Source organism: Bacillus cereus group sp. N11, from assembly GCF_016483605.1.
GTDB lineage: Bacteria > Bacillota > Bacilli > Bacillales > Bacillaceae_G > Bacillus_A > Bacillus_A toyonensis.
In genome coordinates this window covers 1-48473 of sequence record NZ_JAEHBN010000032.1, presented here as the reverse complement: position 1 = coordinate 48473, position 48473 = coordinate 1, and the positions used below count along the sequence as shown (strand labels likewise).

Sequence of the window (48473 nt, the reverse complement as noted above, 5' to 3'; positions counted from 1 at the left end):
TCACACCCGTTCCCATACCGAACACGGAAGTTAAGCTCTCTAGCGCCGATGGTAGTTGGGACCTTGTCCCTGTGAGAATAGGACGTCGCCAAGCAACTAAAACACAAGTCTTTTGACTTGTGTTTTTTTGTATTGTTAAACAGTGCATAAAAGAAGTAATGGTAATACAAACACGTTGCCCAAGAGTAAATCATATTATATAAGAGATGGATGTATATTTTTCTGTAAATTGTTAAGGAATAGAGGTATCAAATATGTTTATTTAAATACAGGGAGGGAAGGTTATGAAATTACAAAGTGAAATTTGCATTGTTTGTGAGACAAAAAGAGAAGAAGGTATATATGTTTATAATAATTTGATATGTCATGAATGTGAAAAAGATATGGTGAGTACTGAGACAGATGATCCAAAATATATATATTATTTAAAACAGCTTCGGAAGTTAGAAGTATCATATTTATAAATAGGCATCTGCCTATTATTTTTTTTGCCTTAATATCTGTATAATAGATACAGAATGAATAATAAGGAAGAGATAGATATGAATCAAAAGCGTATGCCTTTATATGAGGCGTTAATAGAGTTTAAAGAAAGAGAACCACTGTCCTTTCATGTTCCAGGTCATAAGAATGGTGTAAACTTCCCTCAGGAAGCCATTAGGGAGTTTAAAGATATACTATCCATTGATGTAACCGAACTAACAGGGTTAGACGATTTACATAGTCCGTTTGAATGTATAGATGAAGCACAAAAATTATTAGCTGATGTATATGGTGCGGAAAAAAGTTATTTTTTAATTAATGGTTCAACGGTCGGAAATCTAGCAATGATTTTATCTTGCTGCGGTGAGCGTGATATTGTCCTTGTACAAAGAAATTGTCATAAATCAATCATTAATGGATTAAAACTAGCGGGTGCGAATCCAATTTTTCTAGACCCATGGATTGATGAGGCATATAACGTACCAGTAGGAATTGGTGATGAAGTTATTAAAGGGGCAATTAAAAGATATCCTAATGCTAAAGCCCTCATTTTAACGCATCCTAATTATTATGGTATGGGGATAGATTTAGAAGCAAGTATTGCTTATGCACATGCACATAAAATCCCTGTTCTAGTAGACGAAGCTCATGGAGCACACTTTTGCTTAGGGGAACCATTTCCAAAGTCAGCATTAGCATATGGTGCAGATATTGTGGTTCATTCTGCACATAAAACATTACCTGCGATGACAATGGGATCTTATTTACATATAAATAGTCATTTAGTGAATGAAGAAAGAGTTTCTGCTTATTTGAGTATGCTACAATCTAGTAGTCCGTCATATCCAATTATGGCTTCACTTGATATAGCGCGCTTTACACTAGCAAGTATAAAGGAAAAAGGTCATGATGAAATTGTCGAGTTTTTACGGAGATTTAAAAAAGGATTGTGTTCCATTTCGCAAATAGCTGTTTTACAATATCCGTTGCAAGATGATTTAAAGATTACTGTACAGACTCGTTGTCAGTTATCAGGATATGAATTACAGTCTGTATTTGAAAGGGCCGGAATATATACAGAAATGGCAGATCCATATAATGTCCTACTTATTTTACCTCTACAAGCAAAAGAGGAGTACATGAGGGCTATAGAGATAATTCGAGTTGCGTTGGAACATTATGAGGTGAAAGACAAGAACGAATCTATTCGTTATACTTATAAAAGAGAATCCTCTCCTTTACCGTATACATATAAACAATTAGAAGGATACAAAACAAAAGTAGTACCTATAGAAGAAGTGGTAGGGATGATAGCGGCGGAAATGATAATTCCATATCCGCCTGGAATTCCATTGATTATGTATGGAGAGAGAATTACTTCAGAACATAAAGAACAAATTATGTATTTAGAGAAAACAGGAGCTCGTTTTCAAGGTAGCACGAAAGATATGAAAGTGTATGATATAGAAAGTAGGTTTTAGGATGAAGGGATTATTTGTAACAATTGAGGGGCCAGAAGGTTCGGGTAAAACAACGTTAATTAAAAAATTATTACCATACTTTGAGCAAAAAGAACAAAAGGTAATGGCGACGAGAGAACCAGGTGGTATAGCAATTTCTGAAGATATTAGAACAATTCTACATAAACAAGAATATACGATGATGGAAGCACGTACAGAGGCGCTTCTTTATGCTGCTGCACGTAGACAACATTTAGTAGAAAAAGTTATGCCAGCGCTTAATGAGAACTATCTTGTATTATGTGATCGTTTTATAGATAGCTCTTTAGCGTATCAAGGATATGCAAGAGGCTTAGGAATGGATAAAGTATTTGAAATAAATCGCTTCGCAACAGAAGACTGTATGCCTAGTGTAACAATTTACTTAGACATTGAACCAGAGATTGGTTTAGCTCGCATTGAAAAAGATGCGGGGCGCGAAGTGAATCGATTAGATATGGAAGATATCTCTTTCCATAAACGTGTACGTGAAGGGTATTTACAAGTTGTAGAACGTTTTTCTGATCGTATTGTATTAGTAAATGCTGATCAACCAATGGAAAAACTTATAGAAGAAGTTGTTCAGATTATAGAAGATAAATTGTTATAATAGAAGGAAAGAATGAAATAAGTGAGGTATGCATTATGACGAAGACGTGGGAGCAGCTTTCTGCTATACAGCCCATCGGTGTAAAAATGTTGATGAATAGCATTGCAAAAGAGCGTATATCCCACGCTTACTTGTTAGAAGGAGGGAAAGGAACAGGGAAGTTTGCAACAGCGATTCAAATGGCAAAGAGTTTCCTCTGCTCTCAAAGGAATGAGGTAGAACCATGTCATGTATGTACAAATTGTAAACGAATTGACTCAGGTAACCACCCTAACCTACATATTGTAAAACCAGATGGATTATCTATTAAAAAGCAACAAATTCATGATTTACAGGAAGAATTTTCAAAAACAGGATTAGAGGCAAATAAAAAAGTTTATATTATCGAGCATGCAGATCGTATGACAGCAAATGCGGCAAATACACTATTGAAATTTCTAGAGGAACCGAGTAGTGATACAACAGCTATTTTACTTACTGAACAAAGTCATCAAATTTTAAATACGATTTTATCTCGCTGTCAAGTTGTTACATTTAGACCGTTACCTACGGAGTCTTTAAGTAGAAGATTACAGGATGAAGGCATTACGTCCTCTTTATCAACTCTAGCTGCACAGCTTACGAATAGTTTTGATGAAGCTTTAGCTTTATGTAATGATGAATGGTTTGCACAAGCACGAACTTTAGTGATAAAATTATGTGAAGCGCTCGAAAAAGATAAAGCCTCTATTTTTTTTGTACAAGAAAAATGGGGAAAACACTTTGGAGAGAAAGAACAGTTACAGCAAGGTTTAGATATGTTGCTCCTTATTTATAAGGATTTATTATATGTTCAACTTGGAGAAGAAGATCGTCTTGTTTTTCATGAGCAGAAAGAGATGTTTGAATCTTTTTCCTATGCTCAGAAGCGCATTGTATCAGCTCTCTTTAATATATTAGAGGCAAAAAATAGAATCAACGCTAATGTAAATGCGCAGCTTGTGTTCGAACAGTTAGTGTTGCGGTTGCAGGAGGGATGACCGTTTTGTATGATGTAGTAGGTGTTCGCTTTAAGAAGGCCGGCAAGGTATATTACTTTGATCCGAATCAGTTCGATATCTCTGAGAATGAGTTTGTAATTGTAGAAACGGTAAGAGGTATTGAATACGGAAAAGTAGTTATTACCAAAAAGCAAGTTGATGAAAACGATGTTGTGTTACCGTTAAAAAAGGTTATTCGTATCGCAAATGAAAATGATCGTACCATTGTTGACGAGAACAAACATGCTGCGAAAGAGGCATATCAAGTTTGTCAACAAAAGGTAGTAGAGCATAATCTAGATATGAAACTTGTAGATGTAGAGTATACGTTCGATCGTAATAAGATTATTTTCTACTTTACTGCAGATGGTCGGATTGATTTCCGCGAACTAGTAAAAGACTTAGCGGCAATTTTTAGGACGAGAATTGAACTAAGACAAATTGGTGTTCGTGATGAAGCGAAGATGCTTGGTGGTATTGGTCCATGTGGTCGTATGCTTTGTTGTTCTACTTTTTTAGGAGATTTTGAACCTGTATCCATTAAAATGGCAAAGGATCAAAATTTATCATTAAATCCTGCAAAAATTTCTGGTTTATGTGGTCGCTTAATGTGTTGCTTAAAATATGAGAATGATGAATATGAGGCAGCAAAGGAACAACTTCCTGATTTAGATCAACGTATACAAACACCACATGGTACTGGCCGTGTTATCGGATTAAATATTTTAGAAAGATTAATTCAAGTGGAGCTAGTAGACAAGGAACGGATAGTAGAATATACGTTAGATGAGTTAGTGAATAAAGGGGTCGTTTCGAGTCAAACCACAGATTAATGAGGTGGGTGCTTGTGGAGAAAAAAGATATTTTTGCATCGGTTTCTAGTATGGAAGAGCAAATTGGACATTTATATAAACAGTTGGGTGAATTAAAACAACATCTTGCAGAGTTGTTGGAAGAAAATCAACATATAAAAATGGAAAATGAAAATTTGCGACACCGTTTTGAAGAAGTGCAGAATAAAGAAAAACAAAAAGCTCAAAAACGTAAAGAAGTGAAGCCGAAGACGGATATTGGTGAAGGCTATGACAATTTAGCAAGACTATATCAAGAAGGTTTCCATATTTGCAATCTACATTATGGAAGTGTACGTAAAGAGGGAGATTGTTTATTCTGTCTGTCATTTTTAAATAAAAAGTGAAATTACCTTTCCAATTATAATTGGAAAGGTAATTTTTTATACATGAGAATAGAACAAAATGTATTTGTATATTAGTAGAAGATGAAATAGGGTAGGTTAAGTGTAAGAAAAGGAGTAATATATGAATTTATACGAAGATGAACGTTTAGATTATTTATTAGCGCAAGATATGAAGATTATACAAAGTCCATCGGTGTTTAATTTCTCTTTAGATGCCGTTTTACTTGCAGATTTTGCTTGGGTGCCAATTCAAAAAGGAAATTTACTTGATTTGTGCACAGGTAATGCGGTTGTGCCCCTTCTATTAAGCACGAGAACAAAAGGGAATATTACAGGTGTGGAAATTCAAGAACGTTTATATGATATGGGAATAAGAAGTGTTCAATACAATAAGTTAGAAGAAAGAATTCAACTCATACATGGAGATTTGAAAGATATGCCAGAGAAACTTGGGCGCCATCAATATGATGTTGTTACATGTAACCCTCCTTATTTTCAAACACCTCAAACGTCTGAGAAAAATATGAATGAACATTTAGCAATAGCTCGTCATGAAATTATGTGTACGTTAGAAGATGTTGTATCTGCAAGTAGTCAGCTAGTAAAACAAGGCGGGAAAGTAGCGTTTGTACATCGCCCAGGTCGTTTACTCGACATTGTTACATTAATGCGTAAATACAAAATTGAACCAAAGCGTGTGCGATTTGTTTATCCTAAGGCAGGTAAAGAAGCAAATACATTGTTAATTGAAGGAATTAAGGATGGGAACGCAGATTTAAAAATCCTACCACCTCTTTTTGTATACGAAGAAAATAACGAATATACAAAGGAGATTCGTTCAATTTTATATGGAGAAGAATAAGCATTGTTTTTATGTGGTGGAATGTTCTGATGGAAGTTATTATGCTGGATATACAAATCATATAGAAAAACGGATTCAGACTCATAATAGTGGAAAAGGTGCTAGATATACACGTGCTAGACTTCCAGTTGTTTTAAGGTATGTAGAGAATCATGAGGATAAACGAACAGCTATGCAGGCTGAATATCATTTTAAGCAGTTAACGAGAAAACAAAAAGAAGAATATATGCAAAAAGGAGAACGCTATGTGGCAGCAAAAAAGCTTTCAACAAAATGAAAAGGGGATGTTATATCTAGTACCTACTCCAATTGGAAATTTAGAAGATATGACATTTCGTGCAATTCGGATTTTAAAAGAGGTAGATGTTATTGCAGCGGAAGATACAAGACAAACCAAAAAACTTTGTAATTATTTCGAAATTGAAACACCTGTCATGAGTTACCATGAGCATAATAAAGAAGTAAGTGGAAAGAAAATATTAGAGAAGCTAGAGGAAGGGAAGAATATAGCACTTGTTAGTGATGCTGGTATGCCGTGTATTTCCGATCCAGGCTACGATATTGTTGTCGAGGCCGTAGCTGAGCAATATCATGTGGTTCCGCTTCCTGGGGCAAATGCAGCCCTTACAGCGTTAATTGCATCGGGTCTTGAAACAAAGCAGTTTTATTTCTATGGATTTTTACAAAGAAATAAAAAGGAACGAAAAATGGAATTAGAAAAACTTCGCTATGTGCAAACTACAATGATGTTTTATGAAGCACCTCATCGTCTAGATGACACTTTAATCTCGATGCAAGAAATATTAGGCAATAGGGAAATTGTATTATGTCGAGAGTTAACGAAAAAGTTTGAGGAATTTATTCGAGGAACAATCGAAGAAACAATTGAATGGACGAAGCAAAATGAAGTTCGTGGTGAGTTTTGTATTTTAGTAGCTGGTTCAACGGAAGAACCTGCTCCAGAAGAACAATGGTGGGAATCTATTTCGGTATATGATCATATTGAACATTATATAAATGAAAAAGGCATGAATTCAAAAGAGGCGATAAAAACAGTCGCTAAAGATCGAGATTTGTCGAAACGCGATGTGTATCAAATCTATCATGTCGATAAAAAATAAGCTTCTCATAATTGAGAAGCTTATTTTGCTGTTTCGATATAATCTTGAAGTTCGTTTAAGATTTGCTCAGCGCCTTCTTTGCTTAAGATAATTTTACCTTCAGCTAAAGATAGGTTACCATCAGATACTTCACCAGTTACTTGGCAAGTCATGTTTGGTTTATATTTTTTTAAGATGATTTTTTCGTCATCAACATAAATTTCAAGTGCATCCTTTTCTGCAATACCTAAAGTACGGCGTAATTCGATTGGAATTACAACACGACCTAATTCATCAACTTTACGAACAATACCAGTAGATTTCATAATTCTTTTCCTCCTAAATAAATAGTTTATAAGTTTCGAGTCTATTTTTTTGATTCGTCATTTTTCGACAAAATACCCTATGGACATATGATACCAATCATTTACATTTCCGTCAATTCTTAAATTCTATATTTTTTAAAAAGATTTATAGATTTCTTACTTCTTATATATAATAGAATGGGAGTAATTTTTGCAATTATTTTCTGAAAAATATATTTATTTAAAAGTAGGGTTGTATATTTTGTTTGAATATGAGTAATAGATGATAAAGATATGTAGCATTAACTGGTGTTTATCCCGCGTTAACGAGCAATAAGATTCCCGCTTTAAAATGCGGTTGGAGCAAAGAAGTTAAGTTGGAGTCGGGCTGCTCGTAAAAGATTGATTAGTGAGAGTTAATAATTTGTGGGGGATAAACACCCCTACGGATTAAAGTTTCACTTTATATATGAGTTTTTGATATACTATTTATAAATACATATGAGGTTATTCGGGAGGTCCAAAACAATGACAAAGGAAAATAAGTCCTTTTATATTACTACCCCAATTTATTATCCAAGTGGAAAGTTACACATTGGACATGCTTATACGACAGTAGCAGGAGATGCAATGGCACGATATAAGCGTATGCAAGGCTACAATGTTCATTATCTAACAGGAACTGATGAGCATGGGCAGAAGATCCAAAAGAAAGCAGAAGAGTTAAATGTGACACCACAAGCATACGTGGATAATATTGTTGCAGGAATTAAAGAGCTTTGGGAGAAGATGGATATCTCTTATGATGATTTTATTCGCACAACTGAAGATCGTCATAAAGATGTTGTCGAAAAGATCTTCAAGCAACTAGTAGACCAAGGTGATATTTATCTTGATGAATATGAAGGTTGGTATTCTGTACAAGATGAAACATTCTATACAGCGCATCAATTAGTAGATCCAATTATGGAAGGTGACAAAGTAGTTGGAGGAAAAAGTCCAGATAGTGGTCATGATGTAGAACTTGTTCGTGAAGAATCATATTTCTTTAGAATGGGTAAATATGTCGACAGACTATTAAAGTTCTATGAAGATAATCCACATTTTATCCAGCCAGAGTCTCGTAAAAATGAAATGATTAATAACTTCATTAAACCAGGATTAGAAGATTTAGCAGTTTCTCGTACTTCATTTGATTGGGGAGTTCGTGTTCCAGGCAACCCAAAACATGTTATTTACGTATGGGTTGATGCATTATCTAACTACATTACAGCATTAGGTTATGGAACAGAAAATGAAGAGATGTATAAGAAATTCTGGCCGGCAGATGTGCATTTAGTCGGAAAAGAAATTGTTCGTTTCCATACAATTTATTGGCCAATCATTTTAATGGCATTAGATTTACCTCTTCCGAAAAAGGTCTTTGCTCATGGCTGGATTTTAATGAAGGATGGAAAAATGAGTAAGTCAAAAGGAAACGTAGTAGATCCAGTTACATTAATTGATCGTTACGGATTAGATGCATTACGTTATTACTTACTTCGAGAAGTTCCGTTCGGATCTGATGGCGTATTCACACCAGAAGGATTTGTTGAACGTATCAACTTCGATTTAGCAAATGACTTAGGTAACTTATTAAATCGTACAGTAGCTATGATTGATAAGTACTTTAACGGAGAAATACCTGCATTTAAAGCAAATGTAACGGAATTCGATGAAACGTTAGTAACGTTTGCAAAAAATACATTGCAAAAAGTAGAAGACGCAATGGAAAATATGGAATTCTCTGTAGCGCTAAGCTCAATTTGGCAATTGGTTAGCCGTACGAATAAATATATTGATGAAACACAACCGTGGGTATTAGCGAAGGATGAAAATGATCGTGAAAAGTTAGCTTCTGTAATGGCTCATTTAGCAGAAGTACTTCGTCAAACAGGTATTATGCTTATGCCATTCTTAACAGTAGCACCAAGCAAGATGTTTGCTCAACTTGGTCTTACTGAAGAAGCACATAAATCTTGGGAAAGCCTATCTATAATTGGATGTATTCCAGGTGGAACAAAAGTAGAAAAAGGAAACCCAATTTTCCCTCGTTTGGAAATGGAAGTAGAAGTAGAGTATATTAAAGAACAAATGAAGAGCTCTGCGCCTAAAGTAGAAGAGAAAAAAGAAGAAGAACCGCAGGCAGAAGAAATTACAATTGATGATTTCTTTAAAGTAGAATTACGAGTAGCTGAAGTAATATCGGCTGAACCTGTAAAAAAAGCAGATAAGCTGTTAAAAATCCAGCTTGATTTAGGTACAGAAAAGCGCCAGGTTGTTTCAGGTATTGCAAAATTCTATTCTCCGGAAGACTTACAAGGTAAAAAAGTTATTTGTGTAACAAACTTAAAACCTGTAAAATTACGCGGTGAATTATCACAAGGTATGATTTTAGCGGGTGAAGAGAATGGAGTATTGTCATTAGCAACAATCGACCAAAATCTTCCGAATGGTACAAAAATCAAGTAATTAAGGCAAGAAAAGAGATGTTTCACGTGTAACATGTGTGAAGCGTCTTTTTTCTTTTTAAATTTCCTTTTTTTGCATTAAAATTGTAGTATTGTTATCGTTGAGTTAGAAAGAAAATCGTTTTTCTCTATGATAGAATTGATTTCAATATAAAAGGAGTTATTTATTATGTTGTTTGATACACATTCACATTTAAATGCAGAGCAGTTTGAAGAAGATTTACAAGAAGTTATTGCACGAATGAAAGAAGCAGGAGTTACATATACAGTTGTTGTTGGATTTGATGAAGTAACGATAAAAAAAGCGATTGAATTAGCTGAGGCTTATGATTTTATTTACGCTGCAGTTGGATGGCATCCTGTAGATGCTATCGACATGAAAGAAGAACATTTAGCTTGGTTAGAAGAATTAGCTTCACATCCTAAAGTCGTTGCAATTGGAGAAATGGGACTAGATTATCACTGGGATAAGTCCCCTAAAGAAATACAGAAGGAAGTATTCCGTAAACAAATTGCATTAGCTAAAAAAGTGAAATTACCAATCATTATACATAACCGTGATGCAACTCAAGATATTGTTGATATTCTAGAGGAAGAGAATGCGGCTGAAGTAGGGGGTATTATGCATTGCTTTAGTGGTAGTGTCGAAGTAGCACAGCGATGTGTTGATATGAACTTTTTAATTTCATTAGGTGGACCGGTTACATTTAAAAATGCTAAGAAACCGAAAGAAGTTGCAGTAGAGATTCCTTTAGAGAAATTGTTAATAGAGACGGATTGTCCATATTTAACACCACATCCATTTCGAGGGAAGCGAAATGAACCGAGTTATGTAAAGCTTGTAGCAGAAGAAATTGCGAATTTAAAGGGGATTTCTTATGAGGAAGTAGCAGAAGTTACAACAAAAAATGCAAAGGCTTTATTTGGTGTTGAATAAAAAAGGAATGGGAGAACCCATTCTTTTTTATTTTTTGAGAAAAGAAATAGTAGAAGCGAAAGAGAAGATAAGGGGAAATTAGGAAGTGTTACAATAAGGAGAGAGAACAAAGTTTGTACCAGTCTATTTTTTAAAATGTAAGAATGGGGAAAATAATAATGGAAAAGTCGTCATTTTTTTGTTTTACTAAGTAGAGACGAAATGAGTGTGGAGGCAAGCATGAAAATTAAAGAGATTATCGTTGTAGAAGGTAAAGATGATACAGTTGCAATTAAGCGTGCTGTTGATGCGGATACAATTGAAACGAACGGTTCAGCAATCGGTGATCATGTTATTGAGCAAGTTAAATTAGCGCAGCAAAAACGAGGCGTTATTATTTTTACAGATCCGGATTATCCAGGAGAGCGTATTCGAAAAATTATTTCTGACAAGGTACCTGGATGTAAGCATGCTTTCTTACCGAAGGAAGAAGCGCTTGCTAAAAGAAAAAAAGGTGTTGGAATTGAACACGCTTCTAATGAATCGATTCGCCGTGCTTTAGAGAATATACATGAAGAAATGGAAGCTTACACAAGTGAAATTAGTTGGAGTGATCTAGTCGATGCAGGCTTAGTGGGCGGAGAAATGGCAAAGAGTCGCAGAGAAAGAATGGGTAAGCTATTAAAGATTGGTTATACAAATGCAAAACAGTTACATAAACGTTTACAGATGTTTCAAGTTTCAAAAGAGACGTTTGCAGAAGCTTATAAACAAGTAATACAGGAGGAAAAGAAATGAAAGATATCGCAACGCCGAATCGTACGAAAGACATTGTTGAAAAGTATGGATTCTCATTCAAAAAAAGTTTAGGACAAAATTTCTTAATTGATACAAATGTATTAAATCGTATTGTTGATCACGCAGAAATCGGTTCAGAAAGTGGTGCAATTGAGATTGGACCAGGTATCGGTGCGTTAACAGAGCAGTTAGCAAAGCGTGCTAAAAAAGTGGTGGCTTTTGAAATTGATCAAAGATTATTACCAATTTTAGACGAGACGTTAGCTCCATATAGTAACGTTACAGTTATAAATAAAGATGTACTAAAGGCAGATGTACACGAAGTGTTTAGTGAGCAATTTGAAGAAGGACAAGATGTAATGGTAGTAGCTAATTTACCATACTATATTACAACGCCAATTTTATTTAAATTGCTTGAAGAAAAATTACCGGTTCGTGGATTTGTTGTTATGATGCAAAAAGAAGTTGGAGATCGTTTAGCTGCTAAACCTGGAACGAAAGAATATGGTTCTTTATCAATTGCTATTCAGTATTATACAGAGGTAGAAACAGTTATGACTGTACCGCGTACAGTGTTTGTACCACAACCAAATGTTGATTCTGCGATTATCCGTCTTCTAAAGCGTCCGAAACCAGTTGTAGAAGTGACAAATGAGACTTTCTTCTTTGAAGTAGTAAGAGCAAGTTTCGCACAGCGCCGTAAAACTTTAATGAATAATTTATCGAATAATTTAAATGGTTTCCCGAAAGATAAAGAGCTGTTGGATCGAATTTTAACAGAAGTAGGAATTGATCCAAAGCGAAGAGGCGAAACGCTATCTATCGAAGAGTTTGCAACATTAAGTAACGCATTAGTTCTTCATAAGTTATCATAAGGATATGAAAGGGACAGTTCAATTTGAGCTGTCCCTTTTGTCACCTTTCCTTTCCTAAATTCATACTTTAAAAACAGGTAAGATGGCCTAACGAGTTTGGAGGTAGGAGAATGGCTTTACATGTTGGAGAATTAGTGGAACGATATTCTCATAATAGGGATATCCTTTTTCGTATTATAGAAATAAAAGGCGAGATAGCTATATTGTTTGGGGAGGAAATTAGACTTGTGGCAGATGCGCCGCTTGAAGATTTAATTAGTATAGATCAACGAGAACATAAAAAAAGAGTGAAGCGTGAAAAAGAAACAATGGAGCGCACGTACCGTTTATTTCAACAAGATTATGTATTGATGAAACAAAGGCATGAACACACTTCAACTGGTGGATACACAAGTGAAGTGAATTACTTTCAAATGCCAGGACGCGTATTGCATATAGATGGGGACCCTTTGTATTTGCGCAAGTGTTTAGACCTATATAATAAAATTGGTGTTCCTGTACAAGGTGTTCATTGTAAGGAAACAGAGATGCACGAAAAGGTAGTAGACTTAATAGATCATTTCCGCCCAGACATTTTAGTTATTACAGGACACGATGCCTATACAAAATCCAAAGGGGTAAAGGGAGATTTAGCAGCATATAGGCATTCAAGGCATTTTGTACAGGCTGTCCGAGAAGTACGAAAAAAATATCCATCATTGGATCAACTCGTTATTTTTGCTGGGGCGTGTCAATCGCATTTCGAGGCGTTAATTCGAGCGGGTGCTAACTTTGCTAGTTCTCCGTCTAGGATTAACATTCATGCACTAGACCCTGTGTATGTGGTTGGTAAAATTAGCTTCACTTCATTTATGGAGAGAGTAAATGTATGGGATGTTGTACGTAATACGATTACTGGTGAAAAAGGACTGGGTGGAATTGAAACGAGAGGGATTTTACGAACAGGATTACCCTTCCAACATTATGAAGAATAAGCAAGGTACATACGTATCTTGCTTTTTTATGCGTAAGAGAATGAAATGAATTTGGATAAAAAGTGGTAAGAGCGTAAAGACTATACAATGATACTTTTACAATATAGTATTTCTTCTATCTATTCGAACGCATGATGCTTTTATAATGATATAGTCTGTGAATTGCGGTTAATAATTGGGATAGATATATCGTGTTTTAAGTGTTCAATCTAAATTACAGCGAGGTGTAGCAAGGTATATGTCAAAACGTTTAGATGAAATTAAAAGCGAATTAGATCACCATCTTGGACAGCGACTTATGTTAAAGGCGAATAGCGGAAGAAGAAAAACAGTGGAGCAATCAGGTGTACTTGCAGAAACTTATCGTTCTGTGTTTGTTGTACAGTTAGACCAACAAGAAGATGCATTGCAACGTGTATCTTATAGTTATGCAGATGTTTTAACAGAGACGGTAGAGTTAACATTTTATGGTGAACCCCATAATGAAATTATTTTATAACTCATGTGTCGTTACATATATTCCCACAAATGAAAAGTTATATTATTTTGCATACTAATTATACCGTAGCAAAATAAGGGGGGACTCTGCATTGAGTAGACGAAGAGGTGTCATGTCAAACCAGTTTAAAGAAGAGCTAGCAAAAGAGCTGGGCTTTTATGATGTTGTTCAGAAAGAAGGATGGGGCGGAATTCGTGCGAAAGATGCTGGTAATATGGTGAAACGCGCTATAGAAATTGCAGAACAGCAATTAATGAAACAAAACCAGTAGTTGTAAGATTACTTTCTATGCTACGGTAGCCGAGGAGAGATTCCTCGGCTTTTTGTACTCTGAAAGGTGCCATCATTTTACATAAGTAGTTTCATTCTGAATGCTTTTCGTTATAATTAGGGAAGTGTCATCGTCTTACTATAAATTTATGGTAAAATAAACGATAAAAGATTGAGTACATAGAGTGGGTGAATAGATTGAAGCTACTAGTGAAAGCACCAGCAAAGATTAATCTGTCGTTAGATGTACTGGGAAAAAGACAAGACGGATATCATGAAGTGAAAATGATTATGACAACAATTGATTTAGCGGATCGTTTAGAACTAATGGAATTAGCAGAAGACCGTATTGAAATTTTATCCCATAATCGGTATGTCCCAGACGACCAACGAAATTTAGCTTATCAAGCAGCGAAATTATTAAAAGAGAAGTTTAATGTGAAAAAAGGTGTATCTATTACTATTGAAAAAACGATTCCAGTAGCAGCTGGATTAGCAGGTGGAAGTAGTGATGCAGCAGCGACATTACGTGGTCTTAATAAATTATGGAATTTAGGGCTTACAATTGACGAATTAGCAGAGCTTGGCTCAGAAATTGGATCAGATGTATCGTTCTGTGTATATGGAGGGACAGCAATTGCCACTGGAAGAGGAGAGCGAATTGAGCATATAAAAACGCCACCTTCTTGTTGGGTTATTTTAGCGAAGCCACATATTGGTGTATCTACTGCTGACGTGTATGGAAATTTAAAACTAAATCGAGTTACACATCCAAATGTAGATAAAATGGTTGATGTCATCAATGCTGGGGATTACAAAGGGATTTGTGATACTGTTGGTAACGTCTTAGAAGATGTAACATTTAAGATGCATCCCGAAGTTGCTCGTATTAAAGCACAGATGAAACGATTTGGAGCAGATGCTGTATTAATGAGTGGAAGTGGTCCAACTGTATTCGGACTTGTACACCATGATTCGCGAATGCATCGCATTTATAACGGATTAAAAGGATTTTGTGAACAAGTATATGCGGTACGTTTATTAGGAGAGCGAGAAACGCTTGAATAAAGACGTATAATACGTTATGATTTGTTTAGAATATTCGTGATTTGAGGTGGGCGTATGAAAATTAGACGAAGTACAAGATTAGTCGATATGACATATTACTTGTTACAAAACCCTCGTCAGCTAGTTTCTCTCACTTTTTTTGCTGAAAGGTATCAATCGGCTAAATCCTCTATTAGTGAAGATTTAGTTATTATTAAGCAAACGTTTGAACAACAAGGGGTCGGCACATTGCAAACGGTACCAGGAGCAGCAGGAGGAGTGAAATATATACCATATATAAGTGAAGAAGAGGCAGATCTAATTATTGATGAGCTTTGTAGCTTATTTGAAAATCCAGATCGTATTTTGCCTGGCGGTTACTTATACATGACAGATCTTTTAAGTAATCCTCGTCATATTAATGGTGCAGGTCGTTTGTTTGCTTCTGTCTTTGCTAGGCAACCAATCGATGCAGTTATGACGGTAGCAACAAAAGGGATTCCACTTGCTTATGCAGTGGCAAACTACTTAGATGTACCGGTAGTAATTGCGAGGAAAGATAATAAGGTAACAGAAGGTCCAACTGTTAGTATTAACTATGTATCAGGTTCTTCTAAACGAATACAAACAATGACGTTGGCAAAGCGTAGTCTTCCAGAGGGATCAAACGTTTTAATTATTGATGATTTCATGAAAGCTGGCGGAACAATTCAAGGTATGATGAGTATGCTAGAAGAGTTTAAGGCTAATGTTGTTGGTATCGGTGTATTAGTAGAATCCACAGATATCGAAGAACGACTTATTAATAACTTTGTATCATTAATTCGTCTTTCAGAAGTTGATGTGAAAGAAAAATCGATTCAAGTGGAGAAGGGGAATTATTCACTTACACCATTTGATGAAGGACTTGTAGAGGTTGAATAAAAAAGGTAAAGCAAATGGCTTTATCTTTTTTTTATTCTATTTATAAATTATAAAATAGATGGACAAACTGCTTTTCGTGCACTATTTTTAAAGAGTAAAAATAAATAATAAAAGGGTGAAAAAATATGAAAGTTGTTCAAACAAGCAAGGCACCACAAGCAATTGGACCTTATTCACAAGGGATTATTGTAAATAATATGTTTTACAGTTCAGGACAAATTCCATTAACAGCAAGTGGAGAGCTTGTAACGGGAGATGTAACAGTACAAACAGAACAAGTATTTGAAAATTTACAAGCAGTATTAGAAGAAGCAGGTGCTTCATTTGATACGGTAGTAAAAACAACAGTATTCTTAAAAGATATGGATGATTTTAATGCTGTTAATGAAGTATACGGTTCTTATTTCTCTACTCATAAACCAGCACGTTCTTGTGTACAGGTAGCAAAATTACCGAAAGATGTTTCAGTTGAAATCGAAGTAATCGCCCTAGTTAAGTAACCTTTTGTAAGCGATAACCTCTACTAATCCTTATATTCAATTGCAATAAAAATTTTTATCTTAAAAATTTTTAAAAAATTAAAGGGAAAATAGAAAATTTGTGGAATTTATACAAATATATCGCTTATTTAGAAAAGGGTGGTGAACACAAGATGGAAGTGACTGACGTAAGATTACGCCGCGTAAACACAGAGGGCCGCATGAGAGCAATTGCCTCTATTACTCTAGACCATGAATTTGTTGTTCATGATATTCGTGTAATTGATGGTAATAATGGATTATTTGTAGCAATGCCAAGTAAACGTACTCCAGATGGAGAATTCCGTGACATTGCACATCCGATTAATTCTAATACACGCTCTAAAATTCAAGATGCGGTTTTAACGGAGTATCATCGTTTAGGCGAGTTAGAAGAGGTTGAGTTTGAAGAAGCAGGTGCTTCGTAAAATTCGAATGAAAAGGGCTTTTGAAAGAAAGTCTTATAATTTTGTAGCAAACTCCTGTAAGCATTTACAGGAGTTTGTTTTTTTTTGACTTTATATAATTTATATTTAAAACATTCATCGTTTATTAAAATGAAGAGAAGAAACTACTAATTTTTTCAAAATCATTTTAAATAGTATAGCTTATTTCTTAAAAAAGATACTAAAGAGTAAAACATCTTATAAGAATTATGGTAAAATTTAATAGTTAAAATGTGTTTCTTGAAATATATGATGATTTAGGATAATATCGTTAATGGATAAATAGGTTGCGATGGAGGGTCTATATGTCAAACAGATTTGCAGTGATTCTAGCTGCAGGTAAAGGCACACGTATGAAGTCTAAGCTATACAAAGTGCTGCATCCTGTATGTGGAAAACCTATGGTACAACACGTAGTCGATCAAGTAACTCAATTAGGATTGCAGAAACTTGTAACGGTCGTTGGACATGGTGCTGAAATGGTACAAGAACAGCTAGGAAACGTAAGTGAGTTTGCATTACAAGCAGAACAACTTGGTACAGCGCATGCTGTAGATCAAGCTGCTAGCGTACTTGCAAATGAAGAAGGAACAACTTTAGTTATTTGTGGTGATACACCTTTAATAACTGCTGAAACGATGGAAGCATTACTTCAGCAACACAAAGAAGCAGGAGCAATGGCAACTGTGCTAACAGCATACATAGAAGAGCCTGCTGGATATGGCCGTATCGTTCGTAACGAAAATGGTCATGTTGAAAAGATCGTTGAGCATAAGGATGCAAATGAAAAAGAATTAGCTATTAAAGAAATCAATACAGGTACGTATTGTTTTGATAATAAAGCTTTATTCGCTTCACTTTCTAAAGTTTCAAATGATAACGTACAAGGTGAATATTACCTTCCAGATGTTATTGAGATTTTAAAAAATGAAGGTCATATCGTATCAGCTTATCAAACAGAGCACTTCGATGAAACGTTAGGTGTTAACGACAGAGTCGCTCTATCGCAAGCGGAAATTATTATGAAAAATCGTATCAACCGAAAGAACATGGTAAATGGTGTTACAATTATTGATCCAAGTAACACATATATTTCTGCTGATGCAATTATCGGTAGTGATACAGTTCTTCATCCAGGAACAATTATTGAGGGGAACACTGTAATTGGTTCTGATTGTGAAATTGGACCGCATACAGTAATTCGCGATAGTGAAATTGGAGATCGTACGACAATTCGTCAATCTACTGTACATGATAGTAAGCTTGGTACAGAAGTATCGGTTGGTCCATTTGCACATATTCGCCCAGATTCAGTTATTGGAGACGAAGTACGCGTTGGAAACTTCGTGGAAATCAAAAAAACTGTTTTTGGTAATAGAAGTAAAGCTTCACACTTAAGTTATATCGGGGATGCACAAGTTGGAGAAGACGTGAATCTTGGTTGTGGTTCAATTACGGTGAACTATGACGGCAAGAATAAATTTAAAACTGTGATTGGTAACGGGGTATTTATTGGATGTAATTCAAATCTTGTTGCTCCTGTAACAGTTGAAGATGGTGCTTATGTGGCAGCAGGCTCTACAATTACAGAGAATGTCCCATCAAAAGCATTATCAGTAGCACGTGCACGTCAAGTTAACAAAGAAGACTATGTTGATCAATTGCTGAATAAGAAAAAATCATAATGTGGAGGGTTAATCTAGATGTCGACTCAATATCTAAATTCTAATTTGAAAGTATTCTCTTTAAACTCTAATAAGGAACTTGCTGAGCAAATCGCAAAGCATATTGGAGTAGGACTAGGAAAATGTTCTGTTGATCGTTTTAGTGATGGAGAAGTTCAAATTAACATTGAAGAAAGTATCCGTGGTTGCGATGTATTCATTATTCAATCTACAAGCTTCCCAGTAAACGAACATATCATGGAATTACTTATTATGATCGATGCATTAAAGCGTGCATCTGCAAAAACAATTAATATTGTTATTCCTTACTATGGTTATGCGCGTCAAGACCGTAAAGCGCGTTCTCGTGAACCAATTACATCGAAACTTGTAGCAAACTTGCTTGAAACAGCAGGTGCAACTCGTGTAATCACTCTAGATTTACATGCTCCACAAATTCAAGGATTCTTTGATATCCCAATCGACCACTTAATGGGTGTACCGATTCTTTCAGATTACTTTGAAACAAAAGGTCTTAAAGACATCGTAATCGTATCACCTGACCATGGTGGTGTAACTCGTGCTAGAAAAATGGCAGATCGCCTAAAAGCGCCAATCGCTATTATTGATAAACGTCGTCCTCGTCCGAATGTATCAGAGGTAATGAACATTATCGGTAACATCGAAGGCAAAACAGCAATTTTAATTGATGACATCATTGACACAGCTGGTACAATTACATTAGCAGCAAACGCTCTTGTTGAGAACGGTGCTTCTGAAGTATATGCTTGCTGTACACACCCAGTATTATCTGGCCCAGCAATTGAACGTATTCAAAATTCGAATATTAAAGAGTTAGTTGTAACGAACTCTATCGTATTACCAGAAGAAAAGAAAATCGACAAAGTACATGAACTTTCAGTTGCTCCATTAATTGGAGAAGCAATCATTCGTGTATACGAAGAAGAATCTGTAAGTGTATTATTCAATTAATTGGATAGAATGAGACGTAACCAAGCTTGGTTACGTCTTTTCGTATCGAAAAAAGAAAGTAGTGGTACAAGAATGAAATTGATAGTAGGACTTGGGAACCCAGGTAGAGAATATGAATTAACAAGGCATAATATTGGATTTATGGCAATTGATGAACTTGCAAAGCGTTGGAACATTTCTTTGAATGAACAGAAGTTTAAAGGCGTATTTGGTGCAGGATTTGTTAATGGAGAAAAAGTAATCTTATTAAAGCCACTTACATATATGAATTTATCTGGGGAAAGTATTCGTCCACTTATGGATTACTATAAAATTGATGTTGATGATTTCGTTGTTATGTATGATGATTTAGATATCCCGGTAGGTAAATTACGCCTTCGTATGAAAGGGAGTGCCGGTGGACATAATGGCGTGAAATCAACAATTTCGCATTTAGGAACGCAAGAGTTTCAACGTATCCGTATGGGAATTGATCGCCCGAAAAATGGGATGAAGGTAGTAGATTACGTATTAGGACGTTTTACATCCGAAGAGATTCCTGATGTCAATCATTCCATTGAAAAAGCAGCGGATGCATGTGAAGAGTGGTTAAATAAGCCTTTTCTCCAAATCATGAATACTTTCAACAGTTAAGGTTATGATTGGGAATATTTTATTTTATTTTTACCCATACTAGTAGTAACTGGATATTTAGGAGGCTAGTATGGAAGGGTATTATTATTGTAGGCATTGCGGGAGTAATGTAGGCTCCGTTACCGCAGAAAAAGTATATAGCGACGTTTTATTTCAACTAACAGAGCAAGAGGTAGTAGAGATGATTCATTTTCATGAGAATGGAAATATATATATAAAAACGATTTGTGAATCGTGCCAAGAAACGCTCGCATCTTATCCTGAGTATTATGAATATGAAAAATTTCTACAATAAAATGTTGTCGCTTTGGCATGTCCAAAGCATTTTTCTGTTTTCTTTTTCCAAAATATTTGCATAAAATATGGTGACTTGCTCTTTATGTTGAGAGGAGTTTTGATAATGATAGGTTTATTAGAGCAATTTTATAAAAATGAAGAAATACAATCGGTTATTAATGGGTTAGAAGATGGTTTAAAAGAACAACTTATATCAGGTATGGCAACATCTTCTCGTTCATTATTAATGGCAGCTTTATATAAAAAAACAAAGAAATCGCAACTTATTGTCACACACAATCTATATCAAGCACAAAAGGTACATGAAGATTTAGTGGCATTACTTGGTGAAAAAGATGTATGGCTGTACCCAGTAAACGAATTAATTGCATCAGAAATCGGTGTTGCAAGTCCAGAATTAAAAGCGCAACGCATTGAGGTGCTAAATCGTTTAGCGGCAGGAGAGAATGGGGTTATTGTAGCGCCAGTCGCAGGATTACGTAGATTTTTACCGATAAAAGAATTATGGAAGCAAAAGCAAATTGAAATTAATCTAGGGCAAGAGATTGATTTAGAGGCGCTCTTGCATACATTACATCATATTGGCTACGAACGTAAGTCGATGGTAGAAGCTCCGGGGGAGTTCAGTTTGCGCGGGGGCATATTAGATATTTACCCATTAACTGAAGAATTACCATTCCGTATTGAATTCTTCGATACAGAAGTCGATTCTATTCGATTATTTGATGTGGATGAACAGCGTTCTCAAGATAAAAAGGAAAGTGTTAAGTTTGGTCCGGCAACAGAGTTTTTATTTTCACAGGAAGAATTGAAATCGGGAATTAAGCATCTTGAAGAAGGTTTGACTAAGACGATGCAAAAACTTTCCGATGACAAATTAAAGACTGCAGTGCTTGAGACAGTAAGTCATGAAATTGAAATGTTGAAAAATGGCCAAAGTATAGAACAGATGTTTAAATATTTATCTATTTTCTATAAAGAACCTGCTAGTCTGATAGATTATTTACCAGAAGATGGTGTTGTAATTTTAGATGAAATCTCTCGTATTCAAGAAACAGCATCACATCTTGAAACGGAAGAAGCGGAATGGTATATATCACTTCTTGGTGAAGGAACAATAATTCAGGATTTATCTTTCTCCCACTCATTTGAGGGATTTCTTCATCATAAAAAAAGAAGTTTTGTATATTTAACGTTATTCTTACGCCATATAGCACATACGCATCCGCAAAACATTGTGAATGTGACATGTAAAACAATGCAAGATTTCCATGGGCAGATGCAGTTATTAAAAACTGAAATTGATAGATGGAATGAAGGGCACTTTACGACTGTTGTGCTTGGAACAGATGATGAACGTGTAAAAAAACTACAACATATTTTAAGTGATTATGATATTGAAGCGGATATTGTAGAGGGCACAGATATTTTATTGCCTGGAAGGTTACAGATTGCTGTAGGTGATTTACATGCAGGATTTGAAATGCCGATGCAAAAGCTCGTTGTCATTACTGAAAAGGAGCTTTTTCATAAGAAAGTTAAAAAATCACAACGTAAGCAAAAGTTATCTAATGCTGAGCGTATTAAAAGTTATTCGGAATTAAAAGTTGGAGATTATGTAGTTCATGTAAATCATGGTATAGGTAAATTTTTAGGTATTGAGACATTAGAGATTAATGGTGTTCATAAAGATTATTTAAATATTAAATATCAAGGTAACGATAAGCTATATGTTCCAATTGAACAAATCGATCAAGTGCAAAAATATGTGGGTTCTGAAGGTAAGGATCCGAAAGTTTATAAATTAGGCGGGAACGATTGGAAGAAGGTCAAAACGAAGGTTGAAAAATCTGTACAAGACATTGCAGATGACCTAATTAAATTATATGCTGAGCGCGAAGCTTCAAAAGGCTATGCATATACACCAGATACGGCAGAACAACAAGAATTTGAATCTTCCTTCCCGTATCAAGAGACAGATGACCAATTACGTTCTATTGAAGAAATTAAGAAAGATATGGAACGCGGACGTCCGATGGATAGGCTTCTTTGTGGTGATGTAGGATATGGAAAGACCGAAGTAGCTATTCGTGCAGCATTTAAAGCAATCATGGATGAAAAACAAGTTGCGATTTTAGTACCGACAACAATTCTGGCACAACAACACTATGAAACAATTCGAGAGCGTTTTCAAGATTACCCGATTAATATAGGGTTACTAAGTAGATTCCGCACGCGGAAACAACAAAACGAAACGCTTAAGGGGTTAAAAGATGGCACAGTAGATATTGTAATCGGAACGCATCGTATTTTATCTAAAGATGTTACTTATAAAGATTTAGGACTTCTTATTATTGATGAAGAACAAAGATTTGGTGTGACGCATAAAGAAAAAATTAAACAATTAAAAGCAAATGTTGATGTGTTAACCCTAACGGCAACGCCAATTCCACGTACACTTCACATGTCTATGCTTGGTGTGCGTGACTTATCTGTCATTGAAACGCCACCAGAAAATCGTTTCCCAGTCCAAACGTATGTGGTGGAATATAATCCAGCGTTAATGAGAGAAGCGATAGAGCGAGAGCTTGCAAGAGGTGGGCAAATTTACTTCTTATATAACCGGGTAGAGGATATCGAAAGAAAAGCAGATGAAATTTCGATGCTAGTTCCAGACGCTCGTGTAACATACGCACATGGGAAAATGAACGAAAGTGAATTAGAGTCTGTTATGCTATCGTTTTTAGAGGGACAGCATGATGTTCTTGTAAGTACAACAATTATTGAAACAGGTGTAGATATCCCGAACGTTAATACGTTAATTGTATTTGATGCAGATCGTATGGGACTATCGCAGTTGTATCAGCTTCGTGGGCGTGTTGGGCGTTCTAATCGCGTTGCATATGCATACTTTGCATACAAACGTGATAAAGTGCTATCAGAAGTTGCAGAGAGACGTCTACAAGCAATTAAAGAGTTCACAGAGCTTGGATCTGGTTTCAAAATTGCGATGAGAGATTTATCAATTCGTGGTGCGGGTAACTTGTTAGGGGCAGAACAACACGGGTTTATTGATTCTGTCGGATTTGATCTATATTCTCAAATGTTAAAAGATGCAATTGAACAGCGCAGAGGAACCGATGGAGTTGAAAATACAGTTAATGTTGAAATTGATTTAGAAGTAGATGCGTATTTACCAGATGCTTATATTTCAGATAGTAAACAAAAGATTATGATGTATAAACAATTTAGAGGTGTTTCTACAATTGAGGATATTGAAGAATTACAGGAAGAGATGATCGATAGATTTGGTGATTACCCACAAGAAGTTGGTTATTTATTACAAATTGCAAATATTAAAGTATTGGCAATGAAAGAACAAATCGAATTAATTAAGCAAAATAAATTTGAAGTAACAATTCTGTTCTCAGAACAAGCAAGCCAAAATATTGATGGTGGAAAATTATTCATGCTTGGAAATAGTTTTGGGCGTATGATCGGTCTTGGAATGGAAGGATCACAATTGAAAATCGTTATGAAAACGAATGGATTAGAGACATCGAAGTGGTTAACAATTGCTGAAAATTTATTAAAAGGCTTACCAGATGTAAAAAAAGAAGTAATAAATGCCTAATATTAGATAAAAAAATACAATTCGACGTGCATAGAAGAACTAATGTGTAAAATACTATGTCTAACAGTTGGTGATTTTTACATGAACAGGTAAATTCACCACTTTGATCATCAGTAGAAAGTGAGGCAGCATTAGAATGAAAGCAACTGGAATCGTACGTCGAATTGATGATTTAGGCAGGGTAGTAATCCCGAAGGAAATTCGTAGAACTTTACGTATTCGAGAAGGAGACCCACTAGAAATATTTGTTGATCGCGATGGAGAAGTAATTTTGAAGAAATATTCTCCGATTAGTGAATTAGGGGATTTTGCAAAAGAATATACGGAAGCTTTATACGATAGCTTAGGACATAATGTGCTTGTATGTGATCGTGATTCTATTATCGCAGTAGCAGGCATATCTAAAAAAGAATACTTAAATAAAAGTGTTGGCGATTTAATTGAGAAGACAATGGAAGAGCGTAAGTCTGTAATTATGACGGACGAAAGCGAAATTTCAATTATTGATGGAGTAACAGAAAAAGTTAGCTCCTATACAATTGGCCCGATTGTTGCGAATGGGGATCCAATTGGAGCTGTTATTATCTTCTCTAAAGAGGCTATTATAAGTGAAGTAGAGCATAAGTCAGTAAATACAGCAGCGAGCTTCTTAGCGAAGCAAATGGAGCAGTAAAGATATATAATTTTAGAAGTTGCAATCTTTCCTAATTATGATATTTCTTTTGAAAAATCAATTATTTGGAGATATAGGTATATTGAATGAAGGTAGCGCTTTGCTACCTTTTTTCGTTGAACATTTTTAGTTTTGTAAGAACTCTTTATTACTCGTGGGTGTAAGGGAGCCTGTTTTTTCTTTGTGATATAATACGAGAGGTGAGAATAGAAAAAGGAGTTTTCTTGTATGGAAGCGAAGAAGTATCAAGCCTTTTGGCGTGGGGCTATTATATTAACGATCGCAAGTTTTATTACAAAAGTATTAAGCGCTTTTTACCGTATTCCATATCAAAACATAGCGGGAGATGTTGGTTTTTATATTTACCAACAAATTTATCCGTTTTATGGATTTTGTTTAATTTTAGCTACTTATGGATTCCCTATTATAATTTCAAAAATGGTTGCAGAAAGATTAGAAAGAGGAAAACAAAAAGAAGCAGAAGAAATAATTTGTGTATCTTTTTGGTTTTTATTAGGAATTGGCTTTATAGGGTTTTTCACATTGTTCTTTGGTGCCGAAACGATTGCATCGGCTATGGGTGATGTACACTTATATAAGTTATTACGTGTTATTTCATTTTCATTCATATTAATGCCATTCTTATCCGTAGCGAGAGGATATTTTCAAGGATTTAATAATATGATGCCGACGGCTGTTTCACAAGTAATTGAACAAACGATTCGTGTATCTATTATTGTCTTTTTATCACTATTCCTTATTGCTCACGGATTTGATCTATATACAGTCGGTGCAGGTGCTATGTTAGGTTCGATTGCAGGCGGGCTTATTGGGATTATCGTACTTTTACTTTATATGCGTCATGATTTTCACGCCATTTTCTTTAAAAGCTTGAAGAGAGTTGGGGGAAAAAGAAGAATTGTTAAAATCCTTTTTTGGCAAGGAATAGCTATTTGTGTTAGTAATTTAGTCCTTATTTTTATACAAATGGCAGATTCGGTTTCCTTCTATACTTTACTCATTGGGGCAGGGGAACAGGCTGAAAGTGCAAAGGTACTAAAAGGTGTTTATGACAGAAGTATCCCTCTCATGCAATTAGGTACTGTCGTGACAACGTCTTTCTCATTGTCACTTATTCCGATTATTACAGCGGCAAAGGAAAGAGGAGATCTTGCTTTTATTCAAGAAAAGGTAAAGTTAGCGATGAAAATAACACTTGTTATTGGATTTGCAGCAGCCATCGGATTAACTTGCATTATTCAGCCTACAAATATTATGTTATTTGAGAATAGTGATGGGTCAGATGTGTTATCGATTTTATCTTTATCTATTTTATTTAGTTCATTGTCAATTACAACTGCTTCTATTTTACAAGGGCTGGGACAAACATTAAAACCAGCAATATTCGTTGTATTTGGAGGTTGTTTGAAGTTAGTTTTAAACTATATGTTAATGCCGCATTTTGGAGTTAAAGGAGCTGCGATTGCAACTTTAATTGCGCTTGTTGTAATTGCCTTGTTAAATAGTGTATTACTTATGCAATCTGTATCGGGGTCGCTTATTGATAAGCAGAAGATGTTCGGTATAGTTATTAGTGGTATCGGTATGGGATTTGTGTTAATAATGTTTATTCGTGTGTTACAAATGTCTGGGTTAGTAATTGATGGGAATCATAGAGGAATCGCGACATTTGAAGCGTTGTTAGGTGTAGCTATTGGCGGATTGACATACATGTTTTTAATTTTAAAATTACGTGTATTTACAAAAGAAGAATTAGGATCCGTTATGAAAAAAGAGAAAAAAGAAGGTTCATTGAAGAAGAGTGGATAGAGGTGACAGGTTGTGAGTGGAATCATTACTATTTTAGGATTAGGTGCTGGTGAATTAGATCAGCTAACGATGGGCGTATACCGAAAGATAAAAGTAGCAGACCATATGTTTGTTAGAACGAAGGAGCACCCGGTTATAGAAGAGTTGGAGAAAGAAGGTATAAAATATACGGCTTTCGACAATATATATGAAGCGCATGATACATTTGAAATTGTATATGAAACAATTGCGAATACATTGCTAGAACAAGCTGAAGGTGCAGAAATTATTTATGCTGTTCCAGGTCATCCGCTAGTAGCAGAAAGAACAGTTCAGCTACTTTTAGAAAAAGGAGAAGTAGCAAATGTTGAAGTGCGAATTGAAGGTGGACAAAGTTTCCTTGATCCAATGTTCGCAAGTTTAAAAATCGATCCGATTGAAGGATTCCAATTAATTGATGCTACATCATTTGAAAGAGGGCAATTAGAATTACGTCAACATTTAATCTTTTGCCAAGTGTATGATGCGTTCGTTGCTTCAGATGTGAAGTTAACATTAATGGAAATATTGCCAGATGATTATGAAGTGTATATCGTAACAGCTGCAGGAACTTCGTTTGAACAAGTCAAAAAGGTACCGTTGTACATGTTAGATCATGAAACAGAATTGAATAATTTAACGAGTGTGTATGTACCACCAGTTCAGGAACGTGCATCCTTGTATCAACAGTTTGATGTACTGAGAGAAATTATTGCAGACCTTCGTGGACCGAATGGTTGTCCGTGGGATAAAAAGCAAACACATCAATCTTTAAAGAAGTATTTAATTGAGGAAGCTTATGAAGTATTGGAAGCAATTGATGAAGAGGACGATGATCACTTAGTAGAAGAGCTAGGTGATATATTATTACAAGTCATGCTTCATGCCCAAATTGGAGAGGATGAAGGTTGGTTCTCCATCGATGATATTATTCGAACTTTATCGGAGAAAATGGTTCGTCGTCATCCACATGTGTTTGGAAATGCAGATGTAAATAATGCTGAAGAAGTGATTGCGAATTGGGAAGAAATTAAAAAACAAGAAAAGGGATTCGTAAAAGAATCTGTTTTAACTGGAATTCCAAAAAGTTTGCCGCAATTAATGCGTGCCTATGAAATTCAGAAGAAAGCTGGAAAGGTTGGATTTGATTGGGTTGATGTACAGCCAATGATAGAGAAAGCCCTAGAAGAATGGCAAGAATTCCAGCAAGAAGTTATAAATATGGATGAGGAAAAGATGCTAGGTGAATTTGGCGATTTACTATTTGCATTTGTTAACATAGCTCGTCATTATAAATTAGATCCAGAAGAAGCATTACGTTCAACTAATGAGAAATTTATGGGGCGTTTTTTATACATGGAAGCAAAAGTAGCTGAAATGAATAAAGAAATGCAAGATCTGTCATTAGAACAGTTGGATGTTTTATGGGAAGAGGCAAAGCAAACAGAGCGTTAATAGGGGGATTTGATATGCGTCTAGATAAATTTTTGAAAGTGTCACGTTTAATTAAAAGAAGAACATTAGCAAAAGAAGTATCTGATCAAGGAAGAATATCTATCAATGGTCAAGTCGCAAAAGCGAGTTCAGATGTGAAAGTGGCTGATGAATTAACAATTCGTTTCGGTCAAAAAATAGTAACGGTGAAAGTAAATGAATTGAAAGAAACAACAAAAAAAGAAGATGCAGCAAATATGTATAGCCTAGTTCGCGAAGAAAAAGTAAAAGCAGAAGAGGGCTTGTTCTAAAATCTGCTATCCCTTCATACATTACTATTAGCTAGTATAAAGCTATGGGGGGATTTTCGTGAATAATGGTTACTCACCTATGTCTTCTAATCAACAAAATGTTTCTGTAGAGCATGATATTATTATGCGTGGTAGGCGTGTGATCGATATTACTGGTGTAAAACAAGTAGAGAGTTTTGATAGCGAAGAATTTTTACTCGAGACTGTGATGGGTTTTTTAACAATTCGTGGACAAAACTTGCAAATGAAGAATTTAGATGTGGAAAAAGGTGTTGTATCGATTAAAGGCAAGATTCATGAGATGTTGTATATTGATGAGAATCAAGGGGAGAAAACTAAAGGCTTCTTTAGTAAGTTGTTTAAATGAGTCTAACAATTCAGTTGTATACAATGCTTTCGATGATCGGAATGGGTGCTTGGATTGGAGCATCATTAGATACATACCAACGTTTTTTAAAGCGTCAGGAACGTAAACGTTGGCTTGTATTTATACATGATATACTATTTTGGGTTGTCCAAGCATTATTCGTTTTTTATGTATTACTTCTCGTAAATGAAGCTGAACTACGTATATATGTATTTTTGGCATTATTATGTGGTTTTGCGGCATATCAAAGCTTATTGAAAGCACTATACATGAGGTTGTTAAATTTTCTCATCTATATTTTTGTGCAAACAACACATTTTTTTGTTCGAATTATACAGCTACTCATGATAAAACCTGTTATTATTATAGCGCAGCTATTTATTGCATTTATATTATTCTTATTTCGTATACTGCTTTCAATTGGACATGTGTTATGGAAAATGGTGATTTGGATATTACTTTTCATATGGAAAGTTTTTTTCTGGCCTGTTCGATTTATTGCTTTGCTCATATGGAAACTTCTCCCTAATCGTGTTAAACTTTTTATAATGAAACATGTAGGGTTCCTGCAATATATAGCAAAATTGAAGGGACACATCTTCCAACTATGGGAGCGTATAAAAAAGAAGTTAGGGGGACCTCGGAAATGAGGGAACTGAGACAAAGAACAATCGAAAAACAGAGTCCAAATCCTGTTAAAGAGCATATAATACAAACGGATGAGAACAGGAAGCGACTTTATCGCCGTTTAGCGGTTTTTCTTGTCTTTGCTTTTACAATTATTGCGAGTATTAGTGTAACTTTTTATCAACAAAACAGTTCCATTAAAGCAAAAGAAGCAAAAGTTAAGGACATGAAAAAAGAACTAGATTCATTAACGAATAAAGAAAAAAGTCTAAAAGACGAAGTTCAAAAGTTAAATGATGAAGAGTACGTATTAAAGATTGCTAGAAGGGATTATTTCTTCTCCGGAAAAGGGGAGATAATTTTTCCTGTTTCTAAGTAAAGTATGTCTTATTGACACTATATTTTAGGATTATATATAATAAAGTAAAATTTGACTTTTTAATCACTAAGGAGGAGCATTTTTTTTATGTCAATCGAGGTAGGCAGCAAGTTACAGGGTAAAGTAACAGGTATTACAAATTTTGGGGCTTTTGTGGAGCTGCCAGAAGGCTTAACGGGTCTTGTTCATATTAGTGAAGTTGCTGATAATTATGTGAAAGATATTAACGATCACTTAAAAGTGGGCGACCAAGTAGAAGTAAAAGTTATTAATGTTGAAAAAGATGGGAAAATTGGTCTATCTATTAAAAAAGCGAAAGAACGTGAAAAAACAGAAGGAGATCGTCCACGCGGTGAATACCAACGCGGTGGTGATCAACAACGTTCTGGACGTCCACAACGTAATAATCGCTCTTTCAACAGAGATAATCGCGGTGGCGGTAACGACCGAGCTCCAAAAGAAACATTTGAGCAAAAGATGGCACGCTTTTTAAAGGATAGCGAAGATCGTTTAACTTCTTTAAAGCGTAACACAGAGTCTAAACGTGGTGGCCGTGGCGCACGTCGCGGATAATAAGAACGTTTAGTTTTTAACATATAGAGAGGTACCCAGAGTGATGGCTCAGGGTGCTTTTTTATATGCGAAAATATATTTTTTAAAAAAATTTTTGAGATGTGTTGACTTTAAATGATATCTGATGTAAGATACTAATTGTCCGTTAAATAAGACGACATGGCGGTGTAGCTCAGCTGGCTAGAGCGTACGGTTCATACCCGTGAGGTCGGGGGTTCGATCCCCTCCGCCGCTATATTTAATTTAACGGCCCGTTGGTCAAGTGGTTAAGACACCGCCCTTTCACGGCGGTAACACGGGTTCGAATCCCGTACGGGTCATCTAAAAAGATCATGCAAACTTGCATGATCTTTTTTTGTTAAATAAAAAAGTAAGACATACAATACTTCTACAAAATCACCTTAAATTTTCTGAATCTTCAATATAATAAAGAGAGATAAATTACATACTATGTATATATGTAGAGTTATTTCGAATAAAAAGTCGAACGATTATAAAAGTGAAAACTGTTGTTTTGACAAAAATCCCAATAAGCATCTTTTATAATGACAGTAATTAAACTATGCAGGTGGTGTTAAAAATATGCCTAAAGCAGGAAGGAATACTATGAATACAAGTGCATTGGCAATGAATGAAAGTCAGCTTGGAGGAATAAAGTGGACGAGTAAGTTGCGAATGAAGTTTGAACAAGTTTTCTTTAGATGGGGATTTATTATTGTTGTTATTGGTTTTCTTTTGGGAAGAGCATATATATTAACAAACATTTTACCGTTTGCATTACCGTTTTTCGCTGCCGTTTATGTTATGAAGCGAGATAAAATGCCGCTCGCATTCCTAGCTTTAATGGGAGGAGCACTTTCAGTTTCGATAGATAATTTATTTTTTACTTTCGCGTCTATCTTTACTTTCTTCATTTATAATATCTTCTTTAGTCGGTTTACACGTAAAACTGTTGGACTTGTACCATTCCAAGTATTTATCTCCGCATTAACCGCACATTTAGTTGTTGTATATTTTGCACAGCAAACTATCACCATGTACGATTTGCTCGTTAGTACGATTGAAGCGGGGCTTAGTTTCGTATTAACGATGATATTTTTACAAAGTGTTCCGCTCTTAGTAGAAAGGAAAGGGAAACAACAAGCATTAGAGACAGAAGAAATTGTTTGTTTAATTATATTACTAGCATCTGTTTTAACAGGTACGACGGATTGGTTTGTATATGACGCTTCTATTCAACATATTTTCACTAGATATTTAGTGTTAGTATTTGCCTTCATCGCCGGCGCTGCTACAGGATCCACAGTTGGGGTTGTCACCGGCTTAATATTAAGTTTAGCGAATGTGTCCAGTTTGTCTCAGCTTAGCCTTCTTGCTTTTTCTGGATTGCTTGGAGGGTTATTGAAAGAAGGGAAGCGTCTAGGCGTTAGTTTAGGTTTGTTAATTGGGACAAGCTTAATTACATTATATGTAGATAAACAAACGAACATTGTAACAACTTTAATTGAATCAGGTGTGGCAATTGTTTTCTTTTTATTAACACCGAAACTTGTTCTGGATCGCATTGCTAAATTTATGCCGGGAACACAAGAGCATTCACAAGATCAACAACAATATTTAAGAAGAATGCGCGATGTTACAGCGAACAAAATTAATCAATTTGCAAATGTGTTTGCGGCTTTATCTAATAGCTTTTCTGTATATGGTTATGTGGAAGAGGAAGATAAAGAAACAGAGGCAGATTTATTTTTAAGTACAATTACTGCGAAAACATGTCAAACGTGCTTTAAAAAGGATCAATGCTGGGTGGTTAATTTCGACAAAACGTATGATTATATGAAACAAATAATGAGTGAAACGGAAGAAGGAACACTGCAGCATAATCGGAAGTTAGTTCGTGAATGGGACAAGCATTGTGTGAGAGGTAAGAAAGTAACAGATTTAGTAGCCGGTGAATTAGATCACTTTTATGAGGGACAAAAATTACGAAAACAAATGAAAGAAAATCGCAGAATAGTAGCGGAGCAATTATTAGGCGTATCAAAAGTTATGGAGGATTTCGCACAGGAAATACAAAGAGAGCGAGAAAATCATCAAGTACAGGAAGAACAAATTTTGCAAGCGTTTCGTGATTTTGGCGTCGAAGTGGAGCATGTTGATATTTATTGTTTAGATAGAGGGAGCATTGATATTGAGATGTTAATTCCGGCTGCATCTAATGAGCATGGTGAGTGCGAAAAATTAGTTGCGCCGATGCTTTCGGATATTCTAAAAGAAAATATTGTCGTTAAACATGAAGAAAAGTCTTCTTATCCAAATGGTCACAGTTTAATATCATTTGGTTCAGCAAAGACGTATTCTCTTGATACGGGGTTGGCTACAGCTGCAAAAGGCGGTGGGTTTGTTTCGGGGGATTCTTATGCGATGATGGATTTGAGTGTGGGTAAATATGCACTTGCGATTAGTGACGGTATGGGAAATGGGCAACGAGCTCATATGGAGAGTAAGGAAACGGTAAAATTATTACAAAAGATACTTCAATCAGGTATCGATGAGGAAATAGCAATTAAATCGATCAATTCAATTCTTTCTTTAAGAACGACAGAAGAGATGTTTACAACGCTGGATTTGGCGATGGTAGATTTACGGGATGCGAATGCGAAATTTTTAAAGATCGGATCGACGCCGAGTTTTGTTAAACGCGCAAATAATATTTTGAAAATTGAAGCAAGTAATTTGCCAATGGGGATCATTGAAGATGTTGAGGTTGATGTAGTGGGTGAGCAATTAAAAACGGGCGATATTCTTATTATGATGAGCGATGGTATTTTTGAAGGAGCGCAGCATGTGGAGAACCATGAATTATGGATGAAACGAAAAATTAAGGAACTGCAAACCGAGGACCCGCAAGAAATTGCTGATATCATTATGGAAGAAGTGATTCGTTCTTGTGATGGTTATATAAATGACGATATGACAATTGTTGTGGCGAAAGTAAAGAAGAATATGCCAAAGTGGGCTACGATTCCAATTGTAGGAATGCAGGCGCAATAAAGTAAAACTTTTATCTGCTACTGATTCATATAGTCTATTCTGAAAAACCTAGGCGAATTCCTAGGTTTTTTTGCTTTAAAAGGTAATGTTATTATTTTTTTGAATATGTGCGGAGGATGTAAGATAAAAATGTAATTTTTGTATATCTTTTTTTTGCACAATGTTTGTAAAAGTTGTACCATTATAGACAAGGTAACTAACGTTGCTGTTCTTGTTTAATGAAAGGTGATTACGAAGTTGAAAGATACATTTGTTGAAAAGGTAGATGACTTTGTAAAGCAGCATGATGTATTAAAGGAACGTTCAACAATTGTTGTAGGAGTTTCGGGTGGCCCTGACTCTTTAGCTCTTCTATATTATTTGTTAGAAAAAAGGGCAGAAAAACAGTTGGAAATTGTAGTAGCGCATGTGGATCATATGTTTAGAGGCGATGAATCTCATGAGGATCTACAGTTTGTGCAGGATCTTTGCAAAGGACTGGGAGTTATTTGCGAAACGATAAGGGTTAACGTGTCGCAATATCAACAGCAATACGGAATGAATGCGCAGGTTGCTGCTAGAGAATGCAGATATGCATTTTTGGAAAGAATAATGAAGAAATATGATGCGAGATATGTAGCTCTTGGGCATCATGGAGATGATCAAGTAGAAACGATTTTAATGCGCCTTGTACGAGGGAGTACTCCGAAAGGGTATGCAGGAATTGCAGTGAAGCGTCCTTTTCATAATGGATATTTAATTAGGCCTTTACTTGGAGTAACGAAGGAAGAAATTGTTAATTACTGTAATGAGCTAAATTTAATTCCCCGTATAGATCCGAGTAATAAAAAGGAAGTATATACAAGGAATCGATTACGTAAATATGTCCTTCCTCATTTGAAAGAAGAAAATCCACAAGTGCATGAGAAATTTCAAAAATTTAGCGTGCAGATGCAAGAGGATGAGGCTTATTTGCAGGAATTAGCTTTTGAGAAAATGAATAAAGTAATTACAAAAAAAAGTGATAAACAAATTAGCTTATCAATTCCTGCCTTTGAATCCATGTCTATGCCTTTACAAAGAAGAGGGATTCAACTAATATTAAACTATCTTTATGAATATAAGATTCCATCTTCTCTTTCCTCTATACATATTGACAAAGTGATTGAGTTTTTTAAGCGGACACAACCTTCGGGTTCACTTGATTTCCCAGGTGATTTAAAAATTGTTCGCACATACGAGGAGTGTAGCTTTGGATTTAAACAAGAAATTGTTTCTCCTTTTTCGCAAGATTTATCAGTACCCGGGACAATTACGCTATCGAACGGGGATGAACTTGTAATAGAGGTGAGCGAAGATATACCAAGTAACATGAATGAAACAGTATTTGTTGCTAAGTATAATGATATATCATATCCACTTCGTATTCGTTCTAGGGAAAATGGAGATCGCATGTCAATACAAGGTATGAATGGCACAAAAAAGATAAAAACTATTTTTATCGAAGCAAAAGTACCAAGAGAAAAAAGAGAAGCATGGCCGGTCGTTTGTGATGCAAGTGGGAATATTATTTGGATACCCTTGTTGAAGCGATCTGCATTTGCTGTTTCGAAAGAGATGGCAAAGAAGGATAAATATATGATTATTCACTACAAAAGCAAGGAGTCTTCCGGGAGGATAATGAAATGATGAATCAAGATATCGAAAAAGTATTAATTTCTGAAGAACAAATACAAGAAAAGGTGCGCGAATTAGGTGCAATTATTGCAGAGGATTATAAAAACACAGTACCTCTTGCAATTGGTGTATTAAAAGGCGCAATGCCATTCATGGCAGATTTATTAAAGAGAACAGATACATATCTTGAAATGGATTTTATGGCTGTATCTAGTTACGGTCACTCTACTGTTTCAACAGGCGAAGTGAAAATTTTAAAAGATCTTGATACTTCTGTAGAAGGTCGCGATATTTTAATCGTTGAGGATATTATTGATAGCGGTCTTACGCTAAGTTACTTAGTGGACCTATTTAAATATCGTAAAGCGAAGTCTGTAAAAATTGTTACGTTATTAGACAAACCAACAGGCCGCAAGGTAGATTTGAAAGCGGATTATGTTGGATTTACTGTCCCACATGAATTTGTTGTAGGATATGGATTAGATTATAAAGAGCAGTACCGTAATCTTCCTTATGTAGGAGTATTAAAACCAAGCGTTTACTCAAATTAATTAAATACAGGCGTTACAATTGTATAGGAAAGTTTTTCTATGTTACGATTTACAATAGTGTTTATGCCGTGAGAGGAGGTTAGGAATGAATCGTATCTTCCGTAATACCATCTTTTATTTACTGATATTCCTAGTAGTAATTGGAATCGTGAGCTATTTTAATGGTTCAACGCAAAAAACGACATCAGTTAGCTACGATAAATTCATTACTAAACTAGAAAAAGGTGAAGTGCGCAATGTGCAACTTCAACCGAAAAATGGTGTGTTTGAGGTAAAAGGACAATTTAATACTTCTAGCCAAGGAGAACAATTTGTTACTTATGCACCAAATACTGAGGAATTACAAAAGAAAATTAATGATAAAGCGCAAGGTGCTGAAGTTAAGTATCAACCAGCAGAAGAAACAAGTGCTTGGGTAACCTTCTTTACTTCTATCATTCCGTTTGTCATTATCTTCATTTTATTCTTCTTCTTATTAAACCAAGCTCAAGGCGGCGGTAGCCGTGTTATGAACTTCGGGAAAAGTAAGGCGAAGTTATATAATGACGAAAAGAAAAAAGTTCGTTTCAGAGATGTTGCTGGAGCGGATGAAGAGAAACAAGAGCTTGTTGAGGTAGTTGAATTCTTGAAAGATCCTCGTAAGTTTGCTGAAGTTGGTGCCCGTATTCCTAAGGGTGTTCTGTTAGTGGGACCTCCAGGTACAGGTAAAACTTTATTAGCACGTGCTGTTGCAGGTGAAGCTGGCGTTCCGTTCTTCTCTATCAGTGGTTCTGACTTCGTAGAGATGTTTGTCGGTGTCGGTGCATCCCGTGTACGTGATTTATTCGAAAATGCAAAGAAAAATGCTCCTTGTATCATTTTCATTGATGAAATTGATGCAGTAGGACGTCAACGTGGCGCAGGTCTTGGTGGTGGCCATGATGAGCGTGAGCAAACGCTGAACCAATTACTTGTTGAAATGGATGGATTCGGTGCAAACGAAGGTATTATTATCATCGCTGCAACAAACCGTCCCGATATTCTTGATCCAGCATTATTACGTCCAGGTCGTTTTGACCGTCAAATTACAGTAGATCGTCCAGATGTAAATGGTCGTGAAGCTGTACTTAAAGTACATGCTCGTAATAAACCGCTTGATGATCATATCAACTTAAGAGCAATTGCAACTCGTACACCAGGGTTCTCTGGTGCCGATCTTGAAAACTTATTAAACGAAGCTGCTTTAGTAGCTGCGCGTCAAGATAAGAAGAAAATTGATATGAGTGACATTGATGAAGCGACGGATCGTGTTATTGCAGGTCCAGCTAAGAAAAGTCGTGTTATCTCTGAAAAAGAACGTAATATCGTTGCATTCCATGAAGCTGGCCATACTGTAATTGGTGTTGTCCTTGATGAAGCAGATATCGTTCATAAAGTAACAATTGTCCCTCGTGGTCAAGCTGGTGGATATGCAGTAATGCTTCCGAAAGAAGATCGTTACTTCATGACAAAACCAGAGTTACTTGATAAAATCACTGGTTTACTTGGTGGTCGAGTAGCTGAAGAGATTGTGTTTGGTGAAGCAAGCACAGGTGCTCACAACGACTTCCAACGTGCGACTGGTATTGCAAGACGTATGGTTACGGAGTTCGGTATGAGTGATAAGCTTGGACCGATGCAATTCGGTAGCTCGCAAGGTGGTCAAGTGTTCTTAGGAAGAGACTTCCATTCAGAACAAAACTACAGTGATGCAATTGCACATGAAATCGATGTGGAAATGCAAACGATTATAAAAGAATGTTATGCCCGCGCGAAACAAATTCTTACTGAAAAACGTGATAAGCTAGATATTATTGCGAAAACGTTACTTGAAGTAGAAACGTTAGATGCAGAGCAAATCAATCATTTATATGATTACGGCAGATTGCCAGAGCGTCCAACATCTTCAGATGATGTAAAAGTAAACATCAATATGAAGAAGGACGATGAAGACGTAGAAGATAAGTAAGAGATAAAGGAGTGACAATTGTCACTCCTTTTTTATTTGTAGAAAAATACTAAGTCGGAAAAATTTTTAATAAAATTAGTATTAAAAATTGAAATAGAGAGTAATCTTTTTGTAAAATGATGAGGATAGAAAAGCTGATTATATAAGTATGTGTGATATGATGTTTTTATAAGTTTTATACATACTACATAAATATAGATTAAATAAGATAAGTGGTGAGAATATGATTTTTGTATTGGATGTAGGGAACACAAATGCTGTACTAGGCGTATTTCAAGATGGGGAACTTCGTCAGCATTGGCGTATGGAAACAGATCGTCACAAGACGGAAGATGAATATGGAATGCTTGTAAAGCAGTTACTTGAGCATGAGGGTCTTTCATTTGAAGATGTGAAAGGTATTATTGTGTCTTCAGTTGTACCACCAATTATGTTTGCTTTAGAGCGCATGTGTGAAAAGTATTTTAAAATTAAACCGCTTGTAGTAGGGCCCGGGATAAAAACAGGGCTAAATATTAAATATGAAAATCCGCGTGAAGTAGGCGCAGACCGAATTGTAAATGCAGTAGCGGGAATCCATTTATATGGAAGTCCGCTTATTATTGTCGATTTCGGTACGGCTACCACATATTGTTATATTAACGAAGAGAAGCATTACATGGGTGGAGTTATTACACCGGGAATTATGATTTCAGCGGAAGCCTTATATAGTAGAGCGGCAAAACTTCCTCGTATTGAAATTACAAAACCAAGTAGTGTTATTGGGAAGAATACAGTAAGTGCGATGCAATCTGGTATTCTTTACGGATATGTTGGACAAGTGGAAGGTATTGTTAAGCGTATGAAAGAGGAAGCTAAACAGGAACCAAAAGTTATTGCAACAGGTGGATTAGCGAAATTAATTTCAGAAGAATCAAATGTAATTGATATCGTAGATCCGTTTTTAACGTTAAAAGGTTTGTATATGTTATATGAGCGTAATGCAAATTTACAGTATGAGAAAGGTGAATAAATAAGTATGAAAGATTATTTAGTAAAAGCTTTAGCATTTGATGGAGAAGTACGTGCGTATAGTGTGCGTACAACAAATACAGTAAGTGAAGCGCAAAGACGTCACGACACGTGGAGAACTGCTTCAGCAGCGCTTGGCCGTTCTTTAACTGCGGGTACAATGATGGGTGCGATGTTAAAAGGTAATCAAAAGTTAACAATTAAGGTAGAGGGTAACGGTCCGATTGGTCCAATCTTAGTGGATGCTCATGCAAATGGGGATGTACGTGGTTATGTAACGAATCCGCATGTTGATTTTGAAGGAACAGAACAAGGAAAACTACGTGTATATCAAGCGGTGGGAACAGAAGGATTTGTAACTGTAATTAAAGATATTGGTATGCGCGAGCCGTTTATTGGTCAATCTCCAATTGTTTCAGGTGAATTAGGAGAAGACTTCACGTACTATTTTGCAGTTTCTGAACAGACGCCTTCTTCTGTTGGTGTTGGTGTTCTTGTAAATGGAGATGACAGCGTATTAGCGGCGGGTGGATTTATCCTTCAAATTATGCCGGGCGCACAGGAAGAAACAATTTCATTCATTGAAGATCGTTTGCAAAAAATCCCTCCTGTATCAACATTGATCGAACAAGGTCTTTCTCCAGAAGAGCTACTATATGCAGTTCTTGGGGAAGATAAAGTAAAAGTATTAGAAACTATGGATGTTCAATTTAATTGCACTTGCTCACGTGAACGTATTGAGAGTGTGTTAATTAGTTTAGGTAAAACAGAATTAGAGCAAATTCGTGAAGAAGAAGAAGAGACGGAAGTGCACTGTCATTTCTGTAATGAACGATATAAATTCTCTAAAGAAGATATTACAAGCATAATTGTGAACTTGTAATAAGGAAGTTTGGGTGGAGAATTGTTCGCTCGGATAGATTGACAAACAGGGAATTTTCTGACAAAATCTAAATATAGATAAAACCAATAAAAATACTCGGTGTTAGGAGTGACAGGAATGCGAGTGGCACAATCAGTTTCAGAATTAATCGGGAAAACGCCGATCGTTAAGTTGAACCGCATCGTAGAATCAGACAGCGCAGATGTATACTTAAAATTAGAATTTATGAATCCTGGGAGCAGTGTTAAAGATCGTATTGCATTAGCTATGATTGAAGATGCTGAAAAGAAAGGATTATTAAAAGAAGGCGATACAATCATTGAGCCAACAAGTGGTAACACAGGAATTGGTTTAGCGATGGTAGCGGCCGCTAAAGGATATAAGGCGATTTTAGTAATGCCAGAAACAATGAGTATTGAGCGTCGTAATTTATTACGTGCTTACGGTGCTGAATTAGTATTGACTCCAGGTCCTGAAGGAATGGGTGGGGCAATTCGTAAAGCGACTGAATTAGCGAAAGAGCATGGCTACTTTATACCGCAACAGTTCCAAAATCAATCAAATCCAGAAATTCATCGTTTAACAACAGGTCCAGAAATTGTTGAACAAATGGGTGATCAATTAGATGCGTTTATTGCAGGTATTGGTACAGGTGGAACAATTACTGGTGCTGGTGAAGTGCTGAAGGAAGCGTATAAAGATATTAAAATTTATGCAGTAGAACCTGCGGACTCACCAGTATTATCTGGTGGGAAGCCGGGTCCACATAAAATCCAAGGAATTGGGGCGGGATTCATCCCAGAGACATTGGATGTAAAGGTATATGATGAAATTATTCAAGTAAAAACAGAGCAAGCGTTTGAATATGCGAGAAGAGTGGCTAAAGAGGAAGGTATTTTAGTTGGTATCTCTTCAGGAGCAGTTATTTATGCAGCGACAGAAGTTGCGAAAAAATTAGGTAAAGGGAAAAAAGTACTTGTTATTATTCCAAGTAACGGTGAACGTTATTTAAGTACACCACTTTATCAATTTGAATCATAATTGAATGTGATTGAAAAGCATCCTTGAAAAAGGATGCTTTTTTCTTTTTGGATTGGAAATAGGAAAAGAGTGATTGACTAGAAAACTTCATGTAAAATAAGAGGTAGTATAATTAATTTATTTTCACTAACCTTCGAGTATAATCATTTTCTATATAAAGAGCTTATGTAGTTTGAGGTGGTTAATCTAAGAGGGTGGGATAAAAGAAGACGGGGTGTTGATATGCAACGAAGAAAATCTTTAGCGCTTTCTATTCCATATCAGTTAGATTTCTTTAAGCAATATAAATTTCTTTCTCAGGATAAGCCGCAACATATTTTGCTAGAAAGCGGACGTGGCGGTCGTTATAACATAGTGGGGTTAAACCCAGTAGCGGTAATCCAAGGGAAGGATGAAACGTTACATATAAGCGAAAGTGGTAAGGAAACAATAAAGCGAGGGAATCCATTAGATTTAATGCAAGAATATATGGAAAAATGGAAAACAGACTACAATCCAGAGTACCCGCCGTTTCAAGGTGGTGCGATTGGCTACTTTAGTTATGATTGTATCCGTTATATCGAAAAACTCCCTTCTCTTGCAGAGGATGATCTGAATATACCCGATATATTCTTTTTATTATTTGACGATGTGTTTGTCTATGATCAAGAAGAAAAAGTATTGTGGATTATTACACATTATGTAGATAAGTATGCAGAGGCGGAAGAACGATTACATGAATGGAAGAATCTTTGGGCGGCAGAAGTGCCTGAAGTGACTATGCCGTTTGAACGTCCTGAAAAGAAAAATGAAGCGGTTGCTTTTACAGAAGAAGGCTTTATGAAGGCTGTTGAACGTATTCAAGAATATATTGGAAATGGTGATGTGTTTCAAGTAAATTTGTCGACAAGGCAAGAAAGAACTTTACAAACGCATCCGCTAGAAATTTATACAAGTCTTCGTAAAATTAATCCATCTCCATATATGGGATACTTGGAGCTTGGGGATTTTCAAATTGTTAGTGCTTCGCCTGAATTGCTAATTAAAAAACAAGGGCAAGAAGTAAGTACAAGACCAATTGCTGGTACAAGATCCCGCGGTGCGAATGAACAAGAGGATGAAGAATTAGCGAGGGAATTAATTGAGAACGAAAAGGAACGAGCGGAGCATGTAATGCTTGTAGATTTAGAACGAAATGATTTAGGGCGCGTTTGTAAATATGGCACTGTAGAAGTAGATGAATTTATGGTAATTGAAAAGTACTCACATGTTATGCATATCGTTTCTAATGTGCGTGGTGAGGTGGAAGAAGATAAGGATGCTTTCGATTTAGTGAAAGCTGTATTCCCTGGTGGAACAATTACCGGTGCCCCGAAAATACGTACGATGGAAATTATTGAAGAATTAGAACCTGTTCGACGAGGGATTTATACAGGTTCAATTGGTTGGATTGGTTATTCTGGAGATACGGAATTGAATATTGTAATTAGAACGCTTCTTGCTAAAGATGGGCAAGCGCATGTGCAAGCAGGAGCGGGAATTGTAATTGATTCAAATCCGAAAAATGAATATAAAGAGTCGTTAAAAAAGGCAATTGCTTTATGGCGTGCAAAAGAAAGTAGCGAAGAAACGGTTAGGTGAGAGAAATGATATTAATGATTGATAATTATGATTCTTTTACATTTAATTTAGTGCAATTTCTTGGAGAACTTGGACAAGAGCTTGTTATTAAGCGTAATGATGAAGTGACTATTGCAGATATTGAGAATATGAAACCAGATTTCTTAATGATTTCACCAGGTCCATGTAGTCCGAATGAAGCGGGAATTAGTATGGAAGCTATTAAATACTTTGCAGGAAAGCTTCCGATTTTTGGAGTTTGTCTTGGGCATCAATCTATTGCGCAAGTCTTTGGTGGAGAAGTTGTTCGAGCAGAGCGATTAATGCATGGGAAAACGTCGCCTATGCATCATGATGGAAAGACGATTTTCTCGGACATTCCTAATCCATTTACTGCAACGCGTTATCATTCCCTTATTGTTAAGAAAGAGACGTTACCTGATTGCTTAGAGGTAACATCTTGGACAGAGGAAGGGGAAATTATGGCGCTTCGTCATACAACATTACCGATTGAAGGTGTGCAGTTCCATCCGGAATCTATTATGACTTCTCATGGGAAAGAATTATTACAGAATTTCATTCGCAAATATAGTCCAAGCGTGGCATCATGTTAATTTACGTAAATGGTGAATATGTGGAAGCGACTGAAGCGAAAATTTCTCCTTATGACCATGGTTATTTATACGGACTTGGAGTTTTTGAGACGTTTCGTATTTATAATGGTCATCCTTTCTTGTTGGATGATCATTATAAACGTTTAATAGATGCGCTAGATACATTGCAAATCAAATGGACAATGACAAAAGATGATGTAATGCTTATTTTGAAAAATCTCCTCGTTAAGAATGAATTGGAGCATGCATATGTTCGTTTCAATGTATCGGCGGGTGTAGATGAAATAGGATTGCAAACGGAAATGTATGAAGAGCCGTCGGTTATTGTTTTTATAAAACCTTTACCAGCCCCAGGGGATATAGTGGAAAAAGAAGGGGTTGTTTTAAAACAAGTGCGAAATACACCAGAGGGTGCGTTTCGCTTGAAGTCCCATCATTATTTAAATAACATTTTAGGGAAACGCGAAATTGGAAATGTTGTGGATAAGGAAGGTATTTTCCTTACTGAAGCAGGTTATGTTGCAGAGGGTATTGTTTCGAATCTCTTTTTTGTGAAAGACAATGTTTTGTATACGCCTTCGCTAAAAACAGGGATTTTAAATGGTATCACTCGTGCATTTATTATAAAGGTTGCAGAGGAGCTTCGTATAGAAATAAAGGAAGGTTTCTTTACGAAAGATGAATTGCTTTCAGCAGATGAAGTTTTTGTAACGAATTCCATTCAAGAAATTGTTCCGCTTTATCATATAGAGGGACGAGATTTCCCGGGTAAAGTCGGAATGATTACAAAAAGGTTTATGCATCTTTATGAAATGCAGAGAGAGAAATTGTGGAGTAGAAATGAATTGCGAAGAGGAGATGTGTAATTTGAAGTGGGATTATGATTTGCGCTGCGGCGAATATACATTGAATTTAAATGAAAAGACATTAATTATGGGGATTTTAAATGTAACGCCAGATTCATTTTCTGATGGTGGGAGTTACAACGAAGTGGATGCTGCGGTGCGCCATGCGAAAGAAATGAAAAATGAAGGTGCTCATATTATTGATATTGGTGGTGAATCTACTCGCCCGGGTTTCGCTAAAGTTTCGGTGGAAGAAGAAATTAAACGAGTTGTTCCGATGATCCAGACGGTTTCGAAGGAAGTGGAATTGCCTATTTCTATCGATACGTATAAAGCAGAAGTTGCGAAACAAGCAATTGAAGCTGGTGCTCACATTATTAATGATATTTGGGGGGCGAAGGCGGAACCGGAAATTGCTGAAGTTGCAGCTCATTATGATGTACCTATCATCTTAATGCATAACCGTGACAATATGAGTTATCGTAATTTAATGGCGGATATGATTGCTGATTTGTATGACAGTATTAAAATTGCTAAAGCTGCTGGTGTACGAGATGAGAATATTATTTTAGACCCAGGTATTGGTTTTGCTAAGACGCCTGAACAAAATTTGGAAGCGATGCGTAATTTAGAACAGTTAAATGTACTAGGTTATCCAGTTCTTTTAGGCACTTCAAGAAAGTCCTTTATTGGACATGTACTAGATTTACCGGTAGAGGAACGTCTTGAGGGAACTGGAGCTACCGTTTGTCTCGGTATTGAAAAGGGCTGTGAATTTGTTCGTGTTCATGATGTGAAAGAAATGGCGCGTATGGCTAAAATGATGGATGCGATGATTGGTAAGGGGGTAAAGTAATTGGATAAAATTTATATCCATGATATGGAGTTTTACGGTTATCATGGTGTATTCCCAGAGGAAAATAAATTAGGTCAGAGGTTTAAAGTTGATTTAACGGTAGAATTGGATTTGAAACGTGCAGGAGAGAGTGATGACTTAGAGCATTCTGTCAATTATGGAGAGCTTTTTGAATTGTGTAGGAAAGTTGTCGAAGATAGAACGTATAAGCTTGTAGAGAGCATCGCTGAAAATATCGCTACAAATATATTGAAACAATATGAGAGTATTTCACGATGTACAATTAAGGTAATTAAACCAGATCCGCCGATACCAGGGCATTATCGCGCTGTAGCGGTAGAAATTACGAGAGAACGTTCATGAATAATATAGCGTACATTGCATTAGGTTCGAATATTGGAGAGCGTTATACGTATTTAACTGAAGCGATTCAGTTTTTAAATAAAAGTCCGTATATCCAAGTTGATGATGTTTCATCAGTGTATGAAACTGATCCAGTTGGCTATACTGACCAAAGTTGCTTTTTAAATTTAGTTATAAAAATTTCTACCAATTTATCACCACAAGAATTATTGAAAGTAACGCAAAAAGTAGAGAATGACCTAGGAAGAAAAAGGGAAATTAGATGGGGTCCGAGAACCATCGACCTTGACATCTTACTCTATAATCAAGAAAATATTGAAGCAGAGAATCTTATTGTTCCGCATCCGCGGATGTTCGAAAGAGCTTTTGTTATCGTTCCGTTGTTAGAAATTAATCAAGATATAAAACAAGACATTTCACGTTCACAAGTAGAAGAAATGAAAAGGCGAGAGGGAGTAACGGTATGGAAGCAGAAAAATGGGGAAGACGCATTCGTGCTTTTCGAAAGCTGAAAGGCTATACACAAGAAGGTTTTGCTAAAGAATTAGGGGTATCTGTATCTGTTTTAGGTGAAGTTGAGAGAGGGAATCGAGCGCCTTCCCAAGATTTTGTAGTAGAAGTTGCTAAAGCATTAAAGGTCTCGATAGAGGAACTAATGCCAAAGTAATTATGAAGGAAGGAGTAAATCGAGTGTTAAAGATTGCAAATATTGAGATGAAAAATCCGGTTGTACTAGCACCGATGGCGGGAGTGTGTAACTCTGCATTCCGTTTAACAGTAAAAGAATTTGGTGCAGGCTTAGTTTGTGCTGAAATGGTAAGTGATAAGGCGATATTACTTAATAATAAGAGAACGTTAGATATGTTATATATCGACGAGAGAGAAAAGCCATTAAGTTTACAAATTTTTGGTGGAGAGAAAGAAACGCTTGTAGATGCTGCGAAATATGTAGATAAATATACGACAGCAGACATTATTGATATTAATATGGGTTGTCCAGTACCAAAAATCACTAAGTGTGATGCAGGAGCAAAATGGCTTTTAGATCCAAATAAAATATATGAAATGGTAGCGGCAGTTGTAGATGCTGTTGAAAAGCCAGTTACAGTTAAAATGCGTATTGGTTGGGATGAAGAACATATTTTCGCAATAGAAAATGCTAGAGCTGTTGAGCGTGCTGGTGGACAGGCAGTGGCAGTTCATGGACGTACACGAGTGCAAATGTATGAAGGAAAAGCAGATTGGGATATTATTAAACAAGTAAAGCAAGCTGTGAATATCCCGGTTATTGGAAATGGTGATGTTGAAACACCGCAAGATGCGAAGCGTATGCTTGATGAAATTGGTGTAGATGGTGTTATGATTGGTCGTGCTGCTCTTGGGGATCCGTGGATGATTTATCGTACGGTAAAGTATTTAGAGACGGGTGAATTAATGCCGGAACCAACAGTGCGCGAGAAAATTGATGTATGTATGTTGCATCTAGATCGTCTTATCGATTTAAAGAATGAAAATGTTGCTGTAAGAGAGATGAGAAAGCATGCGGCTTGGTATTTAAAAGGTGTTCGTGGTAATGCGAGTGTGCGTAATGGCATCAATACTTGCAACACACGTCAAGACCTTGCGAATGTATTAGGTGCATTTGTAGAAGAAGTAGAAGCGAAACAACAAACAATTTATGTTGGTTAATAAGGGAATGTAGAAGATTGACATTCTTCTACACACTTCCTATAATTACGTGAAAGAAAGAAGAACTGCCAGTTAGTTGCTGGCAGTTTTTCTAGTTGAGTAGAAAATGCTATACTGTATATATTGTAAAAATTAATAGAGCTGGAGTGATATCAATATCATGGATAACATGAACCACGAAGAATTAAACGACCAATTGCTTGTTCGTCGTGAAAAGCTACATAATTTACGTGAGCAAGGAATCGATCCGTTCGGTAAACGATTTGAACGCACAAATTCAACAACGGACTTAGTAAGTCTATATGGAGAATTCTCTAAAGAAGAATTAGAAGAGAAAGAAATCACTGTTTCTATCGCTGGTCGTATTATGACAAAACGCGGTAAAGGAAAAGCTGGATTCGCGCACATTCAAGATTTACACGGACAAGTTCAAATTTACGTTCGTAAAGATACTGTTGGAGATGAAGAGTACGAATTATTTACGACAGCAGATTTAGGTGACTTAGTAGGTATTGAAGGTAAAGTGTTCAAAACGAACGTTGGAGAACTTTCAGTAAAAGCAACAGGATTTACACTTTTAACGAAATCCCTTCGTCCATTACCGGATAAATACCATGGATTAAAAGATGTTGAACAACGTTACCGTCAACGTTACTTAGACTTAATTACAAGTATGGAAAGTCGTGAAACATTTGTTACTCGTAGTAAAATCATTCGTGAGATGAGAAGATATTTAGATGACAACGGTTATCTTGAAGTAGAAACGCCTATGATGCACGCGATTGCAGGTGGAGCATCTGCTCGTCCTTTCACAACGCACCATAATGCGTTAGATATGGAATTATATATGCGTATCGCAATTGAACTTCATTTAAAACGTCTTATTGTGGGTGGATTAGAAAAAGTTTATGAGATCGGCCGTGTATTCCGTAATGAGGGTGTATCAACTCGTCATAACCCTGAGTTTACGATGATTGAATTATATGAAGCATATGCTGATTATAATGATATTATGAAACTAACAGAAAATATGGTTGCTCATATTGCGAAAAAAGTATTGGGTACAACAACGATCCAATATGGTGATTATGAAATTAATCTAGAACCAGAATGGACACGTCTTCATATGGTAGATGCAATTAAGCAACACTCTGGAGCTGATTTCTGGAATCCAATGAGTGTAGAAGAAGCGCGTGAACTTGCAAAAGAACATAATGTAGAAATTAAGGATACAATGGAAGTTGGTCATATTATTAATGAGTTCTTCGAACAAAAAGTAGAAGATAAATTAATCCAACCAACATTTATTTATGGTCATCCGGTAGAAATTTCGCCACTTGCGAAAAAGAATGACGAGGATCCACGATTCACAGATCGTTTCGAGTTATTTATCGTTGCACGTGAACATGCAAATGCATTCACTGAGTTAAACGATCCAATCGATCAAAAAGAACGTTTTGAAGCTCAATTAAAAGAGCGCGAGCAAGGTAATGATGAAGCTCACATGATGGATGATGATTATATCGAAGCTCTTGAGTACGGTATGCCTCCTACGGGCGGATTAGGAATCGGTATTGATCGTTTAGTTATGTTATTAACAAATGCACCATCTATTCGCGATGTACTATTATTCCCTGCTATGCGTCATAAGCAAGACTAAGCTTTGGAGATTTCTCCAAAGCTTTTTTTATTTTACTATGAGTGATTTGAAGGAAGTGGGTTTTGATAGGGATCGTTTAGAAATTATATTTATATAGAAGAAACATGCTATTTTTATGCTTTTTTACTAAGTTAAAAATTTTATTAGAAAAACTATTGCATTTTAATAAGCGAACTGGTATATTTATATTCGTTGCCACGAGAGGTAACAAAAGAAACAAACGAAAAACAACTTATTTAAAAAAAGTTGTTGACGAAAATATAACAAAATGTTATATTGATAAAGTCGCTTCTGAGCGACGAAGTAGTTCTTTGAAAACTGAACGAAACAAACAACGTGAAACGTCAATTTTTATTTTTAGATGCTAGACAAACTAAC

The 48473-nt window shown here is 36.0% G+C and carries 50 protein-coding genes, 2 tRNA genes and 1 rRNA gene; 52 read left to right on the top strand and 1 reads right to left on the bottom strand.

The features are described 5' to 3' along the window. From rrf to rsmI, 10 genes are all read left to right on the top strand, one after another. Positions 1-94 (top strand): 5S ribosomal RNA (gene rrf, locus JDS98_RS29015); the annotation flags it as partial. Between the two features lie 190 nt (positions 95-284). Further along, entirely contained in the window at positions 285-464 is a 180-nt protein-coding gene (locus JDS98_RS29010; protein WP_097958136.1) for a sigma factor G inhibitor Gin, read from the top strand. 78 nt (positions 465-542) lie between these two features. Beyond that, positions 543-1964 carry an aminotransferase class I/II-fold pyridoxal phosphate-dependent enzyme gene (locus JDS98_RS29005; RefSeq protein WP_098912725.1) on the top strand — a complete coding sequence of 474 codons (1422 nt, stop codon included), beginning with the start codon at positions 543-545 and terminating at the stop codon, positions 1962-1964. Between the two features lies 1 nt (position 1965). Beyond that, on the top strand, positions 1966-2592 hold the full coding sequence (gene tmk, locus JDS98_RS29000; protein ID WP_000677212.1) for a dTMP kinase: 627 nt from the start codon (positions 1966-1968) through the stop codon (positions 2590-2592). 35 nt (positions 2593-2627) lie between these two features. Continuing rightward, positions 2628-3611, top strand: coding sequence for a DNA polymerase III subunit delta' (holB, locus tag JDS98_RS28995; RefSeq protein ID WP_000169567.1), 984 nt, complete (start codon positions 2628-2630; stop codon positions 3609-3611). 5 nt (positions 3612-3616) lie between these two features. After that, entirely contained in the window at positions 3617-4444 is an 828-nt protein-coding gene (locus JDS98_RS28990) for a PSP1 domain-containing protein (RefSeq protein WP_000272428.1), read from the top strand. A gap of 14 nt (positions 4445-4458) precedes the next feature. Next, positions 4459-4809, top strand: a complete 351-nt coding sequence (yabA, locus tag JDS98_RS28985; RefSeq protein ID WP_000412058.1) for a DNA replication initiation control protein YabA — start codon at positions 4459-4461, stop codon at positions 4807-4809. 121 nt (positions 4810-4930) lie between these two features. Further along, the gene (locus JDS98_RS28980; RefSeq protein ID WP_001055365.1) at positions 4931-5671 is read left to right on the top strand and encodes a tRNA1(Val) (adenine(37)-N6)-methyltransferase; all 741 of its coding nucleotides are present in this window, start codon (positions 4931-4933) and stop codon (positions 5669-5671) included. Continuing rightward, positions 5658-5948, top strand: a complete 291-nt coding sequence (locus JDS98_RS28975) for a GIY-YIG nuclease family protein (RefSeq protein WP_000414346.1) — start codon at positions 5658-5660, stop codon at positions 5946-5948. Before JDS98_RS28980 ends, JDS98_RS28975 begins: the two co-directional genes overlap by 14 nt. Next, positions 5917-6792 carry a 16S rRNA (cytidine(1402)-2'-O)-methyltransferase gene (rsmI, locus tag JDS98_RS28970; RefSeq protein WP_000267798.1) on the top strand — a complete coding sequence of 292 codons (876 nt, stop codon included), beginning with the start codon at positions 5917-5919 and terminating at the stop codon, positions 6790-6792. The genes JDS98_RS28975 and rsmI overlap by 32 nt, the downstream gene beginning before the upstream one ends. A gap of 20 nt (positions 6793-6812) precedes the next feature. Here the strand turns inward: rsmI and JDS98_RS28965 are convergent, their stop codons facing one another. Beyond that, complete coding sequence (locus tag JDS98_RS28965; protein WP_000843036.1) at positions 6813-7097, bottom strand: AbrB/MazE/SpoVT family DNA-binding domain-containing protein; 285 nt, start codon at positions 7095-7097, stop codon at positions 6813-6815. A 507-nt stretch (positions 7098-7604) separates the two neighbouring features. Here JDS98_RS28965 and metG point away from each other — a divergent pair. The 42 genes from metG to lysS all read left to right on the top strand — a co-directional run bounded on the left by metG (position 7605) and on the right by lysS (position 48095). Then, complete coding sequence (gene metG, locus JDS98_RS28960; RefSeq protein ID WP_242481001.1) at positions 7605-9587, top strand: methionine--tRNA ligase; 1983 nt, start codon at positions 7605-7607, stop codon at positions 9585-9587. A gap of 168 nt (positions 9588-9755) precedes the next feature. Then, a complete protein-coding gene (locus tag JDS98_RS28955) occupies positions 9756-10523 on the top strand; it encodes a TatD family hydrolase (RefSeq protein ID WP_000895828.1) in 768 nt (255 codons plus the stop codon). 219 nt (positions 10524-10742) lie between these two features. Further along, positions 10743-11300, top strand: a complete 558-nt coding sequence (rnmV, locus tag JDS98_RS28950; protein ID WP_000692838.1) for a ribonuclease M5 — start codon at positions 10743-10745, stop codon at positions 11298-11300. After that, a complete protein-coding gene (gene rsmA, locus JDS98_RS28945; RefSeq protein ID WP_000651557.1) occupies positions 11297-12175 on the top strand; it encodes a 16S rRNA (adenine(1518)-N(6)/adenine(1519)-N(6))-dimethyltransferase RsmA in 879 nt (292 codons plus the stop codon). The genes rnmV and rsmA overlap by 4 nt, the downstream gene beginning before the upstream one ends. Before the next feature lie 110 nt (positions 12176-12285). Further along, complete coding sequence (gene yabG, locus JDS98_RS28940; protein WP_001173740.1) at positions 12286-13149, top strand: sporulation peptidase YabG; 864 nt, start codon at positions 12286-12288, stop codon at positions 13147-13149. A 238-nt stretch (positions 13150-13387) separates the two neighbouring features. Beyond that, on the top strand, positions 13388-13648 hold the full coding sequence (veg, locus tag JDS98_RS28935) for a biofilm formation stimulator Veg (RefSeq protein ID WP_000044348.1): 261 nt from the start codon (positions 13388-13390) through the stop codon (positions 13646-13648). A gap of 91 nt (positions 13649-13739) precedes the next feature. After that, positions 13740-13919 (top strand): acid-soluble spore protein SspF, encoded by a 180-nt coding sequence (gene sspF / locus JDS98_RS28930; protein WP_001985066.1) that lies wholly within the window; start codon positions 13740-13742, stop codon positions 13917-13919. A gap of 197 nt (positions 13920-14116) precedes the next feature. After that, positions 14117-14986: a 4-(cytidine 5'-diphospho)-2-C-methyl-D-erythritol kinase gene (gene ispE, locus JDS98_RS28925; protein WP_000772089.1), complete on the top strand. Its 870-nt coding sequence runs from the start codon at positions 14117-14119 to the stop codon at positions 14984-14986. A 54-nt stretch (positions 14987-15040) separates the two neighbouring features. Continuing rightward, positions 15041-15889 carry a pur operon repressor gene (purR, locus tag JDS98_RS28920; protein WP_000702479.1) on the top strand — a complete coding sequence of 283 codons (849 nt, stop codon included), beginning with the start codon at positions 15041-15043 and terminating at the stop codon, positions 15887-15889. A 125-nt stretch (positions 15890-16014) separates the two neighbouring features. Continuing rightward, complete coding sequence (locus JDS98_RS28915; protein WP_000869822.1) at positions 16015-16389, top strand: RidA family protein; 375 nt, start codon at positions 16015-16017, stop codon at positions 16387-16389. Between the two features lie 152 nt (positions 16390-16541). Continuing rightward, the gene (spoVG, locus tag JDS98_RS28910; protein WP_000454042.1) at positions 16542-16835 is read left to right on the top strand and encodes a septation regulator SpoVG; all 294 of its coding nucleotides are present in this window, start codon (positions 16542-16544) and stop codon (positions 16833-16835) included. A 323-nt stretch (positions 16836-17158) separates the two neighbouring features. Beyond that, positions 17159-18538, top strand: coding sequence for a bifunctional UDP-N-acetylglucosamine diphosphorylase/glucosamine-1-phosphate N-acetyltransferase GlmU (glmU, locus tag JDS98_RS28905; protein ID WP_000071045.1), 1380 nt, complete (start codon positions 17159-17161; stop codon positions 18536-18538). Positions 18539-18556: 18 nt separating this feature from the next. Further along, positions 18557-19510, top strand: a complete 954-nt coding sequence (locus JDS98_RS28900) for a ribose-phosphate diphosphokinase (RefSeq protein WP_000107420.1) — start codon at positions 18557-18559, stop codon at positions 19508-19510. A gap of 72 nt (positions 19511-19582) precedes the next feature. Then, positions 19583-20143, top strand: coding sequence for an aminoacyl-tRNA hydrolase (gene pth, locus JDS98_RS28895; protein ID WP_079520253.1), 561 nt, complete (start codon positions 19583-19585; stop codon positions 20141-20143). A 70-nt stretch (positions 20144-20213) separates the two neighbouring features. After that, on the top strand, positions 20214-20438 hold the full coding sequence (locus JDS98_RS28890; RefSeq protein WP_000399441.1) for an anti-sigma-F factor Fin family protein: 225 nt from the start codon (positions 20214-20216) through the stop codon (positions 20436-20438). A gap of 105 nt (positions 20439-20543) precedes the next feature. After that, positions 20544-24074: a transcription-repair coupling factor gene (mfd, locus tag JDS98_RS28885; RefSeq protein WP_000579697.1), complete on the top strand. Its 3531-nt coding sequence runs from the start codon at positions 20544-20546 to the stop codon at positions 24072-24074. Between the two features lie 136 nt (positions 24075-24210). Then, positions 24211-24747: a stage V sporulation protein T gene (spoVT, locus tag JDS98_RS28880; protein ID WP_000648310.1), complete on the top strand. Its 537-nt coding sequence runs from the start codon at positions 24211-24213 to the stop codon at positions 24745-24747. Between the two features lie 228 nt (positions 24748-24975). Further along, entirely contained in the window at positions 24976-26577 is a 1602-nt protein-coding gene (locus tag JDS98_RS28875) for a putative polysaccharide biosynthesis protein (RefSeq protein WP_199634593.1), read from the top strand. A gap of 12 nt (positions 26578-26589) precedes the next feature. Further along, positions 26590-28050, top strand: a complete 1461-nt coding sequence (yabN, locus tag JDS98_RS28870) for a bifunctional methyltransferase/pyrophosphohydrolase YabN (RefSeq protein ID WP_087948811.1) — start codon at positions 26590-26592, stop codon at positions 28048-28050. Positions 28051-28064: 14 nt separating this feature from the next. After that, the gene (locus JDS98_RS28865; protein ID WP_001234879.1) at positions 28065-28340 is read left to right on the top strand and encodes an RNA-binding S4 domain-containing protein; all 276 of its coding nucleotides are present in this window, start codon (positions 28065-28067) and stop codon (positions 28338-28340) included. A gap of 58 nt (positions 28341-28398) precedes the next feature. Then, a complete protein-coding gene (yabP, locus tag JDS98_RS28860; protein ID WP_001059100.1) occupies positions 28399-28707 on the top strand; it encodes a sporulation protein YabP in 309 nt (102 codons plus the stop codon). After that, complete coding sequence (gene yabQ / locus JDS98_RS28855) at positions 28704-29357, top strand: spore cortex biosynthesis protein YabQ (RefSeq protein ID WP_000059779.1); 654 nt, start codon at positions 28704-28706, stop codon at positions 29355-29357. The genes yabP and yabQ overlap by 4 nt, the downstream gene beginning before the upstream one ends. Then, positions 29354-29713: a cell division protein DivIC gene (gene divIC, locus JDS98_RS28850; protein ID WP_001208736.1), complete on the top strand. Its 360-nt coding sequence runs from the start codon at positions 29354-29356 to the stop codon at positions 29711-29713. The genes yabQ and divIC overlap by 4 nt, the downstream gene beginning before the upstream one ends. An 87-nt stretch (positions 29714-29800) precedes the next feature. Next, entirely contained in the window at positions 29801-30286 is a 486-nt protein-coding gene (locus JDS98_RS28845; RefSeq protein WP_000021451.1) for a S1 domain-containing RNA-binding protein, read from the top strand. 161 nt (positions 30287-30447) lie between these two features. Continuing rightward, positions 30448-30521 (top strand) — tRNA-Met (locus JDS98_RS28840). A gap of 13 nt (positions 30522-30534) precedes the next feature. Further along, positions 30535-30606 (top strand) — tRNA-Glu (locus JDS98_RS28835). A 262-nt stretch (positions 30607-30868) separates the two neighbouring features. After that, positions 30869-33340, top strand: coding sequence for a stage II sporulation protein E (gene spoIIE, locus JDS98_RS28830; protein ID WP_001123547.1), 2472 nt, complete (start codon positions 30869-30871; stop codon positions 33338-33340). Between the two features lie 237 nt (positions 33341-33577). Then, positions 33578-35008, top strand: a complete 1431-nt coding sequence (tilS, locus tag JDS98_RS28825; protein WP_070174023.1) for a tRNA lysidine(34) synthetase TilS — start codon at positions 33578-33580, stop codon at positions 35006-35008. After that, positions 35005-35547, top strand: coding sequence for a hypoxanthine phosphoribosyltransferase (gene hpt / locus JDS98_RS28820; RefSeq protein ID WP_000981842.1), 543 nt, complete (start codon positions 35005-35007; stop codon positions 35545-35547). Before tilS ends, hpt begins: the two co-directional genes overlap by 4 nt. A gap of 85 nt (positions 35548-35632) precedes the next feature. Next, a complete protein-coding gene (gene ftsH, locus JDS98_RS28815; protein WP_001079666.1) occupies positions 35633-37534 on the top strand; it encodes an ATP-dependent zinc metalloprotease FtsH in 1902 nt (633 codons plus the stop codon). Between the two features lie 223 nt (positions 37535-37757). After that, positions 37758-38546, top strand: a complete 789-nt coding sequence (locus tag JDS98_RS28810) for a type III pantothenate kinase (protein WP_000578374.1) — start codon at positions 37758-37760, stop codon at positions 38544-38546. 6 nt (positions 38547-38552) lie between these two features. Then, a complete protein-coding gene (hslO, locus tag JDS98_RS28805; RefSeq protein ID WP_000656375.1) occupies positions 38553-39428 on the top strand; it encodes a redox-regulated molecular chaperone HslO in 876 nt (291 codons plus the stop codon). A gap of 117 nt (positions 39429-39545) precedes the next feature. Next, the gene (cysK, locus tag JDS98_RS28800; protein WP_001261721.1) at positions 39546-40469 is read left to right on the top strand and encodes a cysteine synthase A; all 924 of its coding nucleotides are present in this window, start codon (positions 39546-39548) and stop codon (positions 40467-40469) included. 222 nt (positions 40470-40691) lie between these two features. Then, complete coding sequence (pabB, locus tag JDS98_RS28795) at positions 40692-42089, top strand: aminodeoxychorismate synthase component I (protein WP_199634592.1); 1398 nt, start codon at positions 40692-40694, stop codon at positions 42087-42089. A 5-nt stretch (positions 42090-42094) separates the two neighbouring features. Beyond that, positions 42095-42682, top strand: a complete 588-nt coding sequence (gene pabA / locus JDS98_RS28790; protein ID WP_000602280.1) for an aminodeoxychorismate/anthranilate synthase component II — start codon at positions 42095-42097, stop codon at positions 42680-42682. Beyond that, positions 42676-43548, top strand: a complete 873-nt coding sequence (gene pabC / locus JDS98_RS28785) for an aminodeoxychorismate lyase (protein WP_199634591.1) — start codon at positions 42676-42678, stop codon at positions 43546-43548. Before pabA ends, pabC begins: the two co-directional genes overlap by 7 nt. Beyond that, positions 43523-44383, top strand: a complete 861-nt coding sequence (folP, locus tag JDS98_RS28780) for a dihydropteroate synthase (protein ID WP_002176114.1) — start codon at positions 43523-43525, stop codon at positions 44381-44383. Before pabC ends, folP begins: the two co-directional genes overlap by 26 nt. Beyond that, positions 44384-44746 carry a dihydroneopterin aldolase gene (folB, locus tag JDS98_RS28775; protein ID WP_000358065.1) on the top strand — a complete coding sequence of 121 codons (363 nt, stop codon included), beginning with the start codon at positions 44384-44386 and terminating at the stop codon, positions 44744-44746. Beyond that, the gene (gene folK, locus JDS98_RS28770; protein WP_001059455.1) at positions 44743-45258 is read left to right on the top strand and encodes a 2-amino-4-hydroxy-6-hydroxymethyldihydropteridine diphosphokinase; all 516 of its coding nucleotides are present in this window, start codon (positions 44743-44745) and stop codon (positions 45256-45258) included. The genes folB and folK overlap by 4 nt, the downstream gene beginning before the upstream one ends. After that, complete coding sequence (locus JDS98_RS28765) at positions 45210-45413, top strand: helix-turn-helix domain-containing protein (RefSeq protein WP_199634590.1); 204 nt, start codon at positions 45210-45212, stop codon at positions 45411-45413. The genes folK and JDS98_RS28765 overlap by 49 nt, the downstream gene beginning before the upstream one ends. 23 nt (positions 45414-45436) lie before the next feature. Then, entirely contained in the window at positions 45437-46435 is a 999-nt protein-coding gene (dusB, locus tag JDS98_RS28760) for a tRNA dihydrouridine synthase DusB (RefSeq protein ID WP_000912241.1), read from the top strand. Between the two features lie 160 nt (positions 46436-46595). Next, positions 46596-48095, top strand: a complete 1500-nt coding sequence (gene lysS / locus JDS98_RS28755) for a lysine--tRNA ligase (protein ID WP_000369685.1) — start codon at positions 46596-46598, stop codon at positions 48093-48095. The last annotated feature ends 378 nt before the right edge of the window (positions 48096-48473 follow it).

Bases quoted from the DNA above. Each gene is read 5' to 3' on its own strand.
- JDS98_RS29010 (WP_097958136.1), top strand. From the start codon at position 285: ATGAAATTACAAAGTGAAATTTGCATTGTTTGTGAGACAAAAAGAGAA.
- JDS98_RS29005 (WP_098912725.1), top strand. From the start codon at position 543: ATGAATCAAAAGCGTATGCCTTTATATGAGGCGTTAATAGAGTTTAAA.
- tmk (WP_000677212.1), top strand. From the start codon at position 1,966: ATGAAGGGATTATTTGTAACAATTGAGGGGCCAGAAGGTTCGGGTAAA.
- holB (WP_000169567.1), top strand. From the start codon at position 2,628: ATGACGAAGACGTGGGAGCAGCTTTCTGCTATACAGCCCATCGGTGTA.
- JDS98_RS28980 (WP_001055365.1), top strand. From the start codon at position 4,931: ATGAATTTATACGAAGATGAACGTTTAGATTATTTATTAGCGCAAGAT.
- JDS98_RS28975 (WP_000414346.1), top strand. From the start codon at position 5,658: ATGGAGAAGAATAAGCATTGTTTTTATGTGGTGGAATGTTCTGATGGA.
- rsmI (WP_000267798.1), top strand. From the start codon at position 5,917: ATGTGGCAGCAAAAAAGCTTTCAACAAAATGAAAAGGGGATGTTATAT.
- JDS98_RS28965 (WP_000843036.1), bottom strand. From the start codon at position 7,097: ATGAAATCTACTGGTATTGTTCGTAAAGTTGATGAATTAGGTCGTGTT.
- metG (WP_242481001.1), top strand. From the start codon at position 7,605: ATGACAAAGGAAAATAAGTCCTTTTATATTACTACCCCAATTTATTAT.
- JDS98_RS28955 (WP_000895828.1), top strand. From the start codon at position 9,756: ATGTTGTTTGATACACATTCACATTTAAATGCAGAGCAGTTTGAAGAA.
- rnmV (WP_000692838.1), top strand. From the start codon at position 10,743: ATGAAAATTAAAGAGATTATCGTTGTAGAAGGTAAAGATGATACAGTT.
- rsmA (WP_000651557.1), top strand. From the start codon at position 11,297: ATGAAAGATATCGCAACGCCGAATCGTACGAAAGACATTGTTGAAAAG.
- yabG (WP_001173740.1), top strand. From the start codon at position 12,286: ATGGCTTTACATGTTGGAGAATTAGTGGAACGATATTCTCATAATAGG.
- veg (WP_000044348.1), top strand. From the start codon at position 13,388: ATGTCAAAACGTTTAGATGAAATTAAAAGCGAATTAGATCACCATCTT.
- purR (WP_000702479.1), top strand. From the start codon at position 15,041: ATGAAAATTAGACGAAGTACAAGATTAGTCGATATGACATATTACTTG.
- JDS98_RS28915 (WP_000869822.1), top strand. From the start codon at position 16,015: ATGAAAGTTGTTCAAACAAGCAAGGCACCACAAGCAATTGGACCTTAT.
- spoVG (WP_000454042.1), top strand. From the start codon at position 16,542: ATGGAAGTGACTGACGTAAGATTACGCCGCGTAAACACAGAGGGCCGC.
- glmU (WP_000071045.1), top strand. From the start codon at position 17,159: ATGTCAAACAGATTTGCAGTGATTCTAGCTGCAGGTAAAGGCACACGT.
- JDS98_RS28900 (WP_000107420.1), top strand. From the start codon at position 18,557: ATGTCGACTCAATATCTAAATTCTAATTTGAAAGTATTCTCTTTAAAC.
- pth (WP_079520253.1), top strand. From the start codon at position 19,583: ATGAAATTGATAGTAGGACTTGGGAACCCAGGTAGAGAATATGAATTA.
- JDS98_RS28890 (WP_000399441.1), top strand. From the start codon at position 20,214: ATGGAAGGGTATTATTATTGTAGGCATTGCGGGAGTAATGTAGGCTCC.
- mfd (WP_000579697.1), top strand. From the start codon at position 20,544: ATGATAGGTTTATTAGAGCAATTTTATAAAAATGAAGAAATACAATCG.
- spoVT (WP_000648310.1), top strand. From the start codon at position 24,211: ATGAAAGCAACTGGAATCGTACGTCGAATTGATGATTTAGGCAGGGTA.
- JDS98_RS28875 (WP_199634593.1), top strand. From the start codon at position 24,976: ATGGAAGCGAAGAAGTATCAAGCCTTTTGGCGTGGGGCTATTATATTA.
- JDS98_RS28865 (WP_001234879.1), top strand. From the start codon at position 28,065: ATGCGTCTAGATAAATTTTTGAAAGTGTCACGTTTAATTAAAAGAAGA.
- yabQ (WP_000059779.1), top strand. From the start codon at position 28,704: ATGAGTCTAACAATTCAGTTGTATACAATGCTTTCGATGATCGGAATG.
- divIC (WP_001208736.1), top strand. From the start codon at position 29,354: ATGAGGGAACTGAGACAAAGAACAATCGAAAAACAGAGTCCAAATCCT.
- JDS98_RS28845 (WP_000021451.1), top strand. From the start codon at position 29,801: ATGTCAATCGAGGTAGGCAGCAAGTTACAGGGTAAAGTAACAGGTATT.
- spoIIE (WP_001123547.1), top strand. From the start codon at position 30,869: ATGCCTAAAGCAGGAAGGAATACTATGAATACAAGTGCATTGGCAATG.
- hpt (WP_000981842.1), top strand. From the start codon at position 35,005: ATGATGAATCAAGATATCGAAAAAGTATTAATTTCTGAAGAACAAATA.
- ftsH (WP_001079666.1), top strand. From the start codon at position 35,633: ATGAATCGTATCTTCCGTAATACCATCTTTTATTTACTGATATTCCTA.
- JDS98_RS28810 (WP_000578374.1), top strand. From the start codon at position 37,758: ATGATTTTTGTATTGGATGTAGGGAACACAAATGCTGTACTAGGCGTA.
- hslO (WP_000656375.1), top strand. From the start codon at position 38,553: ATGAAAGATTATTTAGTAAAAGCTTTAGCATTTGATGGAGAAGTACGT.
- cysK (WP_001261721.1), top strand. From the start codon at position 39,546: ATGCGAGTGGCACAATCAGTTTCAGAATTAATCGGGAAAACGCCGATC.
- pabB (WP_199634592.1), top strand. From the start codon at position 40,692: ATGCAACGAAGAAAATCTTTAGCGCTTTCTATTCCATATCAGTTAGAT.
- pabA (WP_000602280.1), top strand. From the start codon at position 42,095: ATGATATTAATGATTGATAATTATGATTCTTTTACATTTAATTTAGTG.
- pabC (WP_199634591.1), top strand. From the start codon at position 42,676: ATGTTAATTTACGTAAATGGTGAATATGTGGAAGCGACTGAAGCGAAA.
- folP (WP_002176114.1), top strand. From the start codon at position 43,523: ATGAATTGCGAAGAGGAGATGTGTAATTTGAAGTGGGATTATGATTTG.
- folK (WP_001059455.1), top strand. From the start codon at position 44,743: ATGAATAATATAGCGTACATTGCATTAGGTTCGAATATTGGAGAGCGT.
- JDS98_RS28765 (WP_199634590.1), top strand. From the start codon at position 45,210: ATGGAAGCAGAAAAATGGGGAAGACGCATTCGTGCTTTTCGAAAGCTG.
- lysS (WP_000369685.1), top strand. From the start codon at position 46,596: ATGGATAACATGAACCACGAAGAATTAAACGACCAATTGCTTGTTCGT.